At 58.4% G+C, this 57,671-nt stretch carries 55 protein-coding genes and 1 tRNA gene; 29 read left to right on the top strand and 27 right to left on the bottom strand.

Annotation, left to right across the window (positions count from 1 at the left end; genetic code table 11):
* Positions 1-578 (top strand): RHS repeat-associated core and ParB domain-containing protein (locus IEQ42_RS24655; RefSeq protein ID WP_210705818.1); only part of this gene is annotated, 578 nt, incomplete at its 5' end.
* Positions 575-1,006, top strand: coding sequence for a DUF6896 domain-containing protein (locus IEQ42_RS24660; RefSeq protein WP_210705819.1), 432 nt, complete (start codon positions 575-577; stop codon positions 1,004-1,006). The genes IEQ42_RS24655 and IEQ42_RS24660, both read left to right, overlap by 4 nt.
* 144 nt (positions 1,007-1,150) lie before the next feature.
* On the opposite strand, the gene IEQ42_RS24665 is transcribed toward IEQ42_RS24660, so the two are convergent.
* The 6 genes from IEQ42_RS24665 to IEQ42_RS24690 form a co-directional block, all read right to left on the bottom strand.
* Positions 1,151-1,315, bottom strand: coding sequence for a hypothetical protein (locus IEQ42_RS24665; protein ID WP_200610595.1), 165 nt, complete (start codon positions 1,313-1,315; stop codon positions 1,151-1,153).
* 122 nt (positions 1,316-1,437) lie between these two features.
* On the bottom strand, positions 1,438-1,860 hold the full coding sequence (locus tag IEQ42_RS24670) for a YMGG-like glycine zipper-containing protein (RefSeq protein ID WP_210705822.1): 423 nt from the start codon (positions 1,858-1,860) through the stop codon (positions 1,438-1,440).
* 137 nt (positions 1,861-1,997) lie between these two features.
* Positions 1,998-2,369: a glycine zipper domain-containing protein gene (locus IEQ42_RS24675; RefSeq protein ID WP_042558471.1), complete on the bottom strand. Its 372-nt coding sequence runs from the start codon at positions 2,367-2,369 to the stop codon at positions 1,998-2,000.
* A 326-nt stretch (positions 2,370-2,695) separates the two neighbouring features.
* A complete protein-coding gene (locus tag IEQ42_RS24680) occupies positions 2,696-2,884 on the bottom strand; it encodes a hypothetical protein (protein ID WP_210705824.1) in 189 nt (62 codons plus the stop codon).
* Between the two features lie 163 nt (positions 2,885-3,047).
* On the bottom strand, positions 3,048-3,368 hold the full coding sequence (locus tag IEQ42_RS24685) for a YbjQ family protein (protein ID WP_047300625.1): 321 nt from the start codon (positions 3,366-3,368) through the stop codon (positions 3,048-3,050).
* 152 nt (positions 3,369-3,520) lie between these two features.
* Positions 3,521-3,610, bottom strand: a tRNA-Ser gene (locus IEQ42_RS24690).
* A 295-nt stretch (positions 3,611-3,905) separates the two neighbouring features.
* On the opposite strand from IEQ42_RS24690, the gene IEQ42_RS24695 reads away from it, so the two are divergent.
* From IEQ42_RS24695 to IEQ42_RS24705, 3 genes are all read left to right on the top strand, one after another.
* Entirely contained in the window at positions 3,906-4,595 is a 690-nt protein-coding gene (locus tag IEQ42_RS24695) for a crotonase/enoyl-CoA hydratase family protein (RefSeq protein WP_150595638.1), read from the top strand.
* Positions 4,596-4,810: 215 nt separating this feature from the next.
* A complete protein-coding gene (locus IEQ42_RS24700) occupies positions 4,811-5,533 on the top strand; it encodes a lysophospholipid acyltransferase family protein (RefSeq protein ID WP_047300380.1) in 723 nt (240 codons plus the stop codon).
* 133 nt (positions 5,534-5,666) lie between these two features.
* On the top strand, positions 5,667-6,638 hold the full coding sequence (locus IEQ42_RS24705; protein WP_042558467.1) for a magnesium and cobalt transport protein CorA: 972 nt from the start codon (positions 5,667-5,669) through the stop codon (positions 6,636-6,638).
* Positions 6,639-6,728: 90 nt separating this feature from the next.
* On the opposite strand, the gene IEQ42_RS24710 is transcribed toward IEQ42_RS24705, so the two are convergent.
* From IEQ42_RS24710 to IEQ42_RS24720, 3 genes are all read right to left on the bottom strand, one after another.
* Positions 6,729-7,451: an amidotransferase gene (locus tag IEQ42_RS24710; RefSeq protein WP_210705826.1), complete on the bottom strand. Its 723-nt coding sequence runs from the start codon at positions 7,449-7,451 to the stop codon at positions 6,729-6,731.
* Positions 7,452-7,543: 92 nt separating this feature from the next.
* The gene (locus tag IEQ42_RS24715) at positions 7,544-9,688 is read right to left on the bottom strand and encodes a 3-hydroxyacyl-CoA dehydrogenase NAD-binding domain-containing protein (protein WP_210705827.1); all 2,145 of its coding nucleotides are present in this window, start codon (positions 9,686-9,688) and stop codon (positions 7,544-7,546) included.
* A gap of 24 nt (positions 9,689-9,712) precedes the next feature.
* Positions 9,713-10,918: an acetyl-CoA C-acetyltransferase gene (locus IEQ42_RS24720; protein WP_210705829.1), complete on the bottom strand. Its 1,206-nt coding sequence runs from the start codon at positions 10,916-10,918 to the stop codon at positions 9,713-9,715.
* A 585-nt stretch (positions 10,919-11,503) separates the two neighbouring features.
* On the opposite strand from IEQ42_RS24720, the gene IEQ42_RS24725 reads away from it, so the two are divergent.
* Positions 11,504-12,325 carry a c-type cytochrome gene (locus IEQ42_RS24725; RefSeq protein WP_210705888.1) on the top strand — a complete coding sequence of 274 codons (822 nt, stop codon included), beginning with the start codon at positions 11,504-11,506 and terminating at the stop codon, positions 12,323-12,325.
* A 130-nt stretch (positions 12,326-12,455) separates the two neighbouring features.
* On the opposite strand, the gene IEQ42_RS24730 is transcribed toward IEQ42_RS24725, so the two are convergent.
* From IEQ42_RS24730 to IEQ42_RS24775, 10 genes are all read right to left on the bottom strand, one after another.
* Entirely contained in the window at positions 12,456-13,259 is an 804-nt protein-coding gene (locus IEQ42_RS24730) for a transglutaminase family protein (protein WP_042558462.1), read from the bottom strand.
* Complete coding sequence (locus tag IEQ42_RS24735) at positions 13,256-14,206, bottom strand: alpha-E domain-containing protein (protein WP_007914063.1); 951 nt, start codon at positions 14,204-14,206, stop codon at positions 13,256-13,258. The genes IEQ42_RS24730 and IEQ42_RS24735 overlap by 4 nt, the downstream gene beginning before the upstream one ends.
* Before the next feature lie 12 nt (positions 14,207-14,218).
* Positions 14,219-15,628: a circularly permuted type 2 ATP-grasp protein gene (locus IEQ42_RS24740; RefSeq protein ID WP_210705831.1), complete on the bottom strand. Its 1,410-nt coding sequence runs from the start codon at positions 15,626-15,628 to the stop codon at positions 14,219-14,221.
* Positions 15,629-16,078: 450 nt separating this feature from the next.
* Positions 16,079-16,426 (bottom strand): ribonuclease E inhibitor RraB, encoded by a 348-nt coding sequence (locus IEQ42_RS24745; protein ID WP_042558460.1) that lies wholly within the window; start codon positions 16,424-16,426, stop codon positions 16,079-16,081.
* A gap of 210 nt (positions 16,427-16,636) precedes the next feature.
* Positions 16,637-16,870, bottom strand: a complete 234-nt coding sequence (locus tag IEQ42_RS24750) for a hypothetical protein (RefSeq protein WP_200610606.1) — start codon at positions 16,868-16,870, stop codon at positions 16,637-16,639.
* Between the two features lie 235 nt (positions 16,871-17,105).
* Complete coding sequence (speE, locus tag IEQ42_RS24755) at positions 17,106-17,981, bottom strand: polyamine aminopropyltransferase (protein WP_042558458.1); 876 nt, start codon at positions 17,979-17,981, stop codon at positions 17,106-17,108.
* Positions 17,982-18,160: 179 nt separating this feature from the next.
* Complete coding sequence (locus IEQ42_RS24760) at positions 18,161-18,352, bottom strand: PLDc N-terminal domain-containing protein (protein ID WP_042558457.1); 192 nt, start codon at positions 18,350-18,352, stop codon at positions 18,161-18,163.
* Between the two features lie 71 nt (positions 18,353-18,423).
* On the bottom strand, positions 18,424-18,954 hold the full coding sequence (locus tag IEQ42_RS24765; protein ID WP_210705834.1) for a hypothetical protein: 531 nt from the start codon (positions 18,952-18,954) through the stop codon (positions 18,424-18,426).
* Between the two features lie 67 nt (positions 18,955-19,021).
* Positions 19,022-19,540 (bottom strand): ankyrin repeat domain-containing protein, encoded by a 519-nt coding sequence (locus tag IEQ42_RS24770; RefSeq protein ID WP_042558455.1) that lies wholly within the window; start codon positions 19,538-19,540, stop codon positions 19,022-19,024.
* A gap of 96 nt (positions 19,541-19,636) precedes the next feature.
* A complete protein-coding gene (locus IEQ42_RS24775; protein ID WP_210705835.1) occupies positions 19,637-21,475 on the bottom strand; it encodes a long-chain-acyl-CoA synthetase in 1,839 nt (612 codons plus the stop codon).
* A gap of 383 nt (positions 21,476-21,858) precedes the next feature.
* Between IEQ42_RS24775 and IEQ42_RS24780 the strand changes: the two genes are divergently transcribed.
* Positions 21,859-22,137 (top strand): DUF3509 domain-containing protein, encoded by a 279-nt coding sequence (locus IEQ42_RS24780; RefSeq protein ID WP_042558453.1) that lies wholly within the window; start codon positions 21,859-21,861, stop codon positions 22,135-22,137.
* Positions 22,138-22,233: 96 nt separating this feature from the next.
* Here IEQ42_RS24780 and mtnC read toward each other — a convergent pair whose 3' ends face one another.
* From mtnC to aroC, 5 genes are all read right to left on the bottom strand, one after another.
* Positions 22,234-22,917 carry an acireductone synthase gene (gene mtnC / locus IEQ42_RS24785; protein WP_115148205.1) on the bottom strand — a complete coding sequence of 228 codons (684 nt, stop codon included), beginning with the start codon at positions 22,915-22,917 and terminating at the stop codon, positions 22,234-22,236.
* Between the two features lie 4 nt (positions 22,918-22,921).
* Positions 22,922-23,467, bottom strand: a complete 546-nt coding sequence (locus IEQ42_RS24790) for a 1,2-dihydroxy-3-keto-5-methylthiopentene dioxygenase (protein WP_210705837.1) — start codon at positions 23,465-23,467, stop codon at positions 22,922-22,924.
* Positions 23,468-23,561: 94 nt separating this feature from the next.
* The gene (locus tag IEQ42_RS24795; protein ID WP_042558450.1) at positions 23,562-24,188 is read right to left on the bottom strand and encodes a methylthioribulose 1-phosphate dehydratase; all 627 of its coding nucleotides are present in this window, start codon (positions 24,186-24,188) and stop codon (positions 23,562-23,564) included.
* Positions 24,185-25,330, bottom strand: a complete 1,146-nt coding sequence (locus IEQ42_RS24800; RefSeq protein ID WP_210705839.1) for an MFS transporter — start codon at positions 25,328-25,330, stop codon at positions 24,185-24,187. Before IEQ42_RS24800 ends, IEQ42_RS24795 begins: the two co-directional genes overlap by 4 nt.
* Positions 25,331-25,364: 34 nt before the next feature.
* Entirely contained in the window at positions 25,365-26,456 is a 1,092-nt protein-coding gene (gene aroC / locus IEQ42_RS24805) for a chorismate synthase (RefSeq protein ID WP_047300364.1), read from the bottom strand.
* 130 nt (positions 26,457-26,586) lie between these two features.
* Here aroC and IEQ42_RS24810 point away from each other — a divergent pair, with 130 nt between their 5' ends.
* Positions 26,587-27,540, top strand: coding sequence for an alpha/beta hydrolase (locus tag IEQ42_RS24810; RefSeq protein ID WP_210705841.1), 954 nt, complete (start codon positions 26,587-26,589; stop codon positions 27,538-27,540).
* 131 nt (positions 27,541-27,671) lie between these two features.
* On the top strand, positions 27,672-28,463 hold the full coding sequence (locus tag IEQ42_RS24815) for a hypothetical protein (RefSeq protein WP_210705843.1): 792 nt from the start codon (positions 27,672-27,674) through the stop codon (positions 28,461-28,463).
* A gap of 115 nt (positions 28,464-28,578) precedes the next feature.
* Here the strand turns inward: IEQ42_RS24815 and prmB are convergent, their stop codons facing one another.
* On the bottom strand, positions 28,579-29,487 hold the full coding sequence (prmB, locus tag IEQ42_RS24820; RefSeq protein WP_210705845.1) for a 50S ribosomal protein L3 N(5)-glutamine methyltransferase: 909 nt from the start codon (positions 29,485-29,487) through the stop codon (positions 28,579-28,581).
* 239 nt (positions 29,488-29,726) lie between these two features.
* Between prmB and IEQ42_RS24825 the strand changes: the two genes are divergently transcribed.
* The 5 genes from IEQ42_RS24825 (at position 29,727) to IEQ42_RS24845 (ending at position 32,498) form a co-directional block, all read left to right on the top strand.
* Positions 29,727-30,317 (top strand): cysteine hydrolase family protein, encoded by a 591-nt coding sequence (locus IEQ42_RS24825; protein ID WP_210705847.1) that lies wholly within the window; start codon positions 29,727-29,729, stop codon positions 30,315-30,317.
* A gap of 131 nt (positions 30,318-30,448) precedes the next feature.
* Positions 30,449-30,769 carry a hypothetical protein gene (locus tag IEQ42_RS24830; protein WP_042558444.1) on the top strand — a complete coding sequence of 107 codons (321 nt, stop codon included), beginning with the start codon at positions 30,449-30,451 and terminating at the stop codon, positions 30,767-30,769.
* A 73-nt stretch (positions 30,770-30,842) separates the two neighbouring features.
* Complete coding sequence (locus IEQ42_RS24835; RefSeq protein ID WP_210705849.1) at positions 30,843-31,400, top strand: Smr/MutS family protein; 558 nt, start codon at positions 30,843-30,845, stop codon at positions 31,398-31,400.
* 77 nt (positions 31,401-31,477) lie between these two features.
* Positions 31,478-32,023, top strand: a complete 546-nt coding sequence (folE, locus tag IEQ42_RS24840; protein ID WP_003204506.1) for a GTP cyclohydrolase I FolE — start codon at positions 31,478-31,480, stop codon at positions 32,021-32,023.
* A gap of 103 nt (positions 32,024-32,126) precedes the next feature.
* The gene (locus IEQ42_RS24845) at positions 32,127-32,498 is read left to right on the top strand and encodes a glutaredoxin family protein (protein WP_210705851.1); all 372 of its coding nucleotides are present in this window, start codon (positions 32,127-32,129) and stop codon (positions 32,496-32,498) included.
* A 163-nt stretch (positions 32,499-32,661) separates the two neighbouring features.
* Here the strand turns inward: IEQ42_RS24845 and IEQ42_RS24850 are convergent, their stop codons facing one another.
* A complete protein-coding gene (locus IEQ42_RS24850; protein ID WP_210705853.1) occupies positions 32,662-33,828 on the bottom strand; it encodes an aminotransferase-like domain-containing protein in 1,167 nt (388 codons plus the stop codon).
* An 82-nt stretch (positions 33,829-33,910) separates the two neighbouring features.
* On the opposite strand from IEQ42_RS24850, the gene IEQ42_RS24855 reads away from it, so the two are divergent.
* The 9 genes from IEQ42_RS24855 (at position 33,911) to IEQ42_RS27400 (ending at position 50,631) form a co-directional block, all read left to right on the top strand.
* On the top strand, positions 33,911-34,357 hold the full coding sequence (locus IEQ42_RS24855) for a MarR family winged helix-turn-helix transcriptional regulator (RefSeq protein WP_210705854.1): 447 nt from the start codon (positions 33,911-33,913) through the stop codon (positions 34,355-34,357).
* A 317-nt stretch (positions 34,358-34,674) separates the two neighbouring features.
* Positions 34,675-36,024: an NCS2 family permease gene (locus IEQ42_RS24860; RefSeq protein WP_150595619.1), complete on the top strand. Its 1,350-nt coding sequence runs from the start codon at positions 34,675-34,677 to the stop codon at positions 36,022-36,024.
* Between the two features lie 87 nt (positions 36,025-36,111).
* Positions 36,112-36,744, top strand: a complete 633-nt coding sequence (locus IEQ42_RS24865; RefSeq protein WP_042558435.1) for a LysE family translocator — start codon at positions 36,112-36,114, stop codon at positions 36,742-36,744.
* A gap of 497 nt (positions 36,745-37,241) precedes the next feature.
* On the top strand, positions 37,242-39,155 hold the full coding sequence (locus IEQ42_RS24870) for a hypothetical protein (RefSeq protein ID WP_210705856.1): 1,914 nt from the start codon (positions 37,242-37,244) through the stop codon (positions 39,153-39,155).
* Between the two features lie 108 nt (positions 39,156-39,263).
* Positions 39,264-42,881 carry a calcium-binding protein gene (locus tag IEQ42_RS24875; protein WP_210705858.1) on the top strand — a complete coding sequence of 1,206 codons (3,618 nt, stop codon included), beginning with the start codon at positions 39,264-39,266 and terminating at the stop codon, positions 42,879-42,881.
* Between the two features lie 313 nt (positions 42,882-43,194).
* Positions 43,195-44,859: a hypothetical protein gene (locus tag IEQ42_RS24880; protein ID WP_210705860.1), complete on the top strand. Its 1,665-nt coding sequence runs from the start codon at positions 43,195-43,197 to the stop codon at positions 44,857-44,859.
* 119 nt (positions 44,860-44,978) lie between these two features.
* The gene (locus tag IEQ42_RS24885) at positions 44,979-46,931 is read left to right on the top strand and encodes a hypothetical protein (RefSeq protein WP_210705862.1); all 1,953 of its coding nucleotides are present in this window, start codon (positions 44,979-44,981) and stop codon (positions 46,929-46,931) included.
* A gap of 201 nt (positions 46,932-47,132) precedes the next feature.
* Positions 47,133-49,919, top strand: coding sequence for a calcium-binding protein (locus IEQ42_RS24890; RefSeq protein WP_228732035.1), 2,787 nt, complete (start codon positions 47,133-47,135; stop codon positions 49,917-49,919).
* Complete coding sequence (locus IEQ42_RS27400; protein WP_228732036.1) at positions 49,831-50,631, top strand: hypothetical protein; 801 nt, start codon at positions 49,831-49,833, stop codon at positions 50,629-50,631. The genes IEQ42_RS24890 and IEQ42_RS27400 overlap by 89 nt, the downstream gene beginning before the upstream one ends.
* A gap of 132 nt (positions 50,632-50,763) precedes the next feature.
* Here the strand turns inward: IEQ42_RS27400 and uraH are convergent, their stop codons facing one another.
* A complete protein-coding gene (gene uraH / locus IEQ42_RS24895; RefSeq protein ID WP_042558430.1) occupies positions 50,764-51,117 on the bottom strand; it encodes a hydroxyisourate hydrolase in 354 nt (117 codons plus the stop codon).
* Between the two features lie 442 nt (positions 51,118-51,559).
* Between uraH and puuE the strand changes: the two genes are divergently transcribed.
* The 6 genes from puuE to IEQ42_RS24925 all read left to right on the top strand — a co-directional run bounded on the left by puuE (position 51,560) and on the right by IEQ42_RS24925 (position 57,600).
* On the top strand, positions 51,560-52,486 hold the full coding sequence (gene puuE, locus IEQ42_RS24900) for an allantoinase PuuE (RefSeq protein WP_210705864.1): 927 nt from the start codon (positions 51,560-51,562) through the stop codon (positions 52,484-52,486).
* Positions 52,483-52,998, top strand: coding sequence for a 2-oxo-4-hydroxy-4-carboxy-5-ureidoimidazoline decarboxylase (gene uraD / locus IEQ42_RS24905; RefSeq protein ID WP_042558427.1), 516 nt, complete (start codon positions 52,483-52,485; stop codon positions 52,996-52,998). The genes puuE and uraD overlap by 4 nt, the downstream gene beginning before the upstream one ends.
* Before the next feature lie 87 nt (positions 52,999-53,085).
* On the top strand, positions 53,086-54,087 hold the full coding sequence (gene alc, locus IEQ42_RS24910; protein ID WP_210705866.1) for an allantoicase: 1,002 nt from the start codon (positions 53,086-53,088) through the stop codon (positions 54,085-54,087).
* 120 nt (positions 54,088-54,207) lie between these two features.
* Positions 54,208-54,711: an ureidoglycolate lyase gene (locus IEQ42_RS24915; protein WP_150595646.1), complete on the top strand. Its 504-nt coding sequence runs from the start codon at positions 54,208-54,210 to the stop codon at positions 54,709-54,711.
* 50 nt (positions 54,712-54,761) lie between these two features.
* A complete protein-coding gene (locus IEQ42_RS24920) occupies positions 54,762-56,075 on the top strand; it encodes a urate hydroxylase PuuD (RefSeq protein ID WP_210705868.1) in 1,314 nt (437 codons plus the stop codon).
* Between the two features lie 166 nt (positions 56,076-56,241).
* Positions 56,242-57,600 carry a nucleobase:cation symporter-2 family protein gene (locus IEQ42_RS24925; protein WP_042558424.1) on the top strand — a complete coding sequence of 453 codons (1,359 nt, stop codon included), beginning with the start codon at positions 56,242-56,244 and terminating at the stop codon, positions 57,598-57,600.
* Positions 57,601-57,671: the final 71 nt, after the last annotated feature.

A 57,671-nucleotide genomic window follows, 5' to 3' on the forward strand; every position in this document is an offset into this window, starting at 1 on the left:
GTGAAAGCGGGCTGCATTACAACCGGCATCGGTATTACGACCCAAGGCTTGGGCGGTATTTGACGCCGGACCCGATCAAGTTGGCGGGTGGGATCAATCAGTACCAGTACGTGCCGAATCCGACGGGGTGGGTTGATCCGTTGGGGTTGAGCTCTAACTGCCCGCCGCCGAAGAAACCGGGTTGTGAGATGCCGGGAGGGATTGATGGGGCTAAGGTTGATGAGGGTGAGCCACAATTACCGGGCTTGATTCATGGCGTTGACCCACACTCAGTGAAGCGCACGCATGCAATTATGGGAAAAAAATCAACTACACACGTCGAAAAAATAAGAGATCAAATGCGAGCAGGTGGCTACGATGTCAGCTATCCCATAGACGTAGCAGAACATCAGGGCAACTTCTATATTCTAGATGGACATCACCGTGCAGCAGCTGCAAAACAAACAGCAACGCCTATAACTATAAAACTGATCACAAACATCAGAGAACACAAAGGACAGCTTAATACGATTGAAGAAGTCATTGATTCAGCGAACAACGTCGGACACGACCGATTGGAGCATCACAGAAGAAGATGAAAACAGATGATAAAAATCTTGAGGATCTAATAAATGACTTTCTTTCAAAAGTTGAAATTGGTACAGAGTTACTAGAAAAAAAATTTGGCACTCGGAATATTTTAAGACTTTGGCGGAGCAAGCAAATCGAACGCTGCGGTGAAATAACTGAAGGAATTCAATATGAACTGCACGGCGTAGGGTGCGCCATTCATTTCCCATCAGAATCAGTGGACTTCGACTATGGATCGAACAACAGAATCGACGGCTTTGATGTATGGCGCCTCTACATTTACGCTAGCGATAGGCCATCCAAATACAAAAAATACTGCAATCAAAAAATAGTTGAAAAGGAGTTTAAAGAATACATCGCATCAGGCCGAATAGAAAAAATGTCGCCATCAGATAACCTTTACATACGCGTGAACCCTGACTTAACTGCGAAATAACAAAAACATCGATGGCCTTCGTTCGTCTCAAAAATTGTTTACCAAACTTAATCTTCGCGAGCAAACCGGTCAGAATCAAGGGGCCTGAAGTACAGGCCCCGGAGATGAAATCAGCGCGCTACCGCGCTCGACTTCTAAGACAACTTATTGCTCGTCCTCTTCTTCATACTCCATATCCGCCTCATCCGAATCATTCAACGGCACCGTCGCATCGTCCATAACCGACCCCGGATCTTCATTCCCCGGATCGTTGATGAACGGCAGCCCGCTTGAACCTTTTTCTTCCTTGCCTTCAGTTTCGGGAGTCATGGCATACCTCGGCATTTCGGGGAGTGTATGACGTTCGAGACGCCCTGCCGCCAATCGTTCCCGAGTCCGATGAGCAGAAACGAAAAACCCGGCGCAAGGCCGGGTTTCTGTTTAAACATCAATCAACGATATTTGTTCTTATGCTTGTTCTTGTGTTTATGACCACCACCGGAATGAGACTTACCGCCATCGTCACCCAGGTTGTTGCCAACAGCACCACCTGCCGCCCCACCCAAGCCTGCACCGATGGCCGAACCGGTTGAGCCGCCCAGGCTATTGCCGACCACTGATCCGCCGGCGGCGCCGAGGCCGCCGCCAATAGCGGCTTCCGTGCGACTGCGTTTATCCGCCCCAACCGCACTGCCGGCCGCGCCGCCCAAACCTGCACCCACCGCAGCGCCAGTGCTACCACCAAGTTGTCCGCCAACCACGTTGCCCAACGCACCACCCAAGCCACCACCGACGGCGGCAGTGCCGTCGCCAGCAGCCATCGCGCCTTGAGCAACCAGCAATCCGAAAAACAGTGCAGATAATGACAATCGCATTTGAACCTCACAGTTCCCGAAGCGGGACAGTCCGCCCGTACAAGGGCTTATAAGCTATTGGAGGCGTTAGCGGGAAAAACGTTCAGCAACGGAAAAGCCCGACATCGAGTCGGGCTTTTTCTGATAGGCAATCAATCTCAGTGACGCTTGTGGCCTTTGGACAGGTTGCTGCCCACCGCACCGCCAGCTGCACCGCCCAAGCCCGCACCGATAGTCGCACCATTTCGGCCGCCGAGGCTGTTGCCAATCACCGAACCACCGGCCGCGCCGACACCGCCGCCGATGGCCGCTTTGGTCCGACTGCCCTTGCGTGCCGCCACCGCACTGCCCGCTGCGCCTGCTACGCCCGCGCCGATCGCGGCACCGGTGCTGCCGCCCATTTTCTGACCGACCACATTCCCCAGCGCGCCGCCCAGTCCACCGCCCAATGCCGCAGTGCCATCGCCGGCAGCCATTGCTCCTTGAACAAAGAAGAGGCCAAGAACCAAAGCAGGGAGAGTTAAACGCATGACGAAACCTCAAAAACAGAGAAGACAAAAAGGGCCGGGATTGGATGTCGCCAAAGGGCAAACGTCCAGACGGAACCAAAGCACAGCGAGCACTTGGCGCCGATTTGACCGCGATTCTGAAAAAGGTTTTACGACAGGCAAAAAAAAGCCCGCTGGGGAGACGGGCTGGAGACTTGCTTTCTAACGGATGGCTTCACCTTAATCCGGACTACGTGAAAAGTTTGTGAAAAAAAACGCAGTTCTTTTAAACCATCTGTAGAACGTGTCGGCGGTCAGCGATCAGACGTAAAAAACCCCGTTCAATGACGGGGTTACGTCGAGAAAGCTTATTTTCTGGCCCTTGCCATCACCTTGGGAAGGAATTTCGCCTTAGGCCCTTTTGGTGCCACGGATTTGATCTTGGCGTTCTGAATCGTGTCTTCGCCAAAGCCCGACTGGTACTCGCTCTGTCCGCAGCGTACGCAGTTGTTGAAGGAAAATTCAGCGCCATCGTCTTCGATATACGGTTGAGTCATGCCATCTCCCCTTCGTAACAGGTCGACACCGGCAAAACCATCTCGCCTGAAAAGTATCGACCACTCAGAATTTTGAGACTAGACGGTCATTACTGGACTTGTTATTCAGATCAGCCGACGCCCGACGAATGGCCTACAAAAATTCAACACCGCGGCGGCCCGCTCAGCGCAACTTCACCGCTGTGCCCGTCACGAACACCACAACCATGCCGCCCTTGCCCGCCGGCATGCTGATCTCGAAATCCAGCCCGACCACCGCATCTGCCTGTAAGGCACGCGCTCGTTCCTTGATCTCGTCGGTGGCCTGAATGCGCGCTTCTTTCAATGCTCTTTCCAGCGTTTGCGACCGACCACCAAAAAAGTCTCGCATACCGGCGAACATGTCACGGATCACATTGACGCCTTGCACCGACTCGGCACTGACAATGTCCAGATACGCGGTGATCTGCCGGCCTTCGATGGCGTGAGTGGTGGAGATGATCATGAACGTCGTCCTTTTACTGGCAATAAAACCGCGATTGTAATGCTCAAACCAGAATTCAGCCGACCACATCACCCACGTCGGCAAATTCCAGACACCAGAAACCACAAAACCCCTGACTTCTTTCGAAATCAGGGGTTTGTGTTTACTAAATTTGGCGGTGAAGGAGAGATTCGAACTCTCGATACAGTTTCCTGTATACACACTTTCCAGGCGTGCTCCTTAAGCCACTCGGACACTTCACCGTATCTCTTCAAACATGTTCTGTCTGTCGAGGCGCGCTAATGTAGTCGAAAGCTTTTCTGATGGCAAACTTTTTTTCAGAATTTTCATGCGGTTAAGAGAAAAAGTGGTTTTTCCCGTCGGCGGACCATGGCAAAGCGGCCAATCTCCGGTGAGTGCGCGCCTTCTATATAGAAGCAGAATGGCTCACCACGCTGGCTGCACCGGGAAACGGTGACCAGCGGGTCAGTCACGGCGCTTTACCTGGCCTGCGGTGGTGGGTAACGTCTGCCCATCTTTCTTACAAGGAATAGCGTCATGAGTGAGTTGATTTCCTACCACCTCGAAGACGGTATCGCGACCCTGACCTTGAGCAACGGCAAGGTCAATGCCATTTCCCCGGACGTGATTGCGGCGTTCAACGCGGCGCTGGATCAGGCAGTGACTGATCGTGCCATCGTGATCATCACCGGTCAGCCAGGCATTTTGTCCGGCGGCTACGATCTGAAAGTGATGACCGCCGGCCCGAAAGAAGCCGTGGCGCTGGTCACTGCGGGATCGACTTTGGCTCGTCGTCTGCTTTCCCACCCGTTCCCGGTGATCGTTGCTTGCCCGGGTCACGCCGTGGCCAAAGGCGCGTTTATTCTGTTGTCTGCCGATTACCGCATCGGTGTCGATGGCCCGTTCAGCATTGGCCTGAACGAAGTGCAGATCGGCATGACCATGCACCACGCCGGTATCGAACTGGCCCGTGATCGCCTGCGTCGCTCGGCGTTCCACCGTTCGGTGATCAACGGTGAGATGTTCGATCCGCAAAGTGCTGTGGATGCCGGTTTCCTCGACAAGGTGGTTGCCGCCGAGGAACTGCAAGGCGCCGCCCTCGCCGCCGCACGTCAATTGAAGAAGATCAACATGACCGCGCACAAGAACACCAAACTGAAGGTGCGTAAGGCGCTGCTGGAAACCCTGGATAACGCGATCATCCAGGATCAGGAGCATCTGGGTTAAACCCGGCTCACGCGATGAAGAAAAGCCCGACCGTCGTGTCGGGCTTTTTCTTACACGCTGGGCTGAACATGCCGTGGCTGCTCTAGGACGCGTCTGACAACCGGCTTGGAAACATGCGCTTAAACATCGGCTATCTCCGGACTCTATAGTGGCAATTGCCGAAAACAGTGCACATCCGTACACTGCGCCACCTTTTGCGCCGGTGGGGCCTGAAAATGCTGTTCGTGTTTCGTATGTTGTTGATGGGCCTGCACTTTATTCTCGCGGGTGTGCTTGGGGTTATCCTCGGCCTGTGCCGTCCATTCAATCCGGACAACAGCCGTCTGTGCGCCCGCCTCTACGCTCTGCCGGCGATGTGCATTTTGCGTCTGCGAGTGAAGACCGACGTCAGCGGCTTGATGAACAAGCCCGACAGTTGCGTGATCATCGCGAACCACCAGTCCAACTATGATCTGTTCGTGTTCGGCAATGTCGTGCCGCGCCGTACCGTGTGCATCGGCAAGAAGAGCCTGAAATGGGTGCCGTTGTTCGGGCAGTTGTTCTGGCTGGCGGGTAACGTGTTGATCGACCGAGGCAATGCGCAAAAAGCTCGCCAGTCGATGGTGACTACCACGAATACGTTGCAGAACGAAAAGACCTCGATCTGGGTGTTTCCAGAAGGCACGCGCAACCTCGGTGAAGAGCTGCTGCCGTTCAAGAAAGGCGCGTTCCAGATGGCGATTGCTGCCGGTGTGCCGATCGTTCCGGTGTGTGTCAGCAGCTACGTCAAGCACATGCGCCTGAACCGCTGGCGCAGCGGGAAAATCCTCATACGCTCGCTGCCGGCAATTCCTACTGCCGGGCTGACCATGGACGACATGCCCATGCTCATCGAGCAGTGCCGCGAGCAGATGCGCGAATGCATCGACGCGATGGATCGCCAACTGCAAGCTGCCTGAAAAACAAACCCGCCCTGTGCGGGTTTTCTTTTGCCGGGTGAACTGTGCAGATTTCACTGACTCTCAAGCAGCGACAAGGCTAAGCTCAAGCCTGGTCTCCCAGTCATCTGCCAAGAAGAAGTGAATCACCACCATGGGTCGAGTTGTTGCTGCTGCGGTGTACAGCGAGGGCAAAAAAGTCACCAATATTACCCTTGATGAAGGCGCGGCCTGGGCCGCGAAGACCGGTCACTTTGTCTGGATCGGTCTGGAAGAGCCGGACGCTCAGGAACTGTCCAATTTGCAACGCCAATTCAACCTGCACGAATTGGCCATCGAAGATGCCTTGGAAAAACATAGCCGACCGAAGCTGGAAACCTTCGGCGACGCTTTGTTTATCGTCACCTACTCGCCCATTCGTGAACACGGGATCCTGCAGTTCATCGAAACCCATATCTTCGCCGGCAAGGGCTACATCATTACCGCACGCAACGGTCACTCGGCGTCCTACGCCCATGTCCGCCAACGTTGTGAGGCGCGTCCGCTGTTGCTGGAGCATGGGGAAGATTTCGTACTTTATGCACTGCTCGACTTTGTCATCGAAAACTATCAGCCCGTGGGCGAAGCGATCCACGCCGAGATTGATGAGCTGGAGCGCAACGTGTTGTGCAGTGCGTTGAACGAGCACGACATTCAGAAGCTTCACGGATTGCGCCGCGATGTCGTGCGTCTGCGTCGCTATGCCGCGCCGATGGTGGAGATCAGCGAGGAACTGCAAAAACTCAGCTTCCCGTTCATCGACAAGAACATGCGCCCGTATTTCCGCGACGTGCAGATCCATGTGACGCGGCAAATGGAAGACCTGACGACACTGGCGGACATTGCCAGCCAGACCATCGAGATTGGCGTGTTGCTGGAAGCGTCACGGCAGAGCGTGGTACAGCGCAAGTTTGCCGCGTGGGCGGCGATTCTGGCGTTTCCGACGGCGGTGGCGGGGATTTACGGGATGAATTTCCAGAACATGCCAGAGCTAAGCTGGCATTACGGCTATTTTGGCGTGCTGGGATTTATCACGGTGGGTTGTGTGAGTTTGTGGGCGAGTTTCAAGAAATCGGGGTGGTTGTAACAGCAGAAGATCCCAGCCTTCGGCAGCTCCTACAGGAGTACTTGATCCCAATGTAGGAGCTGCCGCAGGCTGCGATCTTTTGATCTGCTGTTAGACAGTTTCAGGCTTGTGCGCCACAAACCGCATCATCCATTCCGCGACCGTAGCACCATGGTGTTCCTGCGCCAGGCTCGCCACGCCCGTGCTGTAAATCTGCGTACCCAAGGCTTCCTGTCGCAAATCCAGCAACGCGCGCGAGTAGTCGTGGATAAATTCCGGGTGGCCCTGGAAGCACAGCACCTGGTCATTAATGTGGTACGCCGCAAACGGGCAGAAATCACTGGATGCGATCACCGTGGCGTTTTCCGGTAGTGCGGTGACCTGATCCTGATGACTGATCAACAGCGTCAGCTCTTCACGCACCGGGCTCATCCACGGAGCCTTTGCCGCGAGTTTGTAGTTGTGGGTGCCGACACCCCAGCCTTGCGTGGCGCGTTCGCTCTTGCCGCCCAGCAACAGCGCCAGCAGTTGATGGCCGAAGCACACGCCGAGCAGCTTGTCGCCACGCTCGTAGCGATTCAGCAAGTATTCCCTGAGGGTTTCGATCCACGGGTCAGTGCCGAAGGAATCGGCCTTGCTGCCAGTGACCAGATACGCATCGAACGTCAGGTCGTCGCTCGGGTATTCGCCCTGCATCACGTTGTACACCGTGAACTCGGCGGCAATCGGTTGCTGCGAGAACAGGCGCTGGAACATCTGCCCGTAACCCTGATATTGATCGACCAGTTCTGGACGCAGGATGTCAGTTTCCAGAATGCAGATGCGTAACGACATAAAAAATACCTGACACGTGATGGGAATAATGAACACCCCAGAGCCTGCCCTGAAACACCCTGGCAAGGCAAGCCCCGGAATGCTCGTCGCCCTTAGAACATCTCACCTTTTGCCGCTTTATCCAGCAGCAGCGCAGGCGGTGCGAAACGCTCGCCATATTGCTCGGCCAGATACTGCGCCCGGGCGACGAAATCCTTTACTCCGTACTGATTGATGTACTGCAACGCACCGCCAGTCCACGCTGCAAAACCGATGCCGAAGATCGATCCTACGTTGGCATCCGCCGTCGAGGTCAACACGCCCTCCTCCAGACAGCGCACGGTTTCGATGGCCTGCACAAACAGCAACCTGTCACGCACGTCCTTCGGCGAAATCTGCCCGTCAGCCTTCTCGAAGCGCGTCTTCAATTCAGGCCACAAATGTTTCTGCCCACCGGCCGGGTACTGGTAGAATCCGCCACCTGCGGCTTTGCCCGGGCGCTTGTATTCGTTGAGCAGCAAATCAATCACGGCAAACGCCGGGTGTTCAATCAGCGGTTTCCCTTCTGCCTGTAAGTCCTTGGCGGTTTGCTTGCGGATATGACTCATCAGGCTGAGGGAAACTTCGTCGGAGATTGCCAGTGGCCCGACTGGCATCCCGGCCTTGCGCGCTTCGGTCTCGATCATCGGCGCGCTCACACCTTCACCGAGCATGGCGATGCCTTCATTGGTGAACGTGCCGAACACCCGCGAGGTGAAGAAGCCGCGACTGTCGTTGACCACGATCGGCGTTTTCTTGATTTGCAGGACGAAATCAAACCCGCGAGCGAGGGTTTCGTCGCTGGTCTGCGCGCCTTTGATGATTTCCACCAACGGCATTTTTTCCACCGGACTGAAGAAATGCAGGCCGATGAATTTGCTTTGATCCGGTACCACCGTCGCCAGCCCCGTGATCGGCAAGGTCGAAGTGTTGGAGGCAATCACAGCATCGGCGCCGACCACTTTCTGCGCCGCCGAAGAGACCCTCGCCTTGAGTTCGCGATCTTCAAAAACCGCCTCGATGATCAAATCGCAACCGGACAGGTCAGCATCGTTTTCGCTGGTATGAATCCGCGCCAGCACTGCCTCACGCTGCGCGGCATCCATCTGACCACGAGCGACTTTCTTGTCCAGCAACGCCGCCGAATGCGCTTTACCCTTTTCGGCAGCAGCCAGATTGATGTCCTTGAGCACCACTTCGATACCCGCCGAGGCGCTGACAAAAGCGATCCCCGCGCCCATCATCCCGGCGCCGAGCACACCGACCTTACGCGTAACGAATGGCGCAAAGCCCTGCGGCCGCGAGCCACCGGCATTGATTTCGTTGAGCTGAAACCAGAACGTGCCGATCAGGTTTTTCGAGATCTGGCCGGTGGTCAATTCTGTGAAGTAGCGGGTTTCAATCAAGTGCGCCGTGTCGAAATCCACCTGCGCGCCTTCCACTGCCGCGCAGAGAATTTTCTCCGGCGCCGGCAACGTGCCTTGGGTCTTGGTGCGCAGGATCGACGGCGCAATCGCCAACATCTGCGCGACTTTCGGATTTGAGGGCGTGCCACCAGAAATCTGATATCCCTTCACATCCCAACGTTGTACCGCCGTCGGATTGGCAACGATCCAGGCACGCGCCTTGGCCAGCAGCTCATCGCGATCGGCCGCCAACTCATCGATCAATCCGGCCTGCAAAGCCTGTTGGGGGCGGACCTTTTTGCCTTCGAGCAAATACGGCAGCGCCTTCTCGATGCCGAGCATGCGCACCATGCGCACCACCCCGCCGCCACCCGGCAACAAGCCGAGGGTCACCTCCGGCAGACCAAGTTGCACCGACGCATCGTCCAGTGCCACCCGATGATGACACGCCAGACAGATTTCCCATCCGCCGCCGAGCGCCGCGCCGTTGATGGCCGCGACCACCGGCTTACCGAGGGTTTCCAGCGTGCGCAATTGCCCTTTGAGGGTCAGCACCATGTCGTAGAAGGCTTTGGCTTCAGGCTTGCCAACCTTGATCAACTCATTAAGGTCGCCGCCGGCGAAGAAGGTTTTCTTCGCTGACGTGATGATGACCCCGGCAATGCTTTCTTTTTCAGCCACAAGCCGGGCGACGCAGGCGGCCATTGCCTCGCGGTACACGGCGTTCATGGTGTTGGCGCTCTGGCCCGGCATGTCGATGGTGAGGACGATAATGCCGTCCTGACCTTTTTCGTAACGAATGGCTTCGCTCATAACAAGGTTCCTTGAATTCGGGGTTCAGAGGCGTTCGATGATGGTGGCAATGCCCATGCCGCCGCCGACGCACAGCGTCGCCAGGCCATAGCGCAGGCGCCGGGTTTCCAGTTCATCGAGCAAGGTGCCGAGGATCGCGCACCCGGTGGCGCCGAGCGGATGGCCCATCGCGATGGAGCCGCCGTTGACGTTGACCTTGTCCGGATCGACAGCCATGTCCTTGATGAACTTCAACACCACCGAAGCAAACGCTTCGTTGACCTCGAACAGGTCGATGTCTTCCACGCGCAGGCCGGCCTTGGCCAGTGCCTTGCGGGTGGCCGGCGCGGGGCCCGTGAGCATGATGGTTGGATCGGTGCTGGTCACCGCCGTGGCAACAATCCGCGCCCGTGGCTGCAAGCCCAGCGCCCGCCCCTTGGCTTCGGAACCGATCAGCATCAGCGCCGCGCCATCGACGATCCCGGAACTGTTGCCAGGTGTATGTACGTGATTGATCCGTTCGACATGGCTGTAAACCCGCAGCGCCGTCGCGTCGAAACCCATCTGCCCCATCATTTCGAAACTCGGCTTGAGCTTGGCCAAACCTTCCAGGGTCGACTCGGCACGAATGAATTCGTCGTGATCGAGGAGGATGATGCCGTTCTGATCCTGCACCGGCACCAGTGACTTGTTGAACGAGCCATCGGCCCGTGCCCGTGCCGCTTTCTGTTGCGAGTGCAGCGCGTAGGCATCGACATCCTGACGGCTGAAGCCTTCAAGGGTGGCGATGAGGTCGGCACCGATACCTTGCGGGGTGAAGTGACCCTGCAGGTTGGTTTGCGGATCCAGCGCCCAGGCGCCGCCGTCGCTGCCCATCGGCACGCGTGACATCGACTCGACGCCGCCGACCACCACCAGGTCTTCAAATCCCGAACGCACTTTCATCGCGCCGAGGTTCACCGCTTCCAGACCCGAGGCGCAGAAACGGTTGATCTGCACGCCCGCCACGCTGACGTCCCAATCGGCCACTTGCACGGCGGTTTTGGCGATGTCCGAGCCTTGATCGCCAATCGGCGTGACGCAGCCCAGCACCACGTCATCGACCTGGCTGGTGTCCAGCGCCGTGCGCTGTTGCAACGCGGTAAGCAGGCCGGCCACCAGAGTGACCGGTTTGACGCTGTGCAGGGCGCCATCAGCCTTGCCTCTGCCGCGCGGCGTGCGTAATGCATCGAAAATCAAAGCTTGGGTCATGACGTCCTCGAACCTGTGCGGTGAGTGAATTCTTGTGCTCCCACTCTTGGCCTGCACGCTCAAGGATTCAATGACCACAGCGCTCAATGGTGTTGACGCACACGCTCAGACGGACGGTCATCAGGCATCGGGTGAACCGGTTCAGGTCGGCGAGTTGTCTAGCAAGCGGGCGGCGACGGAGCTGGCAATACGCCTCATACCTTTTTAATCGCTGACAGCTGCAGCCCCATATTAAATGGATCTAAGCCAAGCGTGACGCGGGCCCTAAGGTAGAACATGTACGTCGTGGTCGTCGGGTTTTGCCGAGGCAGGCGTTCTTTAACAGGAAGTGCATCGCTTGCCGTCATGGATATGCAGGCAGGCCTCAGGAAATAACAAAAAGGCGGTCAAGCCATGTTCAAACAACCGAAAGTTCGTCAAGCAGGGCTCATTCTTTTCGCCACGACACTGTTGCTGATTTTGCCGAACCTGACCAAGGTGATCGGCTGAATCAAGAAACAGTTGCTGGTTATCGCCACTGGAAGATGTACCTGGCCCGCTACCCGGGCCAGCGTGGCTGTGCCAATCTGTGCACATTTGCACGGCATGGACGGCGATTATTTGAAAGCGCTCATTGTGTTTGGGGCCTTGCTGCTAAGCATGCCCTTGTCAGCCGCACAGCTGGATTTACAGCTGGGCGCAAACAGCCGCATCTGGCAGACCGAGGAGCTACTCAAGCATCCTCAGGTACAAACCCTCACGGTAAAAAACGATGTGTCCTACAAGAAGGATATGACGTATCGCGCCGTGCCCGTGGCGGCGTTGCTGAGCGGAATCAAACCTGAGGATCATCTGCAAGCGGTAGCGCTGGATGGCTTTGCCGCCGAGTTGGCAGCAGCGCCGCTGCTCAACACCCAAGGCTCGCGTGCCTGGCTGGCGATTGAAGACCCCGCGCATCCGTGGCCGCCATTGTCGGCGGGCAAGCACAGCGCCGGGCCGTTCTATCTGGTGTGGACTGATCCACAGGCCGGCAACATCAGCCCTGAGCAATGGCCGTTCGAGGTCGCCAGCATCAAGCGCATGGCGCCCGTGGCTGAGCGCTTCCCGGCCCTGTTGCCGGACCCTGCGCTGAAAGCAGATGACCCCGTGAATCAGGGGTTCGCGCTGTTTCAGAAGAACTGCCTGGCCTGCCATCGCCTTAACGGTGCGGGGGATGCGCAGTTTGGGCCGGATCTGAATATTCCGTACAACCCGACCGAGTATTTCGGTGCGGACTTCCTAAAGCGATACATCCGTGATCCGCAGAGTTTGCGCCAATGGCCTCAGGCGAAGATGCCAGGGTTTTCGGCACAGGTGCTGCCAGAGGAGGATTTGCAGATGTTAGTGGGGTATCTGAAACACATGGTGGGGCGCAAGGTTAAGCCTTGATACCTTGAGCCTTGGGTGGTTATCACCGACCGCTATCGCTGGCAAGCCAGCTCCCACAGGATCACCACTGACTCAAAGTCAGCGCATAACCTGTGGGAGCTGGCTTGCCAGCGATAGCGGTATCCCGAATCTACTGCTGCTGGACAGAGATCACTGGGGTCGGCGATACGAACACCTTCGCATGCATCTGCTCGCACCCGCCGCCCCGGCGCATCCCGCGCACCGGGCAGGCATCCAGATAATCCAGACCCACCGCCAGCTTCAGGTGTCGCTCCGGTCGCGCCAGCTCATTGGTTACGTCAAAACTGTACCAGGCATCATCCAGCCACGCTTCGGCCCAGGCATGGCTGGCCAGGTGTTCGCAATCCTCGCTGTACAGATACCCCGAGACATACCGCGAGGGAATCCCGAGACTGCGTGCGCACGCCAGAAACGCATGGGTGTGATCCTGGCAGACGCCCGCCCGTCCGGCGAAGGCTTGCATGGCACTGGTGTCGACCGCGGTAGAACCGGGCGTATAGGTCATGTGCTGATTCAGACCGTGCATCAGATCGATGAGTGCCGTGCGGTCGCGGCGTTGCTTGCAGGATTTTTCCGCAAACCCGCGCAGTGCCTCGTCAGCCTCGGTCAACCGGGTAAAGCGCAGAAACGGTAGCGCCGACTGGCTCTCGTGTTCGGCCTCGCGCAATTCGTCGATATCAACCTGACCACGCGCACCGATGATGATCGCTTCATGTGGCTCGTCCATGGTCAGCACATGCAGGATGTTGCCGAACGGATCGAGTTGCGCGCGCACCGGGCGCGGCAGGTCGAGCTGCCAGCTCAGCACGTGTTGACGCTCGCTGTCGTGTGGGGTCAGCCGCAGGTACTGGATGCTCGCCCGCACCTGATCCTCGTAGTGATAGGTGGTCTCGTGGCTAATCGAAAGTCTCATGCAGCCTCCAGGTAGGAACTGTGAATGGCGTTACCCAACTGGCGCACCAGCGGGATGAATTCGGTCAGCCAGGCGTGCAGGCCTTCCTCGAGAATTTCGTTGATGCCGGTATAGCGCAGGCGCGCGTCCATTTCTGCCGCCAGGCGTTGCGCCGGTCGCCCGTTGGCACCGGGCAACTGAGCGAGAATCTGGTCGATCTCCTCGGTGCAGGCACGCAGCGAACGCGGTACGTCAGCACGCAACAGCAGCAGCTCGGCGACATGCCGGGCACCCGGGGCGTCACGATAGATTTCGGTGTAAGCCTCGAATGATGACAACGCTCGCAGCAACGCACTCCACTGGTAATACGCGTGGGCAGTGCCGTCACTGACGGCCTCGGCCTGATCGCCGGCCATTTCGTAGCGCGCATCGAGCAGCCGCAAGGTGTTGTCTGCGCGCTCGATAAAGGTGCCCAGACGAATAAAACGAAACGCATCGTTACGCATGATCGTGCCGTAGGACGCACCGCGGAACAGGTGCGAACGCTCCTTGATCCACTCGCAGAAACGACTCATGCCATAACGGCTGAGACCCTGCTCGGCGATCCCGCGAATTTCCAGCCACGTGGCGTTGATGTTTTCCCACATGTCCGCAGTAATGCGCCCACGCACCGCATGAGCACTGGCCCGCGCCGCGCCGAGACAGCTGTAGATGCTCGCCGGATTGGCCGCATCAAGGGCGAAGAAATGCAACAGGCGTTCGGCATGCAGCGCACCGTGACGCTCCAGATAATCGTCAAGGGTGCCGGTGATCAACAGTGGCATCGCCAGCTCGTGCAGACCATCGCCGCGACCGTCCTGCGGCATCAGCGACAGCGAATAACTGATGTCGAGCATCCGAGCGAGGTTTTCCGCCCGCTCCAGGTAACGCGACATCCAATACAGATCCGAGGCAGTTCTACTTAACATGGCAAGCTTCCTTCAATCCTCGACCACCCAGGTGTCCTTGGTTCCGCCGCCCTGGGAGGAATTCACCACCAGAGAGCCTTCACGCAGCGCGACACGGGTCAAACCACCGGGTACGACCCGGGTTTCGCGCCCCGACAAGACAAACGGGCGCAAGTCGATATGACGTGGCGCAATGCCGTTTTCGACAAAAGTCGGGCAGGTCGACAGTGACAGCGTCGGTTGTGCGATATACGCGTGAGGTTTGGCCTTGATCCGCTCACGAAAGGCGTCAATTTCCGCCTTCGTCGACGCCGGCCCCACCAACATCCCGTAACCGCCGGAGCCCTGGGTTTCCTTGACCACCAGATCTGGAAGATTGGCCAGCACGTGGGAAAGTTCAGACGGGTTGCGGCATTGCCAGGTCGGCACGTTTTTCAGGATCGGTTCTTCATCGAGATAGAAGCGGATCATGTCGGTAACAAACGGGTAGACCGATTTGTCATCCGCCACGCCGGTGCCGATGGCATTGGCCAGTACCACATTGCCGGAGCGATAGGACGACAGCAGCCCCGGCACACCGAGCATCGAGTCCGGGTTGAACGCCAGCGGATCGAGGAACGCATCGTCGAGACGGCGGTAGATCACGTCCACGGCTTTCGGGCCGTCGGTGGTGCGCATGAAGACTTTGTCGTCACGCACGAACAGATCCGCGCCCTCCACCAGTTCAACACCCATTTCCCTGGCCAGAAACGCATGCTCGAAAAACGCACTGTTGAAGCGCCCGGGCGTCAGCACCACCACGCTGGGGTCATCGATGGGGCTGGAGCTTTTCAGGGTGTCGAGTAACAGGTTCGGATAATGGTCGATCGGCGCAATGCGCTGGGCGGCGAACAGTTCCGGGAACAGGCGCATCATCATTTTGCGGTCTTCGAGCATGTAGCTCACGCCGCTCGGGGTGCGCAAATTGTCTTCGAGCACGTAATAGGTGCCGTCGCCATCGCGCACCAGATCGACGCCAGAAATATGCGAGTAGATGTCGCGGTGCAGATCCAGCCCCTGCATCGCCAACTGATACTGCTCGTTGGCCAGCACCTGCTCGGCGGGAATGATCCCGGCCTTGATGATGCGCTGCTCGTGATAGAGATCGGCGATGAACATGTTCAACGCCTTGACCCGCTGAATGCAGCCGCGCTCGACGATCCGCCATTCGCTGGCGGGAATGCTGCGCGGAATGGTGTCGAAAGGAATCAGCCGCTCAGTGCCCTGCTCGTCCCCATAGAGCGTGAAAGTAATCCCGGCGCGATGGAACAGCAGATCGGCCTCGCGTCGCCGTTGTGCCAGCAGCTCATCAGGCGTGTCGGCCAGCCAACGGGCAAATTCCCGGTAATGCGGGCGAACCTGGCCGCCGGCATCGTACATCTCATCAAAATAGGTGCGGATCATGCCGTACTCCTTGTCACCCGGACCTACAGGCCTTCGCAAGGCCCGTGCCATCGGCATAAACGCTTTGATATCAATCGGTTGGATATTCACGTCGCAGGCGCCGCACCATTCCTGTGCGGCAATTGCCCCCACCTGATCGCCCCCGCTTCATTGCGACGCACTGCATCGCCTATCACCAGCATAGTCAGAGTTGATTTCACTGCTCGGCGTCAGCTACGGATAATCCGCGCATTCGCTGAACAAACTTCTACGCAGAAGTCTTCAGCCCCACTGATCCGCACTGCCAACGCAGCCCGCAAAGCCTTAACCCTGACCGGTTTCCTCTCCTTATCGGTCTTCCCTTTAGCCACCCTCTGCGGTGGCTTTTTTTTGCCTGTTTGAAACGTTTTGATTTCAAAAACAACAACGGCCGACCCAAAGGCCAGCCGTTGCTTACGTTCAGGCGGGGGATCAGTTCAGACGGTAGCGACTGCGCACCTCCTGCTTCACGCCCCAACCCTCGATGATGCCGCCCAATGGCTCGACCACGGCAGAAAAGCCCTGCTCGAAATCGCCAATATCGTCATAGGTTGCGTACATCACTTTGCTTAATTCCAGAGACCACGCGCCGTCGTCGCGCGCGCTGACCTGGGCATTGATGGATTCACCGCGAAATTTTCCTGCTGCCCTGCGCGCCCGCTCCTCGTCCGGGAAAATCGCGTAGAACTCGATGGGATGGAATCGGGAAAAATCGAAACCGCCTTCTTTCATGCGGCGCAGAACATTGCTGCTGATGTCTTCTTGATAGGCTGTGCTCATGAATCGTCCCCCTCGGATAGATGGATAGACTTTCCGTATTCCCGCCCCGGGCCTGACAGGCCAAAGCACTACTGCAACGTGGTTGCTGCGGGAAACAAGCATGTAGCTGACAAGACCAGACCTTAGCGATCCGTTCGCTGATCTCGCTTGCAGAGTAGCCCCAAGATAGAGCCGCTGCCAAGGCCTGGTGATTGAAGTGACAGGAAATTTTCAGACGGGAGTGATGCTGATGATTTCTATACCGTTCTGGGTTTTGAGGCTTTTGACGGCCGCATCGGGCGTACGCCCTTCCAGATCGTTGAGATCCAGTTTGGCGGCGACGGGCAGAAACCGTTCCTTGATGAGTTTGGCGGCGTGCTCGTGATTCGGGCATTCCTCGCACTCGAAGACTTCGTCGACTGATTCACCATGATCATCCACGAAAGTGACTTTCCACTTTTGCATCGGAGCCTCCTCGATCAAACCCACAAATGGGCTTACCTCTATCTCGACTTTCGGCGTGATTGATCGTTCAAAAGGATGCAGCGCGCGACCATGAATAAAACATCAGGGACTGTGCAGACAAGCTGTTGTGGGAGCGAGCCTGCTCGCGAAGGCGCTTGTCCATCCAGCAAAAGTGTTGGCTGACAGTACGATTTCGCGAGCAGGCTCGCTCCCACAGGGGTTTTGCCGTGTTCTATTAGTCGTTGCTTGGCTTGTTGATCGCCTGCAATACGTATTGAGGCATTGCAAACGCGCCGATGTGGATTTCCGGGTTGTAGTAGCGGGTGACGATGCCGCTGCCGATGAAGCGCTGTTGCAGGGTTTCGCGGCTCAGCTTGCGGTACGACGTGTTGGTCGAGCCCCAGGCGAAGGTCATCGAACCGCCGATGTAGGTCGGCACCGCCGCTTGATAGAAATGCCAGTCCGGGAACAGGCTGCGCAGGCGACCGGCAGTGGTTTTGACTTCTTCGATCTGCATGAACGGCGTGCCGTTCTGGGTCACGAGGATGCCGCCTTCGTTCAGGCAACGGTGGCAGGCCTGGTAGAAGTTTTCCGAGAACAGTACTTCGCCCGGGCCGATCGGGTCGGTGGAATCGGAAATGATCACGTCGAATTTTTCGGTGGTAGTGGCGACGAAGCGCATGCCGTCATCGATCACCAGGTTCAGCCGAGGATCGTCGTAAGCACCCTTGGAGTGCTCCGGCAGAAACTCTTTGCACATCTCGACCACGGTGCCGTCGATCTCGACCATGGTGATGTGCTCGACGCCAGCGTGCTTGGTCACTTCACGCAGCATGCCACCGTCACCACCACCGATGATCAGCACGCGCTTGGCGGCGCCGTGGGCGAGGATCGGTACGTGGGTGAGCATTTCGTGGTAGATGAATTCGTCGGCTTCGGTGGTCTGGATCACACCGTCAAGCGCCATGACACGGCCCATGCGCGGGTTCTGGAAGATCACCAGGTGCTGGTGTTCGGTGCGCACTTCGTGCAGCAGTTTTTCCATGCGAAAACGCTGGCCGTAGCCTTCGTATAGGGTTTCCAGGTATTCGCTGGTTTTGGTGACGGTCATGGTCAAGTGCTCCGATGAATGCGCGGGCCTGGATCGTGGAGACGATTGCCCGGGAAAGGCGCGCATTCTACGTTGCCAAAGATGACAGGTCGAACCTCACTTTATCTGCAAACCACAGAACCCTGTGGGAGCTGGCTTGCCAGCTCCCACAGGGTTCGAGATGGTTTCGAATGTAGCGGTCAGATCCGGACGTTGCCCCGTGGCCCGGCGATTGCCCAGATGATCAGGCCCAGCACTGGCAGGAGGATGATCAGCAGCACCCAGACGATTTTCATCCCGGTGGAGACGCCGCTTTTCAGCACATTGATGATGGCCCAGATATCGAGCGCAAGAATGATCAGGCCAATCAGACCGTTGAACGTGGAACCCATGGTGTCGCTCCAGAATAGTGGCATGCACTTTTAGGATAGACGGTCGCGTGCAGGGTTCCCTTTTATTGTGCTCAAACGTGAACGGCGACCTTCAAGGCTTCCAGCGAAGGCGCAGCGGCGATGCCAATTTGTGCACACAACTCGAGAACTTGCGGCACGTCGTTGCCGTAAACCAGCACCACTTGCAGCTCATCGTCGAGCAACTGGCTGAAGTTCATCAGCGTGTAACCGCCGTTTTCCTTGTTCAGGCTGCTCATCTGCACCTGAATACGGTTGAGGGCGGTCAGCGCTTCGGTTTTGGCCAGTTGCTTGGGCTTGAGGTTGAAGTCCACGGTCGGGCCGAACGAGGCGACGATCTGAGCGAACAGGTCGACGTAGGTGTCAGCCTGGAACAACACGGTCTCCGGCAGGCTGCCGACCACAACCCACTCGCCCAGTGCGATCGGGAAAGTGTCGTCGTAGTTGATGTCCGGGTTGGCAGCCAGAAAAGCGTCGGCATCGGCGTAGGCCTGTGCGGCTTCGTCGGCCACCTTCAGGATCTCGTCCTCGCCCATGCAGCCGGAGCTGATTTTGCTGATGAGATCGACGAGCGCGGCTTTCATGAGGGCGGATCCTGTGGCGAAGATGGTTTTTGAGGGCGCGGAGGATAGCGCACAAAGTAAAAGATCGTCAGCCCAGCAATTTTTCCAGCTGCGCCGTGGTGTCCACTGCACCCATGGTCCGGGCAGCGTCGAGCGCAGTAACGCCATTGGCATCCTTGGCTTTCGGGTCGGCGCCCTTGCTGATCAGATAGTCAACGATTTCAACACGGTTGAACATCGCCGCCATCATCAGTGCAGTCCGGCCATCAAAGGACGAGCCTTCGATTTCAGCGCCCGCTTCAACCAGTGCCTTGACCACCGCAAGATCGCCCTTGAACGCCGCACCGGCAATCGGGCTCTGGCCGTTGGCATTGCGCAACTCGGGATCAGCCTTGTGTTTAAGCAGCACCTGCACGGCATCGACATGGCCGTAATAGCTGGCAAGCATCAGCAAGGTATCGCCCTTGCTGTTTTTCAGGTTCACCGGCAAACCGGCGCTGACCAGTCGATCGAGCATCAGTGCATCACCGTCGCGCGCCTTGTTGAAAACCTGCTCGGTGAATTCGGCAGCTTCCTCAGGGGTCATCTGGCGGCTTTGGTCGGACATGGGGCAACTCCACTTCGGTCTATCGGAAAGTCGACAGTTTCCCGAGCCCGACGATAGCTGTCACCCCCTTTTTCTGAAAATCGCCCATAGCCAGAATCAATAACGGTATTTGCCCTGATGGATTTCAGCCAACACTTCATCGGTAACCTGCACGTAGGTTTGCGTGCCGGGTAGCCAGGCGAAAATCGGATCATCGCCTGTCTGAGCTGGGTCGAAACCTTCGTTTTTCAGACGCGTTTTCTGATATTTGAAGGTGCCGGTGGTTTCCATTTTCACCTTCACCCGCAAAAACAACGGCACCGCATAGGCCGGCAGGCGTTGCCGTGCGAACGCCAGCAATTCGGCGAAATCCAGCGTCGCCAAGGATTCAGCCGGGGTAATCGCCGCCATTCCGGCGCGGCCGTTGGTGTTGGGGATTTCCACGCCATACGCCACTGCTTCGCAAATCTGCGGATGCTGCAGCAGCAGGTTTTCGACTTCTGTGGTCGAGACGTTTTCGCCCTTCCAGCGGTAGGTGTCGCCCAGGCGATCAACAAACTGGGCATGACCGAAACCGATGTTGCGCAGCAGGTCGCCGGTGTTGAAAAAGCGATCGCCTTTGCTAAACACATCGTGCAGCACAACCTTGGCGGTCTTCTGTGGATCGGTATAACCGTCCAGTGGCGCCTTTTCGTCGATCCGCGCCAACAACAAGCCCTGCTCGCCCTTGCCGACCTTGCGCATGAAACCGTCAGCACTGCGCACCGGCTGGCCGCTGTCATGGTCGTAAGCCACCAGTTCCCAGGCCATCAGCGAAAAACCGATGGTGTTGTCGAAGTTGAGAATATTGGTGAAACCGATATTGCCGTCGCTCGCCGCATACAGCTCGCAGATGTGCTCGACGGCAAAGCGTGTCTTGAACTCGGCCCAGGCGCCGGGGCGCAAGCCGTTGCCGATCATCTTGCGCACGCCGTGACGGTTGTCGTCGGCGCTGGCCGGTTGATCGACCAGATAGCGGCACAACTCACCGACGTAACCAATGGTGGTCGCGCGATAGCGGCGCACGTCGCTCCAAAACTGACTGGCGCTGAATTTACGGCGTATCGCAAAACCCGATGCGCCGTTGATCGCCGAGCCCCAGCACACACATAGACCCGTGGCGTGGTACAGCGGCAAAGTGCAGTAGACGACATCGTCGGGGCGCATGTTCAGCGCGATCATGCCGAAGCTGGTCGAACTGCGCATCCAGCGACCATGCTTGAACACCCCGGCCTTGGGCAGGCCGGTGGTGCCGGAGGTGTAGATGTAGAAACACGGGTCGTCGAAAAATACCTGTTGGCTGCTTGGCGGATTTTCACTGGAGGCATCGACACTGGCGCTGATCAGATTGACGTAGCCTTCGGGCGCAATGCCCGGGTGATTGCAGGTGTCCTGATCGGCAACAAACCAGCTGCGCTGTGGCGCAATCGAGACCTGATCGCGCACCGCAGCGAACGCCGGCAGCAGTTCTTCGCCGACCACAATCGCCACCGGCGCGACCAGATTCACGCTGTGAATCAGCGTGTCACGGGTCAGCGAAGTATTGAGCAGCGCGCTGACGGCACCGAGCTTGGCCAGTGCCAGAATCGTCACCAGCAACTCCGGGCGATTCTCGATAAAAACCGCGACCACATCGCCCTTGCCGATGCCCTGCTCGCTCAGATAGTGGGCGATGCGATTGGCCCACTGGTTGACTTGCGAGTAGCTCAACGAAACCTCGCCCTGCAATAGCGCCGGGCCATCGGGGTTACGCAGAGTCGCTTGTTCGAACGTCCAGCCAAGGCCACAGCTTTGGGTCGGATCCGTGACGTTGGCGACCTTCATGCCCTTGACCACTCGGGGAATGGCCTTGGCAATCATCGGCAGCTTGCGGAGCATCATGCCCCAGGTAATCGTGTCGCTTGGCGCGTGACTCATGGAAGCTCCCCGTTCGACCTTGGCGTGGTGGCCGATGTTTTTTATTGTCGGGCTGATGCAACCGTCGCATTCGAGCGAGGGTCGAGACTGAAAGTACGTCAGCGCTTCTCAGGCTGTACACGCGGTTTTTGCAATGTTTTGTATCCGCCCGGGCGGCGGCGATGTCGATGATTCAGAAAAGCCCGATTGGTTCCGTTAATTGCTCAATGATCCCGCAAAATGCAGGATGCACGATGGCCATTCATGCAGTTTGCACGACACCTCAAAATCATCTTGTTTTTAAGCTATTGATTTGTAACGATTTTATTTTTATCCGGTGCTGGCACAATCACTGCAACCTCCTATGCATGCTTGCCATTCAAGTGCATACGGAGCTGAAAAACATGAGCCTGATTCAAGAAAAATTTACCTCCCTGTTCTCCAACTTCGACGTCACCACCTCGCCGCGTCCCGATGGCGGGATTTTGCTGACCCTGCGTAGTGCCGACGGCAAAGTGTTCAAACGTGCACTGTCGTATCAGCAACTGCATGCCGGCGACCAACTGTCCTGGGCAATCAGTGCGATTCGCCGTGACCTGGCCGAACAGGCCAGCGAGTTGCCGCAAATTGCGATGCTGCAGAGCCAGCAGCGCTTTGCCCTGCCGACGTATCACTCGCTGTAAACGCTTAAGAACTCGTTAAACAAAACAGGCCGTGGAGCTTTCGCTTCACGGCCTGTTTTTTTGTGCCCGGATTTCATGCAGGGTTTAGCGCAGACGTTAGAACGCTTCCGGTTCGATGCCGGTGAAGCTGTCGACGGTAACGTGGCCCGCCAGTTCTCCGCCATCGCGGGCCAGACCGCAGGTTTTCAGGCCCGCTGACTGAGCGGCGTCGAGCTCTTCGACGATGTCCGACAGAAACAGGATCTGCGCAGGTTCAACCGCGATCGCCTGTTGAATGTTCGTGTAAGACTGCGCCTCTCGTTTCGGTCCCGACGTGGTGTCGAAATAGCCGCTGAACAGCGGCGTCAGATCCCCTGCTTCCGAGCAGCCGAAGATCAGCTTCTGTGCCTGGATCGAGCCCGACGAGTACACAAACAGTTGATAACCCGCCGCGTGCCAGCGTTGAAGTGCTTCAACAGCATCCGGATAAACATGCCCCTTCAACTGCCCGGCCTGATAACCCTGCTCCCAGACCATGCCTTGCAACGCTTTAAGCGGCGTGGCTTTACGGTCTTCGGCAATCCAGCTCAAAAGGATTTCAACAACCCGTTCAACGTCGGCCTGCGGCTCGTTGCTGTCACGGCGTACGGCGTCGAGTTGCTCTGCGACATCGGCACGCTCAGCGTTCTGGCGCACGAAGTCCGGCAGGTGTCTGGCCGCGTAAGGAAACAGTACGTCGAAGACGAAACTGACGGCGCTGGTGGTGCCTTCGATGTCGGTGAGGATGACTTTGATCGACATGGGCTCAGTCCTCCAGACGCGGGAATCGCCCGGCGATGTCTTCGCCGGTGAAATTGGCAACCCAGCCGTCCGGGTTGTTAAACAGACGGATCGCGACAAAGTGCGGATGCTCGCCCATGTCGAACCAGTGCTTGGTGCCAGCCGGAACGGAGATCAGATCGTTCTTTTCACAGAGTACGGCGTACACGTAATCGTCGATGTGCAGGGTAAACAGCCCACGACCGGCGACGAAAAATCTGACTTCGTCTTCACCATGGCGGTGTTCTTCGAGGAACTTGGCGCGCAGTTCGGCTTTTTGCGGGTGGTCGCTGTTAAGGCTGATGACGTCGACGGTGACGTAACCGCGCTCGGTCATCAGTTTGTCGATCTGCTCCTGGTAAGCGCTGATCACCTCTTCCTGCGTGGCGCCGGGCTGGATCTTCGCGGTGGCTTGCCAGCGGTCGAAGCGCACACCTTGCTCGGCCAGAGTCGAGGCGATTTCTTCGAGATGGGTCAGCACCTTGTTCGGAATGTCAGGGCTGGAAACGTGATAGACGGACAAGCTGCTCATTGGGGCAATTCCTCGGTATCGGCCTTGCCGTCCGGTTCTTGCAGACCGGTCGGGCACAGCATTTCATCAGGCAAATGGGCGACTTCGGGTGAAGTCAGCCCTGGCGGTTCATGACGCTGCGGGTTTTCAACTCGCATTCAAACAGGAATTCAAAGGCTTCGATCTGGCGCAACGCGTCGTTCATCTGCGCGCCCCAGGTGTAGAGGCCGTGACCGCGAATCAGATAACCGACGCAATCGGGATGGGCGTCGAGCCAAGGCTGCACCTTGGCGGCGAGCCGCGCAATGTCCTGGTCGTTGTCGAAAATCGGCACGCGCACCCGGGATTCATGGGTCGAGATGCCGCTGAAGGCTTTTTGCAGTTCGTAGTCTTCGAACTCGATAAAGTCTTGCGGGGTCAGGCGCGACAGCACCGTGGCATTGACCGAGTGAGTGTGCAGCACCGCACCGATCTCCGGGCGCCAGCTGTAGAGCTGGGTGTGCAGCAGAGTTTCGGCGGACGGCTTTTTGCCCGGTTCCAGGCTGTTACCGGCAAGGTCGGTGGCGAGCACATCGTCCACACCCAACTGGCCCTTGTGCTTGCCGGACACGGTCAACAACGCTTCGCTGGCCGACAGACGCGTCGAATAATTGCTGCTGGTGGCCGGCGACCAGCCGCGACCATAAAGGAAACGCCCGGCGTCGACGATTTGCTGGGCGAGTTGTTCACGGGTAAGGCTCATGGCCTGTCCTCTTGCATACGTGTGGCAATGATAACGGCAGCAGCAAGCGCCGCGAGACTGGCAATACTAAAGGTCAATGTCGCCCCGAGGGCATTCCAGCTGTAGCCGGAATACAACGCGCCCAGCGCACCGCCGGTGCCGGCCAGCGCCGCATACAGCGCCTGGCCCTGCCCCTGTTGGCGCGCACCGAAGCTACGTTGCACGAACTGGATGGCAGCGGCGTGAAAACTGCCGAAAGTCGCCGCATGGAGAATCTGTGCGAACAGCAGCACCCAGAGAAACTCGGCGAACGAACCTAGCAGTAACCAGCGCAGGGCCGCCAGCAGAAAACTGGCCAGCAGCACCCGGCGTACTGAGAACCGCGCCAGAATCCGGCTCATGGCCATGAACATCAGCACTTCGGCGACCACACCGACCGCCCAGAGCATGCCGATCACGCCTCGTGTGTAACCGAGTTTTTCCAGGTGCAAAGTCAAAAACGTGTAATACGGGCCGTGGCTCATTTGCATCAGCGCCACGCAGCCGTAAAACGCCAACACACCGGGACTGCGCAATTGTTTGAGAAAGCCCTCCCCGCCCGGTCGGTTGCCCTGCGCCGGTTGCGCGTTCGGCACCCACAAGCTGCTGAGGACAATGCCGGCCATGATCAACACCAGCGCCGCTGGGTAGATGTCGAGGCTGAGCCATTCGAACAGGCGCCCCAAAGCGACCACGGTGATGATGAAACCAATCGAGCCCCACAGGCGGATCTGGCTGTAACGCGAGGTCTGGCCCTGCAGATGCGCCAGCGTGATGACTTCGAACTGCGGCAACACCGCGTGCCAGAAGAACGCATGCAGCGCCATGACCATCGCCAGCCAGGCGTAGCTCTTGCTGACGAAAATCAACGAGAAGGTGAGCAACGTGCACACCGCGCCGAAACGTACGATGGCCAGCCGTTTGCCGGTGTAGTCGCCCAGCCAGCCCCAGATGTTCGGCGCCACACAGCGCATCAACATCGGGATGGCCACCAGTTCGCCGATGCGCGCGGCGCTGAATCCGAGGTGATCGAAGTACAGCGCCAGAAACGGCGCCGTCGAACCGAGCAAGGCGAAATAGAACAGATAAAAACTGGACAGCCGCCAGTAAGGAAGCACCGCCACGCCCGTCAAGCCGCAGCGGCTTTGATATCTGCCATCAAAGCTGACGCAGCACCGGCGTGCTCACGCGCACATCGGCGTTCTGCCCACGGTGACGCAACAGGTGATCCATCAGCACGATGGCCATCATCGCCTCGGCAATCGGCGTGGCGCGGATCCCCACGCACGGGTCGTGACGGCCCTTGGTGATGACATCGACCGGGTTGCCATCGACATCAATCGAACGGCCCGGGGTGGTGATGCTCGACGTTGGTTTCAACGCCAGATGCGCAACGATCGGCTGACCGGACGAGATACCGCCGAGGATGCCGCCAGCGTTGTTGCTGAGGAAACCTTGCGGTGTCATTTCATCGCGATGCTCGGTGCCGCGCTGGGCAACGCAGGCGAAACCGGCGCCGATTTCCACGCCTTTGACCGCATTGATGCTCATCAGCGCGTGGGCCAGTTCGGCGTCGAGACGATCGAAAATCGGCTCGCCCAGACCCGGCATCACACCTTCGGCGACCACGGTGATTTTCGCTCCGACCGAGTCCTGATCACGGCGCAACTGGTCCATGTAGGCTTCCAGCTCGGGGACTTTGTCCGGGTCGGGGCTGAAGAAAGCGTTCTGCTCAACCGAATCCCAGGTCTTGAACGGGATTTCGATCGGGCCGAGCTGGCTCATGTAGCCACGAATGACGATGCCCTGAGTGGCGAGGAATTTCTTCGCAATCGCACCCGCCGCCACACGCATCGCGGTTTCGCGCGCCGAGCTGCGGCCACCGCCACGGTAGTCGCGCTCGCCGTATTTGTGGTGGTAGGTGTAGTCGGCGTGGGCCGGGCGGAACAGATCCTTGATCGCCGAGTAGTCCTTGGACTTCTGGTCGGTGTTGCGGATCAGCAGGCCAATCGAGCAACCGGTGGTGCGCCCCTCGAACACGCCGGAAAGGATTTCGACTTCGTCGGGCTCCTGGCGCTGGGTGGTGTGGCGGCTGGTGCCGGGCTTGCGGCGATCAAGGTCGCGCTGCAAGTCTTCGACAGAAATCTCCAGGCCCGGCGGGCAGCCGTCGACAATGGCGACCAACGCCGGACCATGGCTTTCGCCAGCGGTGGTGACAGAGAACAACTTGCCGTAGGTATTGCCGGACATGCAGGACGCTCCGTGAAATCAAACCCAAATTCGTGATGCGCGCCAGTATACGCAGGCTAACCGAGTAGTTCATCCTCGAACCTTAGTGGTGCTGGCGAGTCCAACCGGCATCTTGGCGAATGATGGCGTGATGATGCTGCGAGTTCTGATCTTGAGTCTTACCCTCTTTACTGGCTTTGCCCAGGCGACTGTCCTACAGCGCCCGATGTCTCTGGACACCGGCAGCGGCGAACTTTTCGGCTCGCTGTTGCTGCCAAAATCCGACAAGCCTGTACCGGTTGTCCTGATCATTTCTGGCTCAGGTCCTACGGATCGTGACGGAAACAACCCCGATGGAGGGCGCAACGACAGTCTCAAACGGCTGGCATGGGTGCTGGCCAAACACAACATCGCCAGCGTGCGTTACGACAAACGCGGCGTGGCCGCGAGCCTGGCCGCGACGCCGGATGAGCGCAATCTGTCAGTCGAGGCCTACGCAGCCGACGCGGTGGCGTGGGGACAAAAGCTCAAGGCGGATCCGCGTTTCGGTCAGCTGATTATGCTCGGTCACAGTGAAGGCGCGCTGATCGCCACCCTCGCTGCGCCAAAGGTAGACGCGGCAGCGGTGATTTCCTTGTCCGGCAGTGCCCGGCCGGTCGATCAGGTGATTCGTGAACAACTGGCCCGCAGCCTGCCGCCGCCTTTGATGTTGCGCAGCAATGAGCTGCTCGACAGCCTCAAGGCCGGTCACGTCGATGACAACGTACCGGCGCAGCTGCAAGTGATATTCCGTCCGAGCGTGCAGCCGTATCTGATTTCGCTGTTCCGTCAGGATCCCACGAAAGCGTTCGCGCAATTGCCAATGCCGGCGCTGATTGTCCAGGGCAGCAATGACATGCAGGTCGGTACCGAAGACGCGAAATTGCTCAAGGCTGCCAAACCGGACGCCAGGCTGGTGGTGATCGAAGGCATGAACCATGTCTTGCGCATCGTGCACAACGACATGAAGCGGCAACTGGCCTCCTACAAGGACCCGAATTTGCCACTGGCGGCAGAACTCGGCTCACAAATCATCGACTTTATTGACGGACTTCGCGCCCGATAAGCCTCAACTGGGGGCGTTTCAGGCAGTTTTCCAGCCTGATAGCCCTCCAGTCCTGAAGAAAACGGCCGATAAGCCTTTGTCGCCAGCGCAATCGCGGGTGACAAGCAGGGCTTGGACAGGATCTCGCCGTTATGACTGATACGCAGACTTCACCCGACACCACCGCTGAAAAAGACGTACCGCCAGCGGTCGAGCTGCCGTGGGCGGATGTCCACGCCGAGCACCACAAGATGCTCCGCCTGGCCCCGCTACAGACTGATCGCCACACCGGTGGCCGGCCGCTGCGCTTTGTCGAATTCGGTTACGCCGAGCGCAACAGCAAAGAGCAAAGCCTGATGCGCATGGCGATCAAACTGCCTGGCCAGCGCGTGCGCAAAGAACAGAATCACCTCGACGTATGGGTCGATCACACCACCAAGCGTGTGCATTTTGGCCCGGACAGCGGCTTGCAGATCGAACCGTTGAACCGTGGCATCGGCCGTTTCGTCGCTGCGCAAGGCATCAACTGGGCGAAAAAACGTTGGCCCACCTACACCGTCGACGGCATGGACTTGAACAACAAGGACGCGTTGAACGAGGACACTCGCCTGCGTCGCGATCATTTCCTGCGCGTGCATGGTTTTGACGTGGCGTACGCCGATGCGCAGCATTTGAAGGGCAGCGTCAAGGAAGTGCAGGTCGCAGACTTGCTCGGTGACTGGAACAGCGAAAAGCTGCAAGTCGTCGAAATTCTTGAAGCGGCACAGATGCTTCAACAGGCTGAGCAGAATCTGGCCGAGCAGGAAGTGAAGCTCAAAAAGCAGGAAGACAAGGTCAGCAAGTTCAAGCGCGAAGACGCCGGGCTGCGGTTCACCATTACTTGCCTGGTGGCATTTGCGGTGTTTCAGGCGGGGTTGTTGATCTGGATTGCAACACACCGCTGATGGCTTGATACCGCGGTGCGGCCATTCGCGAGCAGGCTCGCTCCCACAGGAAAATGCATTCCAAAGGTGGGAGCGAGCCTGCTCCGGGCGGCGTTCCGACGAAGCTTTTAGCGGGTTAAACGCGGGAAGCGAACAGCGCCTGATGATCGCGACACTGCTCTGCGGTCAGCATGAACACGCCATGCCCGCCGCGCGCGAATTCCAGCCAGGCAAAATCGACTTCCGGGTACAGCGCCTCAACGTGCACCTGGCTATTGCCGACTTCAACAATCAGCAAACCCTTCTCGGTCAAATGATCCGCCGCTTCGGCGAGCATCCGTCGTACCAGGTTCAGACCGTCATCACCGCAGGCCAGGCCCAACTCCGGCTCGTGTTGATATTCGTCCGGCATGTCGGCGAAATCCTCGGCATCCACGTAAGGCGGGTTCGACACGATCAGGTCGAAACGCTGACCCGGCAACCCATCAAAGCCATCGCCCTGCACGGTGTACACGCGCTCATCGACGCCGTGACGCTCGATGTTCTGATTGGCCACCTCCAGCGCTTCGAACGACAGATCCGCCAGCACGACTTCAGCGTTCTGGAACTCGTAAGCGCAAGCGATACCGATGCAACCGGAACCGGTGCACAGGTCAAGAATTCGCGCCGGCTCATCGCCGAACCACGGCGCAAAACGGTTTTCGATCAGCTCGCCAATCGGCGAACGCGGAATCAACACACGGTCATCGACAATGAAAGACATGCCGCAGAACCACGCTTCACCCAACAGGTATGCGGTTGGAATGCGCTCTTCGATGCGGCGTTTGAGCAAGCGTTGCAGATTAACCAGTTCATCGTCTTCCAGCGCGCAGTCCAGATAGCTGTCGGCGATTTCCCACGGCAGGTGCAGAGCGCCCAGCACCAACTGGCGGGCTTCATCCCACGCGTTGTCGGTGCCATGGCCGAAAAACAGATCCTCCCCATGGAAGCGGCTGACGGCCCAACGGATATGGTCGCGCAGGGTACGAAGTCGGGAAGTGATCACGGGGCAGAACTCCAGAAAAAACGACTGGCGATTCTACCAGCCAAAACGCCTCGCGACGACGCAGGAAAAACACCGGGCCGACCGTAGGAGTGTTCTGTTTTTCTTATCAGCTATTGAACAGAACGTGTAACTTGACAAGGCTGCAGGCCAATAACGACGGTGCCTACGATGGTAGCGATTCACAGAACCGCTCAGCCAGAGGACAATGCCGCAAAAGCCCCACCCCAAGGAGCCCCAGAATGTCCGTTCCAAAAACGATGTTTCAACTCAGCGGTCGCGGTTACGCGGCGGCCACACTGAGCCATGCGACCGTGGTCATCATCGATGCCCAGAAAGAATATCTCAGTGGCCCGCTGGCCCTGAGCGGCATGGACGCGGCCGTCGCAAACATCAAACAAGTGGTCGCGGCCGCCCGTGCCGCCGGTCGGCCGATCGTGCACGTGCGTCACCTTGGCACCGTCGGTGGCCTGTTCGACCCGCAAGGCGAACGCGGCGAATTCATCCCTGGCCTCGAGCCGCAGGGTGACGAAACCATCATCGGCAAACTGCTGCCGAGCGCCTTTCACGGCACCGAATTGCTCGATCGCCTGCAAAACCTTGGCTCGCTGGACCTGATCGTTTGCGGCTTCATGAGCCATTCCAGCGTCAGTACCACCGTGCGTGCAGCGAAGAACCTGGGTTTCCGCTGCACCCTGGTTGAAGATGCCTGCGCCACCCGTGACTTGCCCTTCAAGGGCCGTGTGCTGAGCGCCGAACGCGTGCAGGAGGCGGAAATGGCGATCATGGCCGACAACTTCGCCACCCTCGCCTTGACTCAAGAACTGATCTGATCGCCGCTTGATGAGCGGCTCATGCCGCCGCTCATCCGCAAAAGCCTCTCATTTGCCGCAAATGCCATAGCCTCAGGAACAACCCGGTCAACTCCCGGTCGAAGGGCCGATACCCATTGAGGAAGGTCGGAATGAAGTTATCCGATGGATTTGACGCACGCCGCTTGCGGCCCAAAGGCCAAAGCAACTGGCGTTTTCGTTTCGGTGCAGCGTTCGCCGCCATTCTGGCGACGTTTGGCGTGCTGCTGGCGATGGCCGGTGCTGCCAGCCTGCTGGGACGCCCGCCGGCGCTCGGTGACTTGAACGCCACGCCTATGGGCTCGGCGATCATTCTGGCGGTCGGTTTGCTGTTTCTGTATTTCGGTGTCGCCCTGTGGCGTCGCTGCCGCCGCCGCGCACGGCAATCGAGGGAACTGAACATGTCCCCGCACCTGATGAAAAAACACGACTGATCGACGGCCTGGCTTTTTGCCGGGCCGTTTTGTTTCGACTTGGGTAAACTGGCCGCCCTTCGCGGAGGCTGACATGCAAGACGACGATTTTTCCCTGTTCAAAAACGAGCTGCGCGGCGTCAAGCCGATCAAGCACGATCGCGCCGACACCGGCAAACCCAAGACTGACCGCGCACAGATCGCCAAGCTGCGCCAATCGGCTACCGTGCGCACCGACCAGGCGACCGTTGACGGTCTGTCGGATCAGTTCGTGATCGATGTAGGTCCGGAAGACGAGTTGATGTGGTCCCGGGACGGGGTTCAGGAAAGTCAGATGCGCAAGCTCAAGGTCGGGCAGATCCCGTTCGAAGGCAGCCTCGACCTGCACGGCATGAACGTGGAAAAGGCCCGGGAAACGCTATGGGCGTTTCTCGCCGAGGCGACCAGATTCGAAATTCGCTGCGTGCGCGTCACCCACGGCAAGGCTGTGCGGCTGGACGGCAAGCGGCCGATGATCAAAAGCCACGTCAACACCTGGCTGCGCCAGCACGCGCAAGTGCTGGGATTCTGCTCGTGCCAGGCCAAACATGGCGGCGCCGGCGCGGTTTACGTGATGCTCAAACGCACCATGATGGAAGGCCGCGACGAATAATCGCGTTACACCGAACTTGCAGGGGCGTGTCCGCCACCGTACCCTTGCTCTTTGCGAAAATCCCCACAGGTAGTTTCATGTCCCTGGAACAGAATTACACCGCGATTCTCGGCCAATTGGGCGAGGACGTCTCCCGCGAGGGCCTGCTCGACACGCCAAAGCGTGCCGCCAAAGCCATGCAGTACCTCTGCCGCGGTTACGAACAGACGCTTGAAGAGGTCACCAACGGTGCCCTCTTCAGCTCAGACAACAGCGAAATGGTGCTGGTCAAGGACATCGAGTTGTACTCGCTGTGCGAACATCACTTGCTGCCGTTTATCGGCAAGGCTCACGTCGCGTATATCCCGAGCGGCAAAGTGCTGGGCCTGTCGAAGGTTGCGCGCATTGTCGACATGTACGCCCGTCGCCTGCAGATTCAGGAAAACCTCAGCCGCCAGATCGCCGACGCGGTTCAGCAAGTCACAGGCGCCCTGGGCGTTGCGGTGGTGATCGAGGCCAAGCACATGTGCATGATGATGCGCGGTGTCGAGAAACAGAATTCGTCGATGATCACTTCGGTGATGCTCGGTGAGTTCCGTGAAAACGCAGCGACTCGCAGCGAATTCCTCAGCCTGATCAAGTAACTCGTCACACAAAAAACCCGGCGTTGATCGCCGGTTTTTTTTCGCCCGTGAAAAATCGGGTAAGCTGCGCGCCTTTCTCTATGTGCACCGTGAGGCTTTCAACGTGTTCGTCAAAGCGCTTCGTGTCGGCCTCGGCCAACTGGTTATTTTCGTCGACTTCATCACCCGTCCGGGCAAGAAACAGCGCCCCGCCGCTGCTCAGGCGCAAGTCGATGCGGCTGCCAAAGACCTGACCCTGTACCAATTCCACGCCTGCCCGTTCTGTGTAAAAACCCGTCGCAGCTTGCGTCGTTTGAACGTGCCGGTGGCGTTGAAGGATGCGAAGAACAACGAGAAGGATCGCCAGACGCTGCTGGAACAGGGCGGCCGGATCAAAGTGCCGTGCCTGCGCATTGAAGAGAATGGGCAGACGACCTGGATGTATGAGTCCAAGGTGATTATTGATTATCTGAATAAGCGGTTTGCGGCGGTCTGATGGATTGTGGTGTTGCTGATGGCCTCATCGCTGGCAAGCCACCCACAAGTTCTGTGAACGCCACAGATCACTGTGGGAGCTGGCTTGCCAGCGATGAGGCCAGTAAAGACACCGCAAATCCCAGCCATAAATAAACCGGCCCTCGAGCCGGTTTATCTGTTTTTCAGGCCGCTTTTTCTATCTGCGCCTGGCGCACCACCGCCGCCAATCGCTTCAGCCCTTCATCCAGTCGCGCCGGATCGATGTGGCTGAAATTCAAACGCAAATGCCCATGATGATTGTCCGGCTCCGGGAAAAACGGCTCGCCCGGCATAAACGCCACGTCATTGGCCAACGCTTGGTTGAGCAACGTGCGCGTGTCCAGCGGTTGTTTCAACGTCAGCCAGAAAAACAGCCCACCCTGCGGCACATCCCAGTCGGCCAGATCGGCAAAGTGCATGTGCAGCGCCGCTTGAAAGCCATCGCGACGCTCACGGTAGAAGCTGCGCAACTCATTTAAATGCTGCTGATATTTCTCGCTGCCGATCCACTGCAACGCCTGCCACTGGCCGATGCGATTGGTGTGCAGGTCCGCTGATTGCTTGAGTTTGAGCAGATGCGGGAACAGGTCAGGGCTGGCGATCAGGTAGCCGACGCGCAAACCCGGCAGGAGCGTTTTCGACACGGTGCCGGTGTAGATCCAGCTGGAGGTCTTCAGGCGTGCGGCGATCGGCTTGGCGCTGCCGCCGTCGAACGTCAGTTCGCGGTACGGCTCGTCTTCGATCAGGGTCACGCCGAATTCGTCGAGCAAAGCGGCGACCGCTGCGCGTTTGGCTTCGCTGTAGCGCACGGCAGACGGGTTCTGGAACGTCGGGATCAGATAGATGAACGCCGGACGATGCTGTTCCAGGCGAGTGCGCAGTTGCGCAAGGTTCGGGCCGTCGGCCTCCTGCTGCACAGTCAGGCAATCAGCGCCGAACAGCTGGAAGATCTGCAATGCAGCCAGGTAAGTCGGCGCCTCCAGCAGAATCTCGGTGCCTTTGTCGATGTACAGCTTTGCCGCCAGATCCAGCGTTTGCTGAGAGCCGCTGACCACCAGCACCTGACTTGCGTCGCAGGCCAGCCCCAACGCCCTCGCCTCAGCCGCCAAGGCTTCACGCAATGCTGGCTCGCCCTCGCTCATACCGTACTGACCGAGCGACAAGGGCATGTCGGCCCATTCGACTTTCGGCAGCATCGCTTCTGCCGGCAGGCCGCCGGCGAACGACATCACTTCCGGGCGCTGGGCTGCGGCGAGGATTTCACGGATCAGAGAACTTTTAAGGCGCGAGACACGTTCGGAAAAAGCCATGGAGGTCACCGGTAGCAAGGCGTGTGAAAAATGAGTCAAACTTGTTGACTGAAACTACGACAGCTTGAGCGAGTACGTCAACATGCTTGACCTTAAAAACCCCAGCAGTCAGCAGCAGGCCATGGAAGCGTTTTTCTTCGGTTATCAGGCGTTCACCGCCAAGGCTGACGAAATGCTCGAGCGCCGAGGCTTGTCACGGGTGCATCAGCGCATTGTGTTTTTCATCGCCCGCTACCCGAATCTGAGCGTCAAGGAACTGCTGGCCTTGCTGGGCGTGAGCAAGCAGGCGCTGAACATGCCGTTGCGCCAATTGCAGGAAATGCATCTGGTGGACAGCGTCGCGTCAGAGACGGATAAGCGTAAACGCCTGCTGGCGTTGACCGCCGAAGGCGCGAAATTTGAACAGACGTTACGGCGTGAGCAGGTGAAGCTGCTGGAGCGGGTGTTTGCCGAGGCTGGGGAGGCTGCGGTGAATGGCTGGTTGGCGGTGAATCTGGCGCTGGGGGACAGTCGGGCGGTTTTTGATTGACTGTCCTGGCCTCATCGCAGGCAAGCCAGCTCCCACAGGGTTATGAGCTGACCACAAAAATCAGATCCACAAATAAACACTGTGGGCGCTGGCTCACCTGCGATGAGGCCGACAAAGTCGATATATCCCTATCGACGGACTTTTCGTAAACAAAATAAAAAACAATATTTGCTTTATTTGTACACAAAAGCATAATCCACAGCGTGCGAGTTCCTGACCGCATGGTCAACAAATTCGCGTATGCCTCAAAGGGCCGCTGCCACCCCTCATGGGTCCGGCCCTGGAAATAACAATAAAACTCTTGAGGAGTACTCGCTGTGGAAAGCCGCAAATCCGAAGCATCGACGCTGGATCTCACGCCGCCAATACGCACTGGCTTGCTTGAGCGCCTGTTTAAACTCAGCTTGCATGGCACCACGGTGAAGACCGAGCTGATTGCCGGTCTGACAACCTTCATCACCATGGCTTACATCATCTTCGTCAACCCCAACATCATGGCCGATGCCGGGATTGACCACGGTGCCGCCTTCGTCGCCACCTGTATCGCCGCTGCACTGGGCTGCCTGTTGATGGGCCTGTACGCCAACTGGCCGGTGGGTCTGGCACCGGGCATGGGCCTCAACGCGTTTTTCACTTACACCGTGGTCGGCACCATGGGCTACAACTGGGAAACCGCCCTCGGTGCGGTGTTTGTCTCGGGTGTGTTGTTCATGATTCTGACCTTCTCGCGGATTCGCGAATGGCTGCTAAACAGCATTCCGGTCAGCCTGCGCCACGCGATGGGCGCCGGTGTCGGTTTGTTTCTCGGGCTGATCGGTTTGAAAACCGCTGGCATCGTTGTCGATAGTCCGGCGACTCTGCTCAAACTGGGCTCCCTGCATGAAGCTGGCCCCCTGCTCGCCGCGGTCTGCTTCCTGATGATCGCAATTCTCAGCTACCACCGCGTTTTTGGCGCGATCCTCATCAGCATCATCACCGTCACCTTGGCCGGTTGGGGCCTGGGCCTTGTGCACTATCAAGGCATCATGTCCGCCCCGCCAAGCCTGGCACCGACCTGGATGGCGATGAATGTGGCCGGTGTCTTCAACGTCAGCATGATCAGCGTGGTCCTCGCTTTCCTCTTCGTGCACATGTTCGACACCGCCGGCACCCTGATGGGTGTTGCCCAGCGTGCCAATCTGGTGAACGCTGACGGTCGCATCGAAAACCTCTCCCGCGCCATGAAAGCCGACAGTGCTTCCAGCGTATTCGGCGCCGTGGTGGGTGTTCCGCCCGTCACCAGTTATGTGGAAAGTGCCGCTGGCGTGGCCGCTGGTGGTCGGACTGGTCTTACCGCCGTCACTGTAGGTGTGCTATTTATAGCGGCGATGTTTTTTGCACCGCTGGCCGGCATGATTCCCGCCTACGCCACCGCCGGTGCATTGATCTACGTTGCAATGCTGATGATGGGCAGCATGGCCCACATCGAGTGGGACGAAGCCACCGATGCCATTCCGGCCATCGTCACCGCGATCATGATGCCGCTGACGTTTTCGGTCGCTGACGGTATCGCGCTGGGCTTCATCACCTATGTGGCGCTGAAGGCCGGCACCGGCAAGTTCAAGGAAATCTCCGTCAGCCTGTGGGTGCTCTGCGCGATCTTCTTCGCCAAGTTCATCTTCCTGTAAGCGGCACGCGGTTCAGGCTTCAAAACGGCCTCACCCTCGCGGGTGGGGCTTTTGCACATTCGTGAATACAACAAAAAGGAGCAAATGATGAGTCTGGAAACCTGGCTGCTGTTCAGCGGCGCTGCGCTGGTGGTGATCCTTATTCCGGGGCCACTGTCGTTGCTGATGATCAGCAACAGCCTGAATTACGGTTTGCGTCGTTCCTACCCGGCGTTTCTCGGCGGCGTGTTTGCCTCGATCTGTTTGCTCAGTGCTTCTGCGCTGGGTCTGGGCGCCCTGCTGCTGGCATCGGAAAAACTTTTCAGCGCGCTGAAAATCGTCGGCGCGATCTATCTGTTCTACCTCGCTTGGCAGAGCTGGCAGCAATCGCGCCAGCCCTCGGTGGCCACCGAAGTGCCGCAAGCCGCGCCGGTTCCCAGATTCCGCGCCTTGTTCGGTCGCGCCTTCGTGCTCGGCGCCAGCAACCCGAAAGACATTCTGTTCTTTGCCGCCTTCCTCCCGCAGTTTCTCAGCGCCGAGCAAGCGTTTCTCCCGCAACTGCTGGTCATGATCGCGACCTGGACGGTGCTGGATCTGCTGTGCAAATTGGCCTACGGATTGAGTGCCCACGGTGCAGCTCGATACCTGCGCAGCGGCAAGGGGCAGAGCTGGTTCAACCGCATCAGCGCAGGATTGTTCGGCGGAGCGGGCGCGGCTTCCCTGCTTGGCAGCCATTCCTGAGAACGGCAATCGGGTGATGGGTTTGGCACTGCTGTTGATCCGTGTGCACGGATTTCAGCAGTGACAACCGTGAATAAATCAAACTGAATCAGTTTTAAAAGTTACGTAATTTCATCCCGCGCAATTCGCAACACCAGGCAACAACACTTCGATATACACCCATCAAACTCCCTCTCTAATATAGCCGCGCAACTGACCATCCACGCCAGAACAAGGAAGTTCTATATGGCCCAGCGTCTACACATCCGCACGATTAAAACCGACTCCGAAATCCCGGCAACCAACGTTTGTTCGGCCGCCGACATTTGCTCGCCCCTATTCCCCTGTCCCTAGCGCTCTCGGCCGGCCTGTATTCCAGCGTAGCCCGACCGATCGCCGCCACCAAACCGCATAACACCCGACGCACGCCCGTTGCGATGTGTCGTGGTCGCCCTGCGCGCTAAACATTACAAGCCTGTTTATCGACCAATCTTAATCATTCAACCCGAAGTGTATAAATGTTAAAGCCGACGAAAAAAACCAACACCTCAAACATCGACAATACTTCCAGCGCAAGTAAAGCGGCGAACAGTTCAAACGCCGCTGCCCGCGCTCACAATCAGGTTGCGGACTTATCTATCAATACTCCCGATGCTGATGCTGCCCGACGCGCCAGCACCGACACGTCGATTGAAACACCACACTCATCAGCGGTCATCATCACGGACATTCCGGGATCACCTACGCGAGCTGCGATCCTCACCGTGGAATCGGCGATCCACATGATCACGTGGCCGAAAGAGCGCCTCGACGAACTGGTTCCATTCAGAGGCAATTCAGGGTTGTTCACCAGTAACGAAGGCACCCTGTTTGCCGATTTGAAAGGCCTGGGCAAGACAATGGTCGAGCGCAACAGCCAAGGTGAATATCAGGTGCCCTTCCCCTTCGTGCCCGGCGTGCCAGGGCCGATTCTGGCCAGGATCGACGGTGAACCGCATTGGCGCATCGAGCGTCCTGGCTGGGTAAAAAAAGCCGCGCAGACTCCGCCTCGCGAAATGGCGCCAGCCTTTGAATTTCTATCCCCCGGACTGGCGAAACTGCTGGAGCCCGCACGGCCGCAGGATGGCCTTCGTTACGACAAAACCGGCAGGACCTACGCAGATATTGCGGACGAAGGTACGGTGCTGATCCGCAAGAACAGCGACGGTGAATATCAGGCCAGCGACTTCAACGAGCGGTTTGCCTCGGGCCCGTCGGTGGAGCGCATCCCCGGCACGGATCTTTGGCGGCGAATCCCCGAACGGCAATCGTCCCCGCAAAGCCCGCGACTGTATATCCACGAGTCGTCCGACACCGATACAGACATCGGCACCCGCCCGGCAAAACGTCCCCGGCTGGAGGAGAGTGCCGAACCATCCGGACCGGCTGAAGTCTTGTACACCGCACCGCGAGTGTCCCGAGAGGCCGTTGAAAGTCCTTATTACTGGATGCAGTGGGGACATTACGACGGCCCGCCTCCAGGCCCGTCCACAAAGCTGGGCGGATTTGACTACGCGATCGTGCCACCAGGCTCGGCTGCCGATCGCTTGCCCCGAATGATTTTTTTGCAAAATCCCGAATCTCCAATCAGCCGCTTCGACGAATTCGAGCGGGTGATGCGAGAGACGCCGCCCCTCCAGCCTGTGGCCATCTATCGCTATAGCAACGATCCAATGGAAGTGCGACCGGCGCAGAAGCTCTTCCACAAACCCTTGTCGCAATCGGTCGCCGAGCGCTTCACCGATTTCTCCGAGGGGACGGCACAAACTGTCGCCAGAACCCTGTTCGAGCGCGCTGACAATTCCGCGCAAATCACTGCCACCGGGCTGCACCATATCTATGAGGTACTGACGCAGTGGAACTGGCGAGCCACCTCCGGCGTGCCGCCACTCGGCGATCCCATGCTCATGTTGCGAGAGGCCCCGCGTGTCGCACAGCACGGGCGAACCTTGCTACCGCTGACCGCCGCACCGGACGCGCCACTGCATAACCTGACCTTTGATCCGCAACGTTTCCCCGAAGACTGGAGTTACTACCTCAGGACCCTTTCGAACCAGGCCTTGAAGCAGTTGACCGGTGGCCTGCTGGTGCGTGCCGGTTATGACGTCTTCCCGCTGACGCCTCATCATCAACGGCCCACGCTGGTGTTCCGCGGTCCAGCCAGCGATGACGTGTTCATTCTGAAACTGGGGGTGGTCGAGGGTAATGCCATTGCCCTTCATACCCAGGCCGGCACCGAACTGCTGGACCCGGTTCTGCCCGCCAGCATTGGCCAGCCAGCGTATGCCGCAGTACAGGCGGCCCATGCGAAGAAGCAGTTGATCTGGCTGCTGGGCGGCGTGCTCAACGTCAGGTCGAAGCCCGACTCCGTGTTCATTATCCGAGAGCGCTGAAATCCGTGAACGGCGCCAGCCTGGCAGCGTGCCCCTGCGCTGCAAGGCTGTGCGCCCGTTCTGCCGCTTTTTCACCGACCGATCAACAGCCAGCAAAAATGAACAAGGATGCTCAAATTGCCCAGCACTCAGTCTTCCACGAATATCCATCTGGATGACGCCGTCGTCGTCACCGACATCGGCCTGCGCGCCAATCAGAAAACGCCCTCGACACTCGACATCAGCGCCGCCGAGGGCACGCCTGCGCACGCCACGCGCAACAGCAAAGCCTCGCAGCTGCGCATCGTCGACGAGCTCTTCGGCCCGTTACACATCGGCCCTTATTCCGTCACCCGGACATCCCTCGACGCTCTAGGCGCCACCCTGCTCGGAGAACAGCTGAACGGAAAAAACACTTTTTTCCGAGAGCCGAAACAATCCTTCTTGAACCATCTGCAGCTAGACCCGATAGCCATCGAAGCGCAGATGAAATTGACCACAGGCGCAGACGATTATTTGCTGCCTTCGCTGCTGTTCGAACTGGCGAGCATGCGCCCCCTGACTGCCCCGGCGATGCTCAGGGGAACCGATCCGTCGCTCGCCGATCCGCGCAAATACCGCCATGCGCTGGGCAAGCTGTTGAACGCTGCGCAACGACTCGATATCGGCGACACGCAACTGCCCGGACAAGCGCCCGGCCGCCTGCCCGGTTGGGTCAATCGCGCGAAAAGTGCGGGCATGGCCAGCATGGGCATGGGGCTGCAGTCATTTGGCGTCTACAGCGGCCTGCGCGGCCTGCATGACGCCATCCGCAACAAGAATGAATACGAGACGATATTCAACGGTGCCAGCGTCGCCGGTGAGCTGGCTTCAATGGTGGTTGAAGTGTCCGTGGCAAAAAAAGCAACGCTGATGATTCAGGCCAGTCGCAGTGCCTGCAAAGGCTTCGCCCACACGCGAATCGGCGTACGGCTCGGACGCTCGGCCGGATTGCTCGCCAGCGTCCTGACCCTGCCCTTCGACATCATCGCCGCCGTCGACGCTTTTGATGCAGCGTCCAAGGCCACGGGCAAGCAAGCTGTTGACCACTACGTCGAGGCCGGCCTGAGCGTCACCAGCGCCGCCATGACCGTGCTGCTGGGCAGCGCGGCGTTGGCAGGGTTCTCCGCGGCAGGCCCGGTGGGTTTTCTGGCCGGGCTGTTTCTGGTGGCCGGTGCCCGCGTGTGGGCCGGAGTGCGCGCCGTGGATGACATTGATGACTACATCGAACTGACCACCCATGAGCGACTGCGCACCGGCTGGTTTGCCTTCTGGGGCGTCGACCCCGACACCGCGGTGCAGAATCGTTATGACCTCGCCAAGGCAACGGCTGAGCACGCGAGGTTGCTGCAAACCACCGCGCGACGACTGCTCGACGGAACGCTCAAAGAACAGATTGAAGCCGTGGTCGATGGCGGCTTTGTCGCGGAATCGAACCCGGTGCAAATCCGCTTCTACAACTGGTCGCGGGAAACCATGGAAGACGCCACGGTCAGCCGTGTGCAAATTCAGGACACCGATGACACGCTGGACGCCCGTGGCGGGGTGAATGAGCAAACCCCGGGGGCGTCACTCGGCACTGCCGGCGAGCACAAGGGCGTGTTGTGGTTTATCGGCGGCGGTGACGACGACATCCGCGGCGTCGAACACAAACCCAACGTGTTTCATTACAGGAACGGCACCAAGAAGCTGACCGGGGGCAACAGCGGCGATCAGTTCGTGTTCAAAGACGCGGCCAATCAACTCAAGAACGCCTCGGCGCAGGGTCGGCTATCGGCACTCGACGGTGGCGAGGGCAACGACACATTGTCATTGGCCGATGCCATTGCCGAACCAGGCGCAGGCAGGCTGGGCTACCACGTAGACCTCAAGGCAGGGCTGATGTCGGTGATCAGCCTGGACGATTCCACCCATCAGCGAAAACTCGAGCCGCACACGTCCCTGACCAGCATCGAGAATGTGACAACCCTTGCCGGCGCCAGCAATGAAGTCATCGCCACGCAAGCAGCCAACATTATCCAGGCGTGGGGAGAGGACGATATCCACGCCGCCGAGGGCGATGACCGCATCGATGTGTTCGGCGCTCATGCCACAGTGCACGGAGGAGCCGGCAGCGATACCTACAGCATTGCTCACGTGGCCGGTCATGTGTCGATCATCGAGGATGGCGCGCAAGACAGCATCATCGGTCTGGACTGGCGCAAGGAACTGATTGTCAGCTGGACGCTGGAAGGTGCGCACCTGGTCATCACCTCGCGGTTCGATCTGGATGACGACCTGAGTCGAATTGTCAGGATCAAGGATGTCTACCAACAGCGCGGCGCGCAACGCGTGCTGCAAAATGCGAAATTGCTGTTCATCACCCGCGATGGTTTCCACCTGGTACCGGACCTGCCCGCCACACTCGACACCCCAGGGCCGATCACTCTGCAGGTGACGATCATCCGACCGGGCAGCACAGCCGGCCCGGTGATTGTCTACGAAGATGAACAGACGGATCCGCGGAAAAAACTTGAGCGTTACTACATTCCCCGAGGCGAACGCCTCACCACGCTGCGCATTACCGAGCACTCACCGAAAGCCCTGAGCATGGTCTACCTGGATTACGCCAGCCAGGAAATCTCCAGCATCGAGGCGTACTACAACGCCACGATCAAACGCGAGCTGGCGTTCGACCGCATCATGTATACCGAGTGCGGCCTGTCCCTGCGCTTCGGTCAACATGAATTGCTCATCAAAAACCTCGCCAGTTCTCACAGTGTCGGCACTATCGCCATCGGTGAGCGCTTGACTCGACCGGCCCTGGCGGTGAACCAGCCGATCATTCTGGTCATGAACGACGGCGTGTCGTGGCGGCTCGAACAACCGCCCGTGGCCGACGATTTTTTCGCCAACGAAACGTTTCGCAACAGCTCCTCCAGCGCCTGGAAAAGCAGCGTCGCGCTTCCCCTCAAGCCATGCGCCGGCCCCTACCCTTTTTATCGGCCTGCAGACAATCCCGGGCATCAGCTGCGCGCCAGCAACGCCTGCATCGGGTTGAAAAGCCTGCAAAGGCAACGCGCAATCGAGCATCTCGTCGGCGAGGGATCCACCTACCTCGTGCACCTGACGCGCAATATAACGTTGCGTATCTCGACCCCCGGTGCACTGGCCGACGCACCGGCGCAGTTGCCTTATTCATCGGTATGGGAGCTCGACGCGACGCAACTGGGCGCAGTCGAGATCAGCCTCGCCGACCATTTGCTGCGCATCGGCGAAGTCATTGTTCATCTGCCGCAATACAGCCAGCCCGACGACCTGATTGACCAGGTGCACGTCATCACCCGCGGGGGGATCGTGCACAGCGTCTACATCGAGTTCGACACGATCTCCGTCAAGCACATTGATGCGCGCTACTTCGATCCCGAATTCGACTACGCCAACGCGTTAGCAGCGACCCCTGCGCGAGCGCGACACTTGGCGGTGCAAAACGCCGTGGTCCGGGAAAACGCCTTGGCCCAGCCGATTTTTGATCCGCGCGACCGCAGTTGGGCAACGTCAGACGAGCCGCTGCACAAGCTCGCGTTCACCCAACTGCAGGTCTTGAACCGTTGCGACCACCAGCTTGAGGTTTGCCAGGATTTACTGCAGTTCGCCCTTCAGGCCGACCCGCCGGTGACCGCCGAGCAACTGATGGCGCTGAAGCAACATTGCCTCGCGCTGCTCTGAGACTCAGCCAGTGCGTTGAAATGGCGCGCGGTTTGTCCAGCGGCGCAGCGCACTGCGTCGCGCATGACACCGTAAACCGACCGCCTCGCCATCCGATGGCACCACCCTTTTATTCAGGAAGATATCTATGGCCAAGCCGCCCAGGAAAACCAGCGTAACCACGACGCCGCCCGCCTCTCCAGCCCCTAGGCCCGTTGCGGGTGTGGAAGTACCCCCCGCTTCGATCACAACCTCTCACGTCGTGGGCGCCGCTCATGCCCACAGTTCGACATCCTCCGCAACACCGACTTCCCCCTCTTCAGGCGGAGCGAACGTGCAATCGGCGGTGGTCATTACGGCTATTACGGACCCGTCGCGCGCCCGAACGCTGGGTGCCATCAGCGCCACAAACTGGCCGAAGGACAAAATCCATGAACTGCGACCCGTGTCGATCGACAGTGGCCTGTTCGAAGGTTTTGACGGACAGATTTACGCGTTCGTCGGCGACCGCGATTACATGTGGGTCGAGCGCCGCGCAGATGGCGAATATCGAAGTCCTTTGGTGACGCGGCCGGGTGCAGAATTGAGCTTCAGAAAACTCGAAGGTGAAGCCCGCTGGCATGCCGATTGGCTGCCTTTGCAGCCTGTACCCGACCCAGATGTGACGCGCAACGACGCTCGGCCCAAGCCTCTCGGGTTCATACCGCCATTTCTGGCGGCCACCCTGACCTCCCGCGAACACTCGGCGCAGGGCTTGCGTTACGACGCCGCCCACCGGCCCTATGTCGATACGCTCGAGGGCACCATCATGATTCATCGTCATCCGGATGGAAGTTATCAACAGAAATCCGCTGACCGCTTCATCCCGACGGGCCCGATGGTGGAGCAAATGGCGGGGCAGAAAATCTGGCGGTTCATTCAGAACGCCGAAGAGGGCCAGGCATCGAATCAACATTCGGCCAGTACTGATGGCGCCAGCGTTGACGCCATTGCTCAACCGGGCACGCGCGCCCACGGGGCAGAACGGCCACAGCCGCTGGCGAATGAACAATGGATAAACTGGGGCAAGGAAATAAAACCGGAAACCGGTGAATCCATTGCCATCAACGGCCGCCACTACCCTATCGTGCCGGCAGGCAACCAGACGAACGACGCCACACGCGTGTACTTTCTCAGCCATCCGGATTTTTCGCCGAGCCATTTCGAGACGTTCGAGCGCATGCTGCGCGAGGCGCCGGCCCTTCAACCCGTGCCGATCTGGCGCAGCACTGATACGCCATTGAAGGTACGCGTCGGCGAGAAATCGTTCACCCAGCCCCTGACGCAATCGGTCAGGGACATGTTCAGCGAGTTTTCCGATATCACTGCCCGAGCCGTCGCCAGAATGTTGTTCGAGCGTGCCGACAACTCGCGCACGATCACCTCCGCCGGTCTGTTGAAGCTGCAGTGGATAACCGATCAATGGCGGCGCAAGCCACTGGGCGCAGTTTCTTCGTTCGCCGACCCGGTGGACATGCTGCCAGTGGCGCCACAGGCGCAAATTGGTGGCCGAACCACCGTCCTGCTGCCGCCCGAGGTGGACGGCCCGCTGCAACGCCTGACATTCGACCCGCAGCGTTTCCACGAGGAGTGGACCAAATACCGCAGCAATTCGACGTTTGCCAGTCTCAGGTTACTGGTCAGCGGGGTGCTCAGACGCTGCGGCTACGAAGTGGCGCCCTTCACCCGCTTTCAGGATTGGTCGTCGCTGGTTTTCCAGGGCAGCAACCGGGACAAGGTCTATTTCATGAAGGTGGGACAAGTCACCGGCAACGCTTTTGCGCTGGGCCATTCCCCGGAGACGGAATTCGCCGATCCGCAGCTGCGGGCAAGGATTGGCAACCCCGCCTATACCGCCCTCATGCAAGCCAGGACGGAGGGCAAAATCGTCTGGCTGCAGGGCGGTGTCCTCAGTGACGGACTGGGCCGCTACTGTGTGTTCATCATCAGAGAAGCGTGACGTCAGCCCTGACACGGGGAGGCGCAGACGTGACGATTTTTGAGAACGATATATAGATACCGCCAGTGAAAAAACTGCTTCGAAGATGATGGAATTTCAATCATCAGCGGTACATACCCATGGCCAAACCTCCACGCAAAATCCCCTCTTCTTCGCCCTCCCCGGACGGCTCCGCGTTGCCCACCCGCTCGACTGCCGCGCAAGGCCCTGATCCCGTTGCAGCCGTGAGCGGGCCGGGATCAAGCAGGCAAACCCGCGCACCCGGCACCGATGAGCGCGCGGTCGAAACCACCGCCAGTGGAACACCTCGGGAAAGCGCTGTTGTCGTCAATCCGCTACCCGGAGCAACGCCCGAGCGAGTGGCGGCAGCCATGGCCATGATTACGCTGCGCCCGGAGCAGGTGGCTGCGTTGCGCGCCATTGACAACGAACCGGGGCTGTTCAAGAGCGAGGATTCAAGAACGTATGCCCACCTGGGCGAAGGCACCTACTTTCTGGCAGTACGCAACGCGGCCGGCGAGTACCAGGTGCCATTACTCGCCACCCCGCACTTGTCCGGCCCGACGCTCAGGAGAATCGACGGGCAGGCGCTGTGGCGCATCGAGGCGCCAGACTGGATGCGCGCCCCACCCTCTGACTCATCGCCCTCGGCGGGCACACCTGCAAGGCCTGCCACGCCGCTGTTCCTTTCGCGGCAACTGGCTGAGACGTTGACCCATCCGGACGACTCGAGCCTGGGACTTCGTTTTGACCGAAAAAAACGCACGTACGTCGACATTCAAGACCCGCAACCGGCAGATGCAAACCTGAGCAATACGGTGCAGGTGCGCAGAAATTCCGATGGCATCTATCAGCAATGCCATGCGGGAGAGCGCACACCCTCGGGGCCGCTGGTCGAACAGATTCCAGGCACCCGACTCTGGCGAGAAATATCCCGGACAACAACATCCGAACAGACGCACTCGCGGCCAGACGTCGATCAGCACGCTGTCAGGCCTGACTCCCCCGAACCGGGCCCGAGCAAGCGTCCGCGACTGGAGGCCGAAGAGCGACTCCCCCCCGATACGGACTTGTTCGCTGACCGCCTGCTGCTCGATGCCAGCGGCGCAATGAACCTGTCCACCGGTTACTGGCGCAACTGGGGCAAACCGCAAAAACCGGCGGACGCCTCAATAGAAATAGCCGGGCTTCATTATCCGATCGTGCCTCAGCCCCTGCAGGCCAATCCACGTCTGGTCTATCTGCAACACCCACGATTTGCGCCAGATCACTTTGACGCATTTGAGCGAATGCTGGTGGAAGAACCTGCGCTGCAACCGATATGGGCCGTCAAACGCGAGAGTGGTTGGGCCGTGATGGAAAATCGCATGCCGTTCGCGACACCGCTGACGCAGCAAGTCGCCAACTCGTTCAATTACATGACGCCCGACTCGGCGAGCGCCATTGCCAGGGAAGTATTTCGCCGGGCAGCCTATCAAAGGGCAATTGACGGTAACGGACTGGCGCGACTCAATCAGACCTTCCGGCATTGGAACGACAGGGCCAAAACCTTTTCACCCCGTCGCGATCTGAGCGATCCACTGATGATGCTGCCAACGCTGCCTACCCTGTTTGGCGTGACCGCACCTCACTGGAGGATCCACCTCCCGACCCGCACGGCCAGCGAGTTCCAGCGCCTGAACTTCGACCCCACGCGCCTGCCCGAGTGGAGCGCCTATCTGGCAGCACCTGACAGCGCCAACCTGCAGACCCTGTTCAGAACCGTGCTGCAGCACAATGGCTACAGCGTGTATGCCAGCAGTCGCGCACTCAACGAGAACGCCGTGGTGTTTCACCGAGAAGGGCTTGATGCCGTGTTTGTGCTGAAAATTCCGGATGACCCTCACAACCTGTTACACCGTGCCACGCTGCCGGGGTTCGAGATCGCCAACCCGCAATTTCGTGCCGTAGTGGGCGAGGCGGCGCACCAAAGGCTAATTTCATTTGTCAGCGAGATGAAAATCATCTACCTGGTGGGTGGCCTTGAACTGACAGGTGTATCGCCTGCGCTCTATATCGTGCGTGAAAGTTGACCACCTCATTAAAAAATCCGTTCGAAACTGATTCAGAGACAACTGGAGCAGCCTTATGCTGCTCCAGTTGGCGTGCCGGTTTTAATAAATAACCGACAGCAGTTTTCCGCAACGGGCGGTAACTTCCTGCTGATATACATCTGGAAAACCTGTAATTAGCATGACACCGCACATTTAAAGTAACTGAACAAGGAAGTTCAAATGACTGGCCCGGTGAAACATCAGTTTTCGATTCAGGATTCTGTAGTTGTTACAGATATTGGCGATACCCCCAACCCTTCCACGGACTCCACGATTGATTTTGATCGCGATGCCTCCGACAGCGGAAAAACCAGCTCCCACAGCAAGCCAAATCAATTAAAAGAACTCGACGATTTATTTGGTCCCCTGCAATTTGGGGCCTCCACGATCACACGCAGATCATTGGACGCCCTCGGCGCCACGGTTAATGGTCAACCATTGACGGGCGACAATACGCACTTTCGTATCCCCCGTCGTTCTTTCATCAATTCGCTGCAATTCAGTTACAGCGAAATCGAAAAACGCACCAAGGTCACAACACTCGGCAAAAACTACTTACTTCCAACATTCCTGTATGAACTGGCGTCGGCTCGTCCCGCGGACGCACCTCCGGTCATCAGGGAAGAAGCAGATGCGCCGCCGGATGCCAGTGGCTTTCGCAAAAAAACCATCCAGCTGTTGAATGCGGCACAAAAGATTGATCTGCGCCGCGTCAGCGCCAATCCAACCAACTATCCCTACTGGGCGTTGGTCAGACAATACAGCGTGCTCGGCCCAAGCCTCGGTATTCAACTTTTCGGAATATGGATGGGGCTGCGCGGGATCAACGATGCTCTTAAAGCAAAGAACGAAACCGATGCCTTTTTCAACGGTATCGGCCTGGTGACGGAAGGCGCCTCAATAGCTGTCGATGTGGTGACCACCCGGGTGGGCACGAGTTTGATAAAAACGGGGAGCGACGCCTTCAATGATTTCGCCAGGACCAGGGCTGGACTGCGATGGAGCCGCTCTGGCGAACTTATCGGCGGAGCACTGACATTGCCTTTCGACATCATGAGTGCCGTAAAAGAGTTCAAGACAGCCGAATCAAAATCCGGCAAGGAGGCTACCGCACACTACGTAAGCGCTGGATTGAACATTGCCAGCGCTGCCATGACGGTCATCCTTGGCTCCGCAGCGATGGCCGGGTTCTCGTTCGCCGGCCCGGTCGGTTTGATCGCAGGAGCGATGATGGCCATAGGGTCGCAAGTCTATGGGGCGGTGAGTCTGGTCGATGACATTGACGACTATATCGAACTCACGCTGGAGGAAAGATGGCGTACTGGCTGGTTTACGTTCGTGTTTATGGAGGCCGACCGCGACATTCTCGACCGCTATGAGATTGCCAAAGCCCGTGCTGCACATTCCAGCCAGTTGAAAGCAACGGCCAGAAAGTATCTCGATGAAACCATGAAAAACACCACAGAGGCGGTCGTCAACGGAGCATTCGAAGTGACGCTGCTTCCCAGGAGGGAATACACCACCAATTGGGGCCTGAAGACCTCGAAAATCGTTTACGTCCCGCAAATCCGGGATACAGACGATCTGATAGACGCCCGTGATGGCGTCACCACGCAAACACCTGGCGCCGAACTTGGCAGTGCCGAAAACGGCAAAAACATTTTATGGCTGCTGGGCGGCGGTAATGACACGGTCAGGGGAGTGGGCAAGAAACCGAATGTTTTCTACTTCACCGATGGCAGGAAGGACCTGACCGGAGGGTCCGAGAATGATCGGTTCATTGCGCAGGACGCTGCCCAGGTGCTCTACGGTGCCGATCCCGACGATGAAAACCACTCCACCCTGCGCGGAGGTGACGGCCACAATTCGCTGGAATTCATCGGTGAGCAAAAATTCAAGGCAGACGATCGCGGCTATGACATCGACCTGTCCGCCGGGACTCTGCATGTGTTTACTCCGGATTCATCGGCCGAAGATGGCAACCGGTACGCCTTCAAGGCGCTGCTGGAGCGTATCAACGAGATTCACACACTGGGCAACGGCACCACGAACGTCACCGGCTCAAGGGAAGCCGATGTCATCGTGGCGCAAGGCAAGGATACGATCCATGCCGGCGAGGGTGACGACATCATCTATCTGCACAAGGATGGGGCCGCAGCATTCGGCGAGTCGGGACAGGATACTTACAACATCCCGCTAACCATCAATAACGTATCGATAACAGAAGACGGTGTGGAAGAAAGCGCAATCGTACTCGATTGGAGAATGGATCTTATCGAAACATGGCGAGTCGTCAAAACCACGCTCGAAGTCACGTTGAAATTCGACTTCGATGATGCTCGTACAAGCAAACTGTATGTCCACGATGTGTACAGGCAGTCCGATGACACGCGGCTATTGATCAATAACAAACTGACTTTTGTCACCCGCGACAAGTGCCACCTCAAACCTGACCTGCCTGCACAGATCACTGGTGACCAATCCGTTGAGATTTTTGCCATCGTTACCCGCGAAGCAGGCCCGGAACCTGTCACGATTGTCGATCAATATTTGGCCCCCCACGTTCCGGCGAACACTTTCACCGATTACTACGTGCAGCGTCACTCATCTGCGAGCTCGTTTACATCCGGCAGGAGCGCACCTCTTTACGGTACGCGGATATTCCTCGATTACGACAGTTGCGAACTGACCGGAGTCCAGGCGAGGTACGAGACAGAAGTTGATTGGGTACATTCATCGCCTACGGACAAGATAGATATCGAGTGCGGGCTCAGTTTCCATTTCGGAAATAAAGTGGTGGTAATTGCCAGGTTTGCCAATCACAAGGAAATGACGCTCGAAGACGCGTTACTGAAAATAGTGAACAACCAGATCAATCATGCCTACTCTGGTCTTCAGGGACGGCAAGGTTCACAACGTACATTTGACGAAAGAAATGGTGGCGGCGCCGAGAACCTATGTTTATAGCCGCGGACGCAGTTCGCTGTCTTTTGCCAACATCGCCTTACCCTTGAAGATGAACCCCAAACCGTACATCTTCCGGCTGCCTGAACAGGCGCCTTACGAACTCGGCGACAGAAATTCCTGCAGTCAGTTGACGTTCCATCCTGGCCAATCCGGTATCACCAGCATCGAGGGCAACGGGGGAAACTATCTGGTACACCTGTGCAAAAGAATGATCTTGCGCCTATCCACACCCGGTGGCTTCGCGAATGCCGTCCACAGACTGGACTACTCATCCACATGGGACCTGGATGCCCATGCGCTGGGCAGCGTCACCATCGAATTGCAAGGAACGCAGTTGTATCTGGGGTCTACCACTATTCATGTGCCTGAATATGGCGGCGACGATCTTGTGGACCAGATGTCCATCATCGGTGCGCACGGGATCATTCATACGGTCGACCTGATCTTTGACATGATTTATATCGGCGGTCTGGACGGGCGATATTTCGAGCCACCCAAGGACGACAAATCCCCGTGGCCAGATGAGTTTGCCGAAATTGCGGACAAGGAATTGCGCGTCAATCACATCATCATGGCGGATGGCAGCGCAGGCTATTTGAAGTACAACCTGGCACAGCGCAAATGGATTTTGAGCAGTGATCCGTCCCGCGACATCAGTTATTCGCAATTGCTTGTACTCAATCGCTGCGAGCACCAACTGGGGAAAGCGTGAGCATTCTGATCATCCAGTTGCTCAATGGCGTTCACCATTTCGCAGGCGAAAAAAAGCCCGCAGTGTGAGCGGGCGAAAGACCAAAGAAGCTATATGCGCAGTCGCTTCCCGGCAGGGGCAGCCGCTTGGGGGTCAACTGCCCCGATACGTGGAGTAGCTGTAAGGCGAGATCAGCAATGGAACGTGGTAGTGATCCTGTTCGGCAGAGATGCCGAACCGCAGCACTACCACATCCAGAAACGCCGGCTCCGGCAGTTGCACACCACGGGCGCGGTAGTAATCGCCAGCGTGGAACTGAACCTGATAAACCCCGGTACGGTAGTCATCGCCCTGCAACAGCGGCGCATCGACCCGGCCATCGCTGTTGGTTGTCGCGCTGGCGACCAATTCCAGCTGCGAACCTTCAACGCGGTATAACTCGACCTTGATCGAGCTGCCCGGGCAACCGTGTGCAGCGTCCAAAACGTGTGTAGTCAAACGTCCCATTGATTCTGCGCGCCTGCCTGCATGGAGCAGTCAGACTTCGCGCCTCCCGAAGTCAGTTGAAAAGGAGACCGCACCGATTCGGAGCACGAAAAGCTGCGGCGAGCGACTGATTAAGACACTTTTCAAAAAAATTGTACACAATAAAAACGACATTTTTTGCTTCGTCCCCGCCATCCGGGGCTTTTCTCCCGGTCAACCCCGCAAGCGCATGAACATTGCACCTTACATCCATTAACTGACTAGTCAGGCAGGTTTCTTGCAGGCTCACGCCGATAGCAGCAAAAGATGACAGTCGGTGAAAAATGCGAAAATTCAGGCTTACAAAGTGCGATTAAAGTTGTATACAATCAGCCCATCGCTGTGACGCCAGCCTGCAATCTCATCGCCAGGCAGCCACGTAATCCCGACTTTGAATAAGTCATGAACAAGAAGGAAGACTGCAGTGAGCGCTGACTACCCACGCGACCTGATCGGTTACGGCAGTAACCCTCCTCACCCACACTGGCCGGGCAATGCCCGTGTCGCCCTGTCTTTCGTGCTCAATTACGAAGAAGGCGGCGAGCGCAATATTCTGCACGGTGACAAAGAATCCGAAGCGTTCCTCTCTGAAATGGTTGCCGCCCAGCCTCTGCAAGGCGCGCGCAACATGAGCATGGAATCGCTTTACGAGTATGGCAGCCGTGCGGGCGTCTGGCGGATCCTCAAGCTGTTCAAGGAATTCGATATTCCGCTGACCATCTTCGCCGTCGCGATGGCCGCCCAGCGCCACCCGGACGTGATCCGCGCGATGGTCGAGGCCGGTCACGAGATCTGCAGCCACGGCTACCGCTGGATCGACTATCAGTACATGGACGAGGCGCAGGAACGCGAGCACATGCTCGAAGCCATCCGTATCCTCACCGAACTCACCGGCGAGCGCCCGCTGGGCTGGTACACCGGCCGCACCGGCCCGAATACTCGTCGCCTGGTCATGGAAGAAGGTGGTTTCCTCTACGACTGCGACACCTACGACGACGACCTGCCCTACTGGGAACCGAACAACCCGACCGGCAAGCCGCACCTGGTGATCCCGTACACCCTCGACACCAATGACATGCGCTTCACTCAGGTGCAGGGTTTCAACAAGGGCGACGACTTCTTCGAATACCTCAAAGACGCGTTCGACGTGCTCTACGCCGAAGGTGCCGAAGCGCCGAAGATGCTCTCGATCGGTCTGCACTGCCGCCTGATCGGCCGTCCGGGTCGCATCGCTTCGCTCAAGCGTTTTATCGAATACGCCAAAAGTCATGAACAGGTGTGGTTCAGCCGTCGCGTCGACATCGCGCGTCACTGGCACGAAACCCACCCGCACCAAGAGGCCGCCAAATGAGCCGCTTTCAAACCCTGCAACCGTCGACCCTGAGCCGCGACGCCTTCGTCAAAGCCTTCGCCGACATCTACGAGCATTCGCCATGGGTGGCCGAGAAGGCCTACGACCTGGGCGCAGACGCCTCGATCGACGAGATCGAAACCCTGCACCAGCGCATGAGCGACATCCTGTTGAGCGCCGATCACGCCAGTCAACTGGCACTGATCAACGCTCACCCGGACCTGGCCGGCAAAGCCGCCGTCCAGGGCGAACTGACCGAAGCCAGCACCAATGAACAGGCTGGCGCCGGTATTCACCAATGCACGGCCGAAGAGTTCCAGCGCTTCACCGAGCTGAACGACGCCTACAAAGCCAAGTTCAAGTTTCCCTTCATCATGGCGGTAAAAGGCAGCAACCGGCATCAGATCCTCGCAGCGTTCGAAACGCGCATTCACAATTCGGCGGATACCGAATTCAAATGTGCGCTGGCGGAGATCAACAAGATTGCCCTGTTCCGTTTACTGACCCTTTAGCAAGCCTGACCCGAGCATGTCAGACGCGGAGAATGCCCAGGGTCTTGCAAGCATCCCCAGCCACTTATTTAAAGGCAGACAAGAAGAATGAAAGCTTACGCCGTACCTTTCGAGAAGTTCGTCAACCTGGCCGATGCCCGTCTGGGCACCAAAATCATCTCGGTCACCGATGACTGGTTCGCAGACGCCAATCGTCTGTTCCAACCGACCCCGGCCGTATGGAAGGAGGGCGTGTTCGATGACAACGGCAAGTGGATGGACGGCTGGGAATCGCGCCGCAAGCGCTTCGAAGGCTTCGACAGCGCCGTGATCCGCCTGGGCGTACCGGGTTCGATCAAAGGCGTGGACATCGACACTTCATTCTTCACCGGCAACTACCCGCCATCGGCCTCGCTGGAAGCGTGCTTCCTGGCGTCGGGCGAGCCTGACGAAAACACCCAGTGGACTGAAGTGCTGTCGGCCGTCGAGCTGCAAGGCAACAGCCACCACTACCACGAAATCAGCAACGACAAAGCGTTCAGCCACCTGCGCTTCAACATCTACCCGGACGGTGGTGTTGCCCGTCTGCGCGTGTACGGTGTGCCGCATCGCGACTGGTCGGCCGTTGGCGACAATGAGCAAATCGACCTGGCAGCCGCCCTTAACGGTGGTCGCGCCCTCGCCTGCTCCGACGAACACTTCGGCCGCATGAGCAACATCCTCAACCCGGGCCGTGGCATCAACATGGGCGACGGCTGGGAAACTGCACGTCGTCGCACGCCGGGCAATGACTGGGTGATCGTCGCACTGGGCCATCCGGGCGAGATCGAAAAAATCATCGTCGACACCCTGCACTTCAAGGGCAACTACCCGGACACCTGCTCGATTCAGGGCGCGTTCGTCAAGGGCGGTACTGACAGCCAGATCGAAACCCAGTCGCTGTTCTGGCGCGATCTGCTGCCAAGCCAGAAACTGGAAATGCACGCCGAACACACCTTCGTCGAGCAGATCAAGGCACTGGGCCCGATCACCCACATCCGCCTGAACGTGTTCCCGGATGGTGGTGTGAGTCGCCTGCGCGTTTTGGGCAAGGTCGCTAAACAAGGTTGAACCCAATCGCTGGCAAGCCAGCTCCCACAGGTTTTGTGAACGCCACAGACCACAGTGGGAGCGGGCTTGCCCGCGATGGCGATAGTTCTAACAACACAGAATTCGGATAAGAAGAACAGCATGCGCACACTGACGATTGAACCGCTGAGCAAAGAAGCCTTCGCCCCTTTCGGTGACGTGATCGAAACCGACGGCAGCGATCACTTCATGATCAACAACGGTTCGACCATGCGCTTCCATAAACTGGCGACGGTCGAAACCGCCACGCCGGAGGACAACGCGATCATCAGCATCTTCCGCGCCGACGCGCAGGACATGCCGCTGACCGTTTGCATGCTGGAACGCCATCCGCTGGGCAGCCAGGCTTTCATTCCGCTGCTCGGCAACCCCTTTCTGATCGTGGTCGCGCCCATTGGCGATGAACCTGTATCAGGCTTGGTCCGCGCCTTCGTCACCAACGGCAGGCAGGGCATTAATTACCATCGCGGCGTTTGGCACCATCCGGTGCTGACGATCGAAAAGCGGGATGACTTCCTGGTGGTTGATCGCAGTGGCACAGGCAATAACTGCGATGAGCATTTTTTCAAAGAGGATGAGCGTTTGATCCTCGCCCCCCACCAATAAGAGAAGGTCTGATCACTCGACAACAGAGTGACAGGCGAGAGGTAAAGACTGTGGAAGCACATCTGTTGGAATGGCTGAACCTGAGCGTGCGCTGGGTTCACATGATTACTGGCGTGGCCTGGATCGGCGCGTCGTTCTATTTCGTCTGGCTGGAGAACAACCTCAACCGCATCAACCCGAAAACCGGTCTGGCCGGTGATCTGTGGGCGATTCACGGTGGCGGCATCTATCACCTGGAAAAATACAAACTGGCTCCCCCGACCATGCCGGACAACCTGCACTGGTTCAAATGGGAAGCCTACTTCACCTGGTTGTCGGGGATCGCGCTGCTGTGCGTAGTCTTCTACTACAACCCGACGCTGTACCTGCTGGCACCGGGCAGCAGCCTGACCGGCCCTGAAGGCGTGGCACTGGGCATTGGCTCTCTGTTCGTCGGCTGGTTCGTCTACTCCTTCCTTTGCGACTCGGCGCTGGGCAAACGCCCTGCCCTGCTCGGCTTCATCCTGTTCGTGCTGATCATCGGCGCGGCATATGGCTTCAGCAAGGTGTTCAGCGGTCGTGGTGCGTACCTGCACGTTGGCGCGATCATCGGCACCATCATGGTCGGTAACGTGTTCCGCATCATCATGCCGGCGCAACGTGCACTGGTAGCGGCGATTGCCGAGAACCGCACGCCGGATCCGGCGCTGCCGGCCAAAGGCCTGCTGCGTTCACGTCACAACAACTACTTCACCCTGCCGGTGCTGTTCATCATGATCAGCAACCACTTCCCGAGCACGTACGGCAGCCAGTACAACTGGTTGATCCTGGCCGGGATCGCGGTGTTTGCAGTGTTGGTGCGTCACTACTTCAACACCCGCCACGACAGCCACAAGTTTGCCTGGACGCTGCCTGTTGCAGCGGTGGGCATGATCACTCTGGCGTACGTCACCGGCCCTGCGCCGATGTCGACCGCACCGGAAGTGGCCAAGGCTCCAGCGAAAATCGAGTACCAGCCATTGCCGGAAACTGCAGTGGGCGGTGGCTTGAAACCGGCTGAAGCGGCGCAACCTGCTGCACCTGCCGAACCTGCAGCAGCACCAGCGCAAGCCTCCAACGCCGGCCCAGGCTTCGACAAAGTGCACAACGTGATTCAAGAGCGTTGCACAGTTTGTCACTCGGCCAAACCAACCAGCCCGTTGTTCAGCGCAGCTCCGGCCGGTGTGATGCTCGACACCCCTGAGCAGATCCGCCAGAACGCGGCGCGGATCCAGGCGCAGGCCATCACCACGCAGATCATGCCACTGGGCAACATCACACAGATGACCCAGCAGGAACGTGACCTGATCGGTGCATGGATCGCCCAGGGAGCCCAGACCAACTAACCGTTGAAAGCATCGCTGGCAAGCCAGCTCCCACAGGGTTTGCACTGCCTGTGTGGGAGCTGGCTTGCCAGCGATTCGCCGCAACGTGATTGACCTGATGCAAAGAAACAGCTGTGAGCCACCCGGCAGCTGTTAATCACAAGAATAAAAAGATCCGAGGTGTTGCATGTCCGAGCTGTCCAAAGCGCGCATCCCCGACGCACCCGCCATTCAGCGTTTGCCCCTTTTGCAACTGATTCTGGTCGGTTTGCAACATGTTCTGCTGATGTACGGTGGTGCCATTGCGGTGCCGCTGATCATTGGACAGGCCGCTGGCCTGAGTCGTGAAGAAATCGCCTTCCTGATCAACGCCGACCTGCTGGTCGCCGGTATTGCCACCATCGTGCAATCGCTCGGTATCGGCCCGATGGGCATTCGCATGCCAGTGATGATGGGCGCCAGTTTTGCCGCTGTCGGCAGCATGGTCGCCATGGCCGGCATGCCTGGTATCGGTCTGCAAGGCATCTTCGGTGCGACGATCGCCGCAGGATTCTTCGGCATGATCATCGCGCCGTTCATGTCCAAGGTCGTGCGCTTCTTCCCGCCGCTGGTGACGGGCACCGTCATCACCTCGATCGGTTTGTCGCTGTTCCCCGTGGCCGTGAACTGGGCTGGTGGCGGCGTTGATGCCGAACAATTCGGTTCTCCGATTTATCTGGCCATTGCCGCACTGGTGCTGGCCACCATCCTGCTGGTCCACCGCTTCATGCGCGGTTTCTGGGTAAACATTTCCGTGTTGATCGGCATGTGCCTGGGCTACGTGCTTTGCGGCGCGATCGGCATGGTCGACCTCAGCGGCATGGCCGCTGCGCCGTGGGTTCAGTTCGTCACTCCGCTGCATTTCGGCATGCCGAAGTTCGAACTCGCACCGATCCTGTCGATGTGTCTGGTGGTGGTGATCATCTTCGTGGAGTCCACCGGGATGTTCCTCGCGCTGGGCAAAATCACCGGCCAGGAAGTCTGCCCGCGCATGCTGCGTCGCGGTCTGCTGTGCGATGCCGGCGCCTCGTTCTTCGCCGGTTTTTTCAACACCTTCACCCACTCATCATTCGCGCAGAACATCGGCCTGGTGCAGATGACCGGTGTGCGCTGCCGTTCGGTGACCATCGTTGCCGGCGGCTTGCTGATCGTCCTGAGCCTGCTGCCCAAAGCCGCGTTCCTGGTGGCATCGATTCCTTCAGCGGTACTCGGCGGCGCGGCGATTGCGATGTTCGGCATGGTCGCCGCGACCGGGATCAAGATCCTTCAGGAAGCCGATATCGGTGACCGACGCAACCAGTTGCTGGTGGCGGTGAGCATCGGCATGGGCCTGATCCCGGTGGTGCGGCCGGAGTTCTTCGCACATCTGCCGATGTGGATGAGCCCGATCACCCACAGCGGCATCGCCATGGCAACGCTCAGCGCGCTGACGCTGAATCTGCTGTTCAACATTCTTGGCGGCGCTGAGCGCGCCGCGATCAACGACTGTAACGCGCACTCGCACTAAACGAAGTCTCCACAAAACCTGTGGGAGCGAGCCTGCTCGCGAAGACGTCATCAGCTTCAACATGTTCGTTG

Source organism: Pseudomonas iridis, from assembly GCF_017980685.1.
Classification (GTDB): Bacteria; Pseudomonadota; Gammaproteobacteria; order Pseudomonadales; family Pseudomonadaceae; genus Aquipseudomonas; species Aquipseudomonas iridis.

Bases quoted from the DNA above. Each gene is read 5' to 3' on its own strand.
- IEQ42_RS24660 (WP_210705819.1), top strand. From the start codon at position 575: ATGAAAACAGATGATAAAAATCTTGAGGATCTAATAAATGACTTTCTT.
- IEQ42_RS24665 (WP_200610595.1), bottom strand. From the start codon at position 1,315: ATGACTCCCGAAACTGAAGGCAAGGAAGAAAAAGGTTCAAGCGGGCTG.
- IEQ42_RS24670 (WP_210705822.1), bottom strand. From the start codon at position 1,860: ATGCGATTGTCATTATCTGCACTGTTTTTCGGATTGCTGGTTGCTCAA.
- IEQ42_RS24675 (WP_042558471.1), bottom strand. From the start codon at position 2,369: ATGCGTTTAACTCTCCCTGCTTTGGTTCTTGGCCTCTTCTTTGTTCAA.
- IEQ42_RS24680 (WP_210705824.1), bottom strand. From the start codon at position 2,884: ATGACTCAACCGTATATCGAAGACGATGGCGCTGAATTTTCCTTCAAC.
- IEQ42_RS24685 (WP_047300625.1), bottom strand. From the start codon at position 3,368: ATGATCATCTCCACCACTCACGCCATCGAAGGCCGGCAGATCACCGCG.
- IEQ42_RS24695 (WP_150595638.1), top strand. From the start codon at position 3,906: ATGAGTGAGTTGATTTCCTACCACCTCGAAGACGGTATCGCGACCCTG.
- IEQ42_RS24700 (WP_047300380.1), top strand. From the start codon at position 4,811: ATGCTGTTCGTGTTTCGTATGTTGTTGATGGGCCTGCACTTTATTCTC.
- IEQ42_RS24705 (WP_042558467.1), top strand. From the start codon at position 5,667: ATGGGTCGAGTTGTTGCTGCTGCGGTGTACAGCGAGGGCAAAAAAGTC.
- IEQ42_RS24710 (WP_210705826.1), bottom strand. From the start codon at position 7,451: ATGTCGTTACGCATCTGCATTCTGGAAACTGACATCCTGCGTCCAGAA.
- IEQ42_RS24715 (WP_210705827.1), bottom strand. From the start codon at position 9,688: ATGAGCGAAGCCATTCGTTACGAAAAAGGTCAGGACGGCATTATCGTC.
- IEQ42_RS24720 (WP_210705829.1), bottom strand. From the start codon at position 10,918: ATGACCCAAGCTTTGATTTTCGATGCATTACGCACGCCGCGCGGCAGA.
- IEQ42_RS24725 (WP_210705888.1), top strand. From the start codon at position 11,504: ATGGACGGCGATTATTTGAAAGCGCTCATTGTGTTTGGGGCCTTGCTG.
- IEQ42_RS24730 (WP_042558462.1), bottom strand. From the start codon at position 13,259: ATGAGACTTTCGATTAGCCACGAGACCACCTATCACTACGAGGATCAG.
- IEQ42_RS24735 (WP_007914063.1), bottom strand. From the start codon at position 14,206: ATGTTAAGTAGAACTGCCTCGGATCTGTATTGGATGTCGCGTTACCTG.
- IEQ42_RS24740 (WP_210705831.1), bottom strand. From the start codon at position 15,628: ATGATCCGCACCTATTTTGATGAGATGTACGATGCCGGCGGCCAGGTT.
- IEQ42_RS24745 (WP_042558460.1), bottom strand. From the start codon at position 16,426: ATGAGCACAGCCTATCAAGAAGACATCAGCAGCAATGTTCTGCGCCGC.
- IEQ42_RS24750 (WP_200610606.1), bottom strand. From the start codon at position 16,870: ATGCAAAAGTGGAAAGTCACTTTCGTGGATGATCATGGTGAATCAGTC.
- speE (WP_042558458.1), bottom strand. From the start codon at position 17,981: ATGACCGTCACCAAAACCAGCGAATACCTGGAAACCCTATACGAAGGC.
- IEQ42_RS24760 (WP_042558457.1), bottom strand. From the start codon at position 18,352: ATGGGTTCCACGTTCAACGGTCTGATTGGCCTGATCATTCTTGCGCTC.
- IEQ42_RS24765 (WP_210705834.1), bottom strand. From the start codon at position 18,954: ATGAAAGCCGCGCTCGTCGATCTCATCAGCAAAATCAGCTCCGGCTGC.
- IEQ42_RS24770 (WP_042558455.1), bottom strand. From the start codon at position 19,540: ATGTCCGACCAAAGCCGCCAGATGACCCCTGAGGAAGCTGCCGAATTC.
- IEQ42_RS24775 (WP_210705835.1), bottom strand. From the start codon at position 21,475: ATGAGTCACGCGCCAAGCGACACGATTACCTGGGGCATGATGCTCCGC.
- IEQ42_RS24780 (WP_042558453.1), top strand. From the start codon at position 21,859: ATGAGCCTGATTCAAGAAAAATTTACCTCCCTGTTCTCCAACTTCGAC.
- mtnC (WP_115148205.1), bottom strand. From the start codon at position 22,917: ATGTCGATCAAAGTCATCCTCACCGACATCGAAGGCACCACCAGCGCC.
- IEQ42_RS24790 (WP_210705837.1), bottom strand. From the start codon at position 23,467: ATGAGCAGCTTGTCCGTCTATCACGTTTCCAGCCCTGACATTCCGAAC.
- IEQ42_RS24795 (WP_042558450.1), bottom strand. From the start codon at position 24,188: ATGAGCCTTACCCGTGAACAACTCGCCCAGCAAATCGTCGACGCCGGG.
- aroC (WP_047300364.1), bottom strand. From the start codon at position 26,456: ATGTCCGGCAATACCTACGGCAAGTTGTTCTCTGTCACCACCGCTGGC.
- IEQ42_RS24810 (WP_210705841.1), top strand. From the start codon at position 26,587: ATGATGCTGCGAGTTCTGATCTTGAGTCTTACCCTCTTTACTGGCTTT.
- IEQ42_RS24815 (WP_210705843.1), top strand. From the start codon at position 27,672: ATGACTGATACGCAGACTTCACCCGACACCACCGCTGAAAAAGACGTA.
- IEQ42_RS24825 (WP_210705847.1), top strand. From the start codon at position 29,727: ATGTCCGTTCCAAAAACGATGTTTCAACTCAGCGGTCGCGGTTACGCG.
- IEQ42_RS24830 (WP_042558444.1), top strand. From the start codon at position 30,449: ATGAAGTTATCCGATGGATTTGACGCACGCCGCTTGCGGCCCAAAGGC.
- IEQ42_RS24835 (WP_210705849.1), top strand. From the start codon at position 30,843: ATGCAAGACGACGATTTTTCCCTGTTCAAAAACGAGCTGCGCGGCGTC.
- folE (WP_003204506.1), top strand. From the start codon at position 31,478: ATGTCCCTGGAACAGAATTACACCGCGATTCTCGGCCAATTGGGCGAG.
- IEQ42_RS24850 (WP_210705853.1), bottom strand. From the start codon at position 33,828: ATGGCTTTTTCCGAACGTGTCTCGCGCCTTAAAAGTTCTCTGATCCGT.
- IEQ42_RS24855 (WP_210705854.1), top strand. From the start codon at position 33,911: ATGCTTGACCTTAAAAACCCCAGCAGTCAGCAGCAGGCCATGGAAGCG.
- IEQ42_RS24865 (WP_042558435.1), top strand. From the start codon at position 36,112: ATGAGTCTGGAAACCTGGCTGCTGTTCAGCGGCGCTGCGCTGGTGGTG.
- IEQ42_RS24870 (WP_210705856.1), top strand. From the start codon at position 37,242: ATGTTAAAGCCGACGAAAAAAACCAACACCTCAAACATCGACAATACT.
- IEQ42_RS24875 (WP_210705858.1), top strand. From the start codon at position 39,264: ATGCTCAAATTGCCCAGCACTCAGTCTTCCACGAATATCCATCTGGAT.
- IEQ42_RS24885 (WP_210705862.1), top strand. From the start codon at position 44,979: ATGGCCAAACCTCCACGCAAAATCCCCTCTTCTTCGCCCTCCCCGGAC.
- IEQ42_RS24890 (WP_228732035.1), top strand. From the start codon at position 47,133: ATGACTGGCCCGGTGAAACATCAGTTTTCGATTCAGGATTCTGTAGTT.
- IEQ42_RS27400 (WP_228732036.1), top strand. From the start codon at position 49,831: ATGCCTACTCTGGTCTTCAGGGACGGCAAGGTTCACAACGTACATTTG.
- uraH (WP_042558430.1), bottom strand. From the start codon at position 51,117: ATGGGACGTTTGACTACACACGTTTTGGACGCTGCACACGGTTGCCCG.
- uraD (WP_042558427.1), top strand. From the start codon at position 52,483: ATGAGCCGCTTTCAAACCCTGCAACCGTCGACCCTGAGCCGCGACGCC.
- alc (WP_210705866.1), top strand. From the start codon at position 53,086: ATGAAAGCTTACGCCGTACCTTTCGAGAAGTTCGTCAACCTGGCCGAT.
- IEQ42_RS24915 (WP_150595646.1), top strand. From the start codon at position 54,208: ATGCGCACACTGACGATTGAACCGCTGAGCAAAGAAGCCTTCGCCCCT.
- IEQ42_RS24925 (WP_042558424.1), top strand. From the start codon at position 56,242: ATGTCCGAGCTGTCCAAAGCGCGCATCCCCGACGCACCCGCCATTCAG.